The sequence below is a fragment of the Paenibacillus massiliensis subsp. panacisoli DSM 21345 genome (genome assembly GCF_000426545.1).
In the GTDB taxonomy this organism is placed as follows: Bacteria; Bacillota; Bacilli; order Paenibacillales; family Paenibacillaceae; genus Paenibacillus; species Paenibacillus panacisoli.
Genome location: NZ_KE384534.1, coordinates 423,115 through 480,785 on the forward strand (window position 1 = coordinate 423,115; position 57,671 = coordinate 480,785).

The window sequence follows — 57,671 nt, forward strand, 5'->3', positions numbered from 1 at the left end:
ACAGTGACAGAAGCACCTGTGGTAAACAACGTGACAGTCACTCCAGGCACAGCAAGCGTGGTGCAAGGATCGAGCGAGCAGCTGACCGCGACGGTGAACGTCAGTGGTGGCGCAGCGGATACGGTGACGTGGAGCAGCAGCGACCTGACGGGCAATGTGTTGGTGAGCAACACGGGCCTGGTAACCGTGTCTGCAACAGCGACACCGGGTCCGTACACGATCACGGCGACGTCCACGGAAGACAGCAGCAAGCAAGGCGCAGCAACGATCACAGTGACAGCCGCCCCAGCGGTGAACAGCGTAACGGTGAGCCCAAGCACAGCCAATGTGGTACAGGGAGCAACGGAACAGCTGAGCGCGACGGTGAACGTGAGCGGTGGCGCAGCAGATACGGTGACGTGGAGCAGCAGTGATCTAACGGGCAATGTGTCGGTGAGCAACACGGGCCTGGTCACCGTGTCTGCAACAGCAACACCGGGTCCGCACACGATCACGGCGACGTCTACAGAAGACAGCAGCAAGCAAGGCACAGCGACGATCACGGTGACAGCCGCCCCAGCGGTAAACAGTGTAACGGTGACTCCAGGCACAGCCAATGTGGTGCAGGGAGCAACGGAACAGCTGAGCGCGACAGTGAGCGTCAGTGGTGGCGCAGCGGATACGGTGACGTGGAGCAGCAGTGATCTGACGGGTAACGTGTTGGTGAGCAACACGGGCCTGGTAAGCGTGTCTGCAACAGCGACACCGGGTCCATACACGATCACGGCGACGTCTACGGAAGATAGCAGCAAGCAAGGCACAGCGACGATCACGGTGACAGCGGCCCCAGAGGTTCCAGCGGTGAACAGCGTAACGGTGACTCCAAGTACAGCAAATGTAGTGCAGGGAGCAACGGAACAGCTGAGTGCGACGGTGAACGTCAGTGGTGGCGCAGCTCAGACGGTGACGTGGAGCAGTAGCGATCTGACGGGTAACGTGTTGGTGAGCAACACGGGCCTGGTCACCGTGTCTGCGACAGCGACGCCAGGTCCGTACACGATCACGGCGACGTCCACGGAAGACAGCAGCAAGCAAGGCACAGCGACGATCACGGTGACAGCCGCACCTGAGGTTCCAGCGGTGAACAGCGTAACGGTGAGCCCAAGTACAGCCAATGTGGTGCAAGGATCAACGGAACAGCTGAGTGCGACGGTGAACGTCAGTGGTGGCGCAGCTCAGACAGTGACGTGGAGCAGTAGCGACCTGACGGGTAACGTGTTGGTGAGCAACACGGGACTGGTAAGCGTGTCCGCGACAGCGACACCGGGTCCGTATACGATCATGGCAACGTCTACGGAAGACAGCAGCAAGCAAGGCACAGCGACGATCACAGTGACAGCGGCCCCAGAGGTTCCAGTGGAGTACACGGTGCATGTTGCTAATCAGGCTGGAGGTACAATCACAGTTAATCCGACAACTGCTTCTGCAGGAGTCCCCATTACAGTGTCCGTTGTGCCTGAAGCTGGTAAGCGACTTCAACCAGGCTCCCTGAAGTACATTTTCGACTTGGAAGCTTTCACAATTAGCAATGGCTCATTCCTAATGCCAGCGGGAGACGTAACAGTAACTGCAGAGTTCGAGGATATTGGTGAACAGACTTCAGAGCTCGCTATTGCTGCACCTGTATTTGATCAAGTTCGGGCTGGATATACACGTCCTGCAGCAAGACCGCTGCTGATGACCAATGCCGGCAATACCATGGCGGTAATCGAGAGTGTATACTCCAGTGATTCTAATTCCTTTGCGCTTCATACGGGTGCTACCAATATAGGGTCAGGTGAGACGATTGACAGTTGGACAATTCAGCCGATAGCTGGGTTGACTGCAGGCACATATTCGACTGTAGTAAGTGCCGTCTATGGAGAAGGAGCTATTGCTACAGCTACCGTTACCTTTGTCGTCCTGCCAAGACGCTCTGGTGGGGGGAGCAGTGAAGATGGAGGTTCAACAACACCTGTACCGAATTCTCCAGGGACGAGTGATCCAACTCCAACAGAGCCATTACCAAATGGTGTTCCGGTGCTCGTGAATGGAAGAGCTGAGAATATCGGAATGTTGGACACAACAACTGTCAATAATCAGACGATCACTACGATTACACCTGATTCTGTTAAGCTACTTGAGTGGCTAGAGCGGGAAGGGAATAACGCAGTGGTAACGATTCCGGTACAGGTAGACTCGGATAGGACTACGGCTGTACTCAACGGAGGCATTGTGCAACAGCTGGCAGAGCGATCTGCTGTACTGGTATTCACAACTCCTAGTGCTTCCTATCAATTATCAGGCAGCCAATTACCATGGGGTGATATAGCAATTGACTTAGGTGCAGCTGCCAACCTTGCAGACGTAGACTTTAAGCTTACGATTGCCAAGGCCAGCCCAGCGGATAAGAATCTGCTGCAGGCTGCTTCTAACCAAGCAGGCACTACCTGGCTGGTGGAGCCGGTTCATTTTACGATGACAGCTACCTACAAGAATACTACTACGGATATCAATCGCTTTAGTAGCTATGTTAGACGAGACCTGCTTATTCCAGACACGGTTAATCCGAATCAGATTACGACTGGAGTAGTGGTAGGACCAGATGGCTCTATCCATCATGTACCTACTTATGTACGGCAGCAGGACAGTCAGTATTACGCGGTCATTAACAGCTTGACGAACAGTATGTATTCCTTGGTGTGGCATCCTGTTACCTTCCCGGACACAGTCAATCACTGGGCGGAGAATGCCATTTCTGATATGGGCTCCCGAATGATCGTTACAGGAGTCGCTCCAGACAGATTCGAGCCGAACCGGTATATTACCCGGGCAGAATTTGCAGCAATGGTGGTCAGAGCACTGGGATTGACTCCAGGCAAAGGGGATACATCCTTTACAGATGTGCAAGCATCCCAATGGTTCGCAGGATATGTACAGACCGCACGTGAGTACCAACTAATCGAAGGATATGAGGATGCTCGATTTGCTCCGCAGGACCATATTACTCGTGAGCAAGCGATGACGATCATGTCCAAAGCGATGGTTCTCACGGGTATTCAAACGACAGCATCTCAGGAGCAAATAGAAGCCGAACTGGCATCGTTCAAGGATCAGTCCTCCATAGCAGGCTATGCAAGGGCGCATATGGCTGCCAATCTGTCGCAGAATATTGCCAAGGGCCGGTCAGCTTCGACGCTTGCACCTAAGGGCCAAATTACTCGTGCAGAAGTAGCGCAGCTGCTTCAGAATTTGCTTCAGCAATCCGAACTTATTCAATAGAAGCTAACTATGAAAGATAAGTAATTATGGAAGCTAAGTGTTCAGGGCCAGACTGTATGTCTGGTCCTTTTCTATACCTTTCAATAAGATATAATGAAGAAGTACGAGAGGTCTTTCTTTACTTTCCAGCAGAGCCAGCATGTTACGTACCATTTATGATGTAAGGAGTCATCCTTATAGAAGGAGTATCTTTGCAGGATAGAAGAAGTATCATTTCAGGTGTGGAGCACGCTAAGGCACCTGAGACTAGGAGGGATTCGGATGGAATCATATTGGAATAAGCGCTTCACACAGTCAGGGATGATCTGGGGGACCGAGCCCAGCGCTACGGTATTTCACGCGATCGAGCTATTCAAGGCCAATGGCGTTCAGCGGGTTCTGGTTCCGGGGGCGGGCTATGGCAGGAACAGCAAAGCTTTATCCGCATATTTTCAGGTAACGGGCATCGAACTGTCAGCTGAGGCTATTCATCTGGCCCGTCAGTGGGACACAGCCAGTGATTACATTCAGGGCTCTGTACTTGAACCTGTAACGACTCCACAGCAGTTCGATGCCATCTATTGCTATGATGTACTACATTTATTTTTGGAGACCGAGCGGCAGGAGTTCGTTTCGCGCTGTGTTGATTATGCAAGAGATGGTGGCATGCTATATTTCACGTGCTTTTCCGATGAGGATAAGCATTATGGTGTTGGTAGGCAGTTGGAGAAGAATACATACGAATATACAGATGGGAAGTACGCTCATTTTTTTAGTGAAAAGGATTTGGAAGAGCACTTCGCCGGCCTGCACATCCTGGACACAGGAACTAGCCACGAGACGCTAACCTATCAGGGCAACCGTACTAAGGAATACACCCTCAGATACATTTTGGCTAAGAAGATCGACACATAAAATCGACATGTAATCTAGAAGATTATGCCTGAACACAAGTTCATACCTCTTTCTGATCTCTTTTCCATTGCTCATGCAAATACCAAACCCGTGTCCATAGCTCATCCCGCTCCATGGAGCTATAATGAATCAGCTTCTCATGAAACACATCGCCGAGCACCTCCAGCCATTTTGATTTAGTCACTATCTCTGTTTTCTCAATATGCGCACCCTCCCGTTTTTTCCAGATGCACCCTCTTAATTCATTGCTCCCTTGAGCGTGTCTGTTACGAACCAGAAATAAATTGATCCAGGGAGAATCCGGAGAGAGACTGTATATTTCATGCTTGGGCACAAACTCCTCAATACTTTGGAGTCCTTCACGCTCGTAATCCACACCAACAGATGAACCCAGAGGATCATGAACCATTCTCCATCCGCTCGGATCAATTGTGGAAGGGACAACCTGATATTGGAAGGGGCCTTGCGTATAACTACCGGAACGGACAGGAAGAGGCCTATACGGCATATCTCCAAGTCCAACGTCAGCAATCCATAGCTCCTCCTCCTGTTGTTCTGTCATGAGGGCTACGGTCAGACCGAGATGGAAGGAATTAATTCTTGGTTCCTGTCCAAAAGGCTGAACGCCTGCTCTATGCCATGAGACATTATAGCCGAGAGTGCGTAGAAGCTCGCCAAAAGCCCCGTTCAAATGAAAGCAGTATCCACTTCTTCCCCCGGTCATTAGGTGAACGGAAGACTGAAGATCAATTGGCATCGGCCTGCCAGTGATGATATCTAGCGTCTGCCAGGAAATGTTCTCTATATGTGCCTGATGCAATTTGCACAGGTAAGAAAACGAAGGCGGTTCTATATCTGTGATTCCTAGTCTTTTTAGATATGATTTTGTTTCTTCTTTTTTCAACATGCTATTCTCCTTTGTGCGGGCTCCGCTGGCGGAAGACGATTTACTGTACGTCATTATAATAAATGAATTTCTTTCTAGATAACTATTGCTTTTTGCACCATCTGTACTGGTACAGAAATGGTGAAGTCAAATTTGATCGTTTTCGTTTGATGTAGGATAATATTTCCTAATCTTCTTTGATACAATGGGAACTAAATGGGAGGGAATAGTGTGCTGAAACCTAAAAGAATTATGCCTGGTTCGAGAATTGCCATCATATCGCCGTCAAATGGTTTACCTCATCTATTTCCAGATATTTATGAGCTGGGACTCAAAAATCTCCAAGAACTTATGGGGCTTGAAATTGTTGAAATGCCGACGGCAAGAATGTCTCCTGATGATCTGTATCGACATCCACAGTTACGTGCGGAGGATATTAACCAATGTTTTCGCGATGAGACAATTGATGGTGTAATAACCTCTATTGGCGGATATGAGTCCATAAGGATTTTGCCTTATTTAGATAAGGAGGCCATCATGAATAACCCGAAGTTTATCATGGGTTTTTCAGATGCAACCACCTTTTTGGCGTATATCAATCAACTAGGAATGGTTACTTTTTATGGTCCATCCATTATGGCTGGAATCGCTCAGATCAGGAATCTTCCTTCTGAACATCTCGAGCATCTAAGGGCTATGCTCTTCTCGGATGATTTTCCGTATTACTACGCCCCGTATCCCCAATGGACAAATGGATATCAGGACTGGAGCAGACTTGAGACACTTGGGGAGTGCAAGGAGTTCCATGACAATGAGAAAGGTTGGTCTTTTTTACAGGGGGATTCCGCACAGAAAGGCACGCTATGGGGCGGTTGCATTGAAGTGCTCGAATTTATGAAAGCTACCGAATTCTGGCCTGAACGATCATTCTGGCAGGATAAAATACTAATCTTCGAAACTTCAGAGGACAAGCCTTCACCTGATCAAGTAGGCTATATGCTCCGCAACTACGGAATGCAGGGAATATTCACCCAAATCCAAGGTGTTATGTTTGGTAGAGCCAAGGATTATACGGACGAAGAGAAGCAGCGATTGAATGAAATCATTGTAAATGTGATCAAGGATGAATTCGGGGCTGATCATATAGCGATTGTAGTGGATCTTGATGCGGGGCATACGGACCCGAAGCTGATCTTGCCTCTGGGAGGTCGAATCGAGCTACGTCCTGGGACTCAAGAGATTATTCTTCTTGATTGTCCGTTCAGGGAGTCCTAATTAACTCTACATGGGGGACTAGAAATCAAAGGAGCGTTCCTTAGCGCCCTGCTAGTTCGTACTACTCTCGCACAGGAGGGGGCCATTAGAGGTGCACTGTTTATTAAAGGAGGAGCAGCTATGCTACAGCATATGAAGGTTATTGTCACGGGAAGTGGCTCAGGAATAGGAAAGGCTATCACCTTGCAATGCCTCCAAGAAGGTGCGGCAGTGATGGCATGTGATATCAATGAAGATGCGCTAACCAAGCTTCAGGCCGATGCAAATACGGAGCAGCTATCTACGTACAGGCTGGACATCAGCGCATACGAGGACGTGAGTTCATTCTTTGCTTACATATCTGAGAAGCACCCCGATGTGAACGGCTTAGTGAACAATGCAGGCATTTACTTAGGTAAGTCATTATTGAACTATACACCTAACGAAATGGCCAAGGTGATGAACGTAAATGTTATGGGGAGCGTGTATGTCTCACGTTGCTTTGGTGAAATGCTGTTACAGCAGCAGCGTCAAGGAACGATCGTTAATATGTCCTCTGTATCCGGGTTGGAAGGAAGCTCAGATGCCGTCTACGGGATGTCCAAAGCAGCCATTCTAGGGCTAACCAAGAGCTGTGCTATGAACTTTGCCCCATATATCCGAGTGAATGCGGTAGCCCCAACGATGGTAGATACTAGCATGATGGAGGAGATCCCTGTATGGAGAAAGGAAGAATATTTAAATCACCAACTGATTAAACAGCCGCTAAGCCCCGAGAGTGTTGCTGATACAGTGATTTTTTTATTATCAGACAAATCGAGGCACTATACCGGTGCTACCTTCGATATTAATAATGGCGGTTATCTTAGATAGATGACCGCTTCATAGCGGAAACAGAAATCCCTTGTCTCAAATGCTTGCAATTTCAAGAAAGCAATGATATATTGGTTCGTGTAAACGTTTTATTTTGCGAGAGTACCCGGGACATTGTATGACAATGATCTTTCGCGAGATAAGGATCATAGGCTATATATGGACGCATATGATCTAAGTAAGCTATAGCATGTTCATTCAGCTGGAATAAGTATAATCAATTAAGCATATATCATTAATGCACAGAGCTGTGCATTCCATACATCATATCCAATCTGGCGTGTTACTGTTCGGCAGGCAAGACCTGAATTGGGTAGTGAGCATTTTATGTTCCTACCCTCTTTAGGTCTTTTTTTATTCTCTATTTTCCGGAAAGTGAGTGTTGAAGCATGCATTATAAAGAGACAGCCCGCGCCATACTCGATAAGGTGGGCGGACAAGGCAATATCAGCAACGTCATCCATTGCTCTACTCGTCTACGCATGAATCTTCGCCAGCCGGAGCTGGCGAAGACAGAGGAGATCAAAGCACTGGACGGTATCATGGGTGCAGTCAATAGTGGTGGGCAATATCAAGTGATTGTAGGGAACGATGTTGGTTACGTCTATAATGAACTAATAAAGATGCTGGATGTGAATCCAGATGCAGCCTCGCAGGGGGCGACCCAGTCGGATCGTAGCCTCAAGGGATTATTCAACAGCTTTGCGAGCATGATTGCGGGGATATTCCAGCCGATTATTCCAGCGATTGCAGCCTCAGGGATGCTGAAAGCATTGCTATTGTTGTTGACGGTAACTGGCGTGATGTCCAAGGAAAGTCAGACATATCTTATTCTAAGTCTGATCGCTGACTCAGCCTTCTACTTCCTGCCGATACTACTAGCCTTTACCAGTGCGCAGAAGTTCAAGGCCAATCCTTTTGTGGCGGTAGCTCTTGGTGGTGTGCTGCTGCATCCGAATCTGATCAGTATGTTAGGAGGGGACGCACCTGTATCTTTCTTGGGATTACCGGTGCCGGCCGTCACGTATTCGACCTCGGTTATTCCGATCATATTGACCGTATGGTTCATGTCCTATGTTGAACGATTTGCGGACAAAATCTCGCCAGGGCCTGTGAAGATATTCCTGAAGCCGCTGATCACAATCGTCATTGTAGCGCCAATCGCTCTGATTGTGTTGGGGCCACTTGGCAACTATGCAGGTACTGGCTTATCCGCGGGCGTGGTATGGATTCAGGAACGAATCGGTTGGCTGACCGTAGTCATTTTGTCGGTATTGATGCCGATCATCGTAATGTTCGGTATGCACAAGGTACTGTACCCGATTATCTTTGCAGCTATCGCTTCGCCAGGTTATGAGACGCTAGTGCTCATTGCCATGCTGTGCTCGAATATGGCACTAGGAGCAGGCGCTATGGCTGTTACTGTCAAGACTAAGGACCCTAAGCTGAAGCAAATTGCTCTGCCAGCAGGAATCTCCGGCTTGTTCGGTATTACTGAGCCTGCATTGTATGGTGTGCATTTACGGCTCAAGAAGACTTTATTCGCCAGTATGATCGGCGCGGCTGCGGCAGGATTATACGCCGGATTGGTGAATTTGAAAGCCTTCGCGGCGGTTGGACCTGGACTGGCATCCTTGCCGATGTTTATCAGTGAAGATAGCTCGAATCTGGTGAACGCGCTAATTACGTCAGCAATATCCATTGTGGTAACATTTATCGCAGTATATGTGATTGGGTTCAAGGATGAGGCTTCAGCAACGACCGCTGAGCAGCCGTCTGGTAACGCCAGTGGATCTCCTGCCCATACCACAGGAGTCACAGCAGCAGCTGAGATGTCCCAAGTGCGGAGCAAGAACATTAAGTCTCGAAGTGTTGTGTTTGCACCAATCGAAGGGATAGCATTACCGCTGAGTGAGGTGAAGGATGAAGCCTTTGCCCAGCAAGCTATGGGACAGGGGATGGCGATCAGGCCCCATCAGGGTAGAGTGGTAGCTCCTTTTGACGGTACAGTAGAGACAGTCTTCAAGACCAAGCATTCCATCGGATTGAAGTCTGTAGACGGGGTAGAGCTGCTCATCCATGTAGGACTGGATACGGTCAAGCTGAAGGGAGAGCACTTCAACGTCCATGTCCAGGAAGGCGATACCGTTCGTCATGGTGATCTGCTGATAGAGTTCGACCTGAATGCCATTGAGGCCGCAGGCTATGATACGACAACGCCAGTCATTATAACGAATGCAGGCACTTACCTGGAGGTGCTCGGACACGGAGCCGGGGATGAGATCGGGCCGGACAAGCCCCTGATCACGGCATTCTGACACCAGGAGAAATCAGCCTAGAAAGTGAGAGGTCATAGGATATGAAAGTCATTAAGATTCTCAATTCGAGTGTTGTGCTTGCGAGGCGTGATGACTACAAGGAAGTCATCGTGATGGGGAAGGGCATCGGATTCAAAAGCAAACCGGAGGATGAAATACAGGAGCATGAAATCGAGAAAATATATGTCCTTGAGAATGAAAGTATTTCCTCCGATCTGACTGCATTAATGAAGGAGACGCCGAAGGAATACCTGATCGTGGCGGACGAAATCATATCCTATGCCAAGCAAGCCTTATCTAGGGAACTGAACGAGCATTTATACCTGTCCCTGACGGATCACCTGTATATGGCGGTCAAACGTTACAAGGAAGGTATGACCTTGCAGAACCGTATGCTGTGGGAGATCAAGAAATTTTATCCACAGGAATTCGGGATCGGGCTTCATGCCTTGGAGCTAATGGAGCAGCATCTTGGTGTTGCTCTTCCCGAGGAGGAGGGCGCCAATATTGCCTTCCATCTGGTGAATGCGTCACAGACCGAGGATAACATGAACCAGGTGCTGTTGATGACAAATACCGTTAAGGACATTCTGAATATCGTCAAGCTTCATTTCGGCATTGAGCTGGATACGACGAGCATTAACTACTCTCGATTTCTGACGCACTTGCAGTTCTTCGTCCAGCGTCTGTTGGAGCAGAAGATGCTAGAGTCCCAGGATCATGATCTACTTGGGCAAATTATGAGCAAGTACCCGGAGGAAGAGCTGTGTACAGAGTCCATTCGACGTTATATTGAAGCGAGATTCGGCTACCATATTTCCAGCGAAGAGACGATGTACCTGATCATCCATATTAACCGCGTCATTAGCAGGTAATGAGCTACTCGACTCTTAGAATGGTTCAGTTGACAACAATAGAAGCAGACATGTAGATATTTAAGGAGGAGACAGACATGGCAGAGATCACCAGAACATTTCCTAAGGATTTTTTGTGGGGAGGAGCCATTGCGGCTAACCAGGCAGAGGGAGCCTGGAATGTAGATGGAAAGGGGATATCCACAGCGGATATTGCGATCTTCAAGAAAAATGTCAGCAAGCAGGACTATAAGAAGCATCAAGCCATCACGGAGGAGCAGATTCAGCAGGCGCTAGAGGATGAATCCGACAGAGATTATCCAAAGCGTAGGGGGATCGACTTCTATCATCGCTACCCTGAGGATATGGCCTTGTTCGGAGAAATGGGGATCAAGACTCTTCGTATTTCCATAGCCTGGACGCGGATTTTCCCGAAAGGAGACGAGCTTGCGCCGAATGAAGCCGGGTTGCTGTACTATGATAACGTGATTGATGAAATGCACAAGCATGGAATTGAGCCGCTGGTGACCTTGTCTCATTATGAAATGCCCATGCATCTCGTTAATGAGTACGGTGGTTGGACAGATCGCCGCGTAGTGGATTTTTTCGTCCGCTTCTGTAAAGTCGTATTCCAACGTTATTCAGGCAAGGTCAAGTATTGGCTTACCTTCAACGAGATCGACAGTCTTGTACGGCATCCATTCACGAGTGGGGGGATTGTACCGGACCGTTTCGACAATGTCGAGCAGGCTGTATACCAGGCGTTGCATCATCAATTCATAGCAAGTAGTCTCGCTGTGAAATATGCCCATGAGCTGATTCCAGGCTCTCAGATCGGCTGCATGCTTACTCGGCTGCTGACATACCCGCATACCTGTGATCCGCAGGATGTGCTGGCTGCCTACCGCAACAATCAATTCAATTATTTCTTCACTGATGTACAGGTGCGCGGAGCTTATCCGCGGTACATGGACCGTTTCTTCCGCGAGCGTGGAATTGTCATCAACAAGCTGGAGGGGGACGATGAGATTCTGCGTACCCATCCGGTAGACTTTATCTCCTTTAGCTATTACATGTCCCTGGTAGCCAGTGCCAATAGCGAGGGATTGGAGAAGGTAAGTGGCAATACCACAGGTGGGGTCAAAAATCCGTACCTGCAGACGAATGATTGGGGCTGGCAGATTGATCCGGTTGGCCTGCGGTTATCGCTGTGCGACCTGTACAATCGTTATCAGGTGCCCTTGTTCATCGTGGAGAACGGGATCGGTGCCTATGACCAGATTGAAGAGGACGGCAGCATACAGGATGAATATCGGATTGCTTATTTCCGCTCGCACATCGAACAGATGCATGAAGCGATCTTGGACGGAGTAGAGCTTATGGGCTATACGAGTTGGGGAATCATTGATCTGATCAGCTATTCTTCCTCCGAGATGGAGAAGCGCTACGGCTTTATCTATGTAGACCAGGACAACGAGGGGAATGGAACCCTGGAGCGCAAGCGGAAGAAGAGCTTCTATTGGTATAAAGATGTCATTGCGAATAATGGATTGGTTCCACACATTACAGGGTAGAGATAACGAACTTTACTTGGATAAAAAAAGATGAGTATGATCGTCCTGAAGCAGAAGGTCGAGAGCGGAAAAATGTAGCACATCCGCTCTCGACCTTTGTTCCATACTAGAGAAATTTCTATAATTAGTAGTTTCGTCATGTGATTTAATAAGGTAACAGTTGATTTAATAAGGTAACAGTATGCACACAAGTAGCGGAGAGGACGAAGCAATTCCAAAGAAGCGGCAGCGTTCGCCTTTGTCCCCGAATTGTATCCGCTATAAAATTTATAATTGGAATTTCGGGGACAACAGTGATCGGAGGAATGGTTCGTTCTGTTCTCGGAGCGCCTTTGCTCCGCTGCCTTATCGCCTCGTTTTCTCACTATCTTATTGTCTCACCACTAAACTATGCGACTACTCACCACTACATCACTACGCGCCAACCGTATACTATTATTGATTTATCCCTTAACAGCCCCTGAGGTAAGACCTCCTACAATATATTTCTGTCCCAGGAGGAATACGAGCAGCACAGGCAGAGACGTAAGCACGATATCTGCACTGACCAGGTTCCACTGCGCACTGAATTGCCCAAAGAAATTGTACACGGCCAGCGTCATCGGCCACATATCGACCGTATTGAGCATATACAGCGGAGCGGTGAATTCATTCCACACACTCAGGAAGTTGAGGACAAAGACGGTCACCAGTACAGAGCCCAGCAGCGGCATAATAATTTTCCAGAATAGCTTAATGCCGTTGCAGCCGTCCATAATCGCAGCCTCATCCAGCTCCTTGGGGATGCCTGACACGAATGCATACGTAATAAATAGAGAGATCGGGATCCCCATAGCTGTGTAGAGCAGGATCATGCCCAGATGGGAATTGATCATGCCGAGCGTCTTCATGACCTCCATGAGCGGAATGTAGTTCAGCGGCAGGGTAATGCCGAGAATCAGGAAAAAGTACAGAAAGTTGCTGAGCCTGGAGTGATTACGCGAAAGTGTAAAGGCCGAGAACGCTACTACAAATACCAGCAGCAAGGAGGACGAGGTCGCATGCAGCAGGCTGTTCAAGAAGGATTTGCCCAGATGCCCTTGCTCATAGACAATCTGATAATTCTCGAATATAAATTTTTCAGGCAAGCTTAGCTTCAGCACCTTCGCCTCGGCGTCCGACTTGAATGAATTCAGCACAATGACCACGAAGGGAATGAGCACGATCAGGCTCAGAATCCAGGCGAGCGCATTCAGTCCGATGGAGGTAAGCCTTTTACGCCATTGCATCTACAATTCCACCTTTCTGCTCATCAAGCGGATAATGAACACGGAGATGATCGCCATAATGAGGAACAGTATAGTAGACAGCGCACTGCCCAGACCCCAGTATCCTTTGGCAAAGGAAGAGTAGACAGCGGTGTTGATGACATCCGTTGCGTTCCCTGGCCCTCCGTTGGTCAGCACATAGACGGCGTCAAATACTCGCAGTCCGTACGTAATGTTCAGCACGGTTGCAATCGTAATGGTAGGCATCAGCATAGGCAGCGTGATGCGGAACAGCCGTTGCCAGAAGCCTGCACCATCGATCGCAGCTGCTTCGTAATAATCCCTTGGAATGGCGAGGAGACCAGCGATGAACAGCACCATGATGTAGCCCATCCCCTTCCAGGTGTCCACAGCCATAATGGAGGGCATCGCCCAGGTGAGCGAGCCCAGCCAATTCTGCGCTAGCGCATCCAGACCGAGTGAGCGCAGGGTGACATTGACGAAGCCGTTATTGGGGTCCAGCAGGCTCTTGAAGACCAGACCAATAATCAGGAATGAGAGCACCTGCGGCGAGAAGATGATCATCCGATGCAGGCTGGCCGCCTTCACTCCGCTGACGAGCAGCAGAGCGAGGAGCAGACCCATGATTGTCTTTGCAATGGAGGTCACCAGCGTGAACAGCACCGTATTCTTAATGAATAGCAGGTAGGTCGGATCGCCTGCCAGAATGGTGCGGAAATGCTCAAGTCCGATAAAGTTCTTGTCCGGGCTATAGCTATTCCAGTCTGTGAAGGAATAATAGATTCCCAGCACAGCAGGAGCGACGATGAAAAGTGCATATAACACAATCGCCCCGGAAGAGAAGTACCATGGATAGATTTTGTTAAGGTTCATATCAGGTCACACTTTCCTTCCTGCCGTGAGCAGGCATGCTTGCGGAGGAACGCGCGTCTTATTGCCACGCCTCGTCCTTCAGCACCTTGGCTTGCTCTGCCCGGCGTTTATCAATATTCTGTAGAATCTGCTCCGGCGTCATCGCACCTGCAAACATTCCTGAGATGTCCTTGCCAATATCCATCCATTGCGGGTCAATGTATTTGACAGCAGCCTGCATTACCGTGCCTTTCTCATGTGCCTTCTCATACTCGATATAGTCAGGAGTCAGCTTAGGTTCGATTTCTGGCCAACAGATCGTCAGATTACCCTCGCCTCCGTCAAATACCTTTTGCAGATTGTCATGCTGTGTAATCCAGCGGAAGAACTTCAGCACCTCTTCAGGATGCTTGCTGTTTTTGTTGCCGAACATAGCCGCCGATCCCCCCGGGTTGACGCCTATCGTCTGATTGTCTCCCCAAGGCATAACGAAGAATCCCATATTGTCCTTCATAGCAGGATATGCATCAGATACTTCTTTTTCTGTACCCGGCACCCGTAGCAGCATGGCCGCTTTCTCCTGACCGAAGGCCTCGATGCCAGCTTCTACCGTGTTGGACAGGAAGTCCTTGCCAAAATACCCGAGCTCTGCGAACTCATTCAATTGCTCCAGCACCGTTCTGAGCTGCGTCAGTTCCTCGACCTTCATCTCGTTATTGTTCAGCTTGTCATAGGTCCCAGGTGCGAGCTTCTCATAATTGGGCCCCGTCTCGAACAATGGGAGCACCTGGTACCAGCCGCTAGCTGGAGCCTGATAGAATGGGGTAATGCTCTTATCCATGATCTTCTGACTGATCTCCTTGAATTCGGCATAGTTAGTTGGAGGTTCGATACCAAGCTCATTGAAGATGCGTTTGTTGTAGTAGACGTACCAGATTTTGGACGGGGCGAAGGAGACGCCATATACTTTATCCTTGTGGCTAACGGTAGGCAGAATCTCCTCAGACATGCGAGAAGTGAACTCCTCATTCGTCAGGTCAATGGCGTTCTCTTCAGGTCGCACATTGGCAGGCATGCTGAGCGGGTCTACGTCCACGTTGAAAATATCCGGAGCCTCTCCCGAGGCCAGCTTTACCTTGATGAGATCACGCCATTGGGCATCCGGGACGACCTGAAAGTCGATTCTAACGCCAGTCTCCTGCTCGTATTGCTTGGCCATTTCCTGCATAATACCTGTACGAGGGATACCGGTCTGGCTGGTCCCAAAGGTCAGGGTTACTTTGTCGGAGCCGCCCGAGCCTCCTGACGAGCTACATGCGCCCAGCAACAGGCCGGACAGCAGCAGCAAGCTTGCAAGTGGAGCGATAATTCTTTTTTTCATGAGTGATCCTCCCCTAAAATATGCTTGTGATCGCTTGCAGAATCGGAAATGTAAGCGTATTCTTATGTGCATAACTTTACTTTGAAAGTGGGTGTCACTCAATAGACAAAAGCGTTCTGTTGAGGTGGACATTTTCGTGCGGAAGCGGCAGCGCGGATTATTTGGTGAGGTGAAAGCATCGTGCGATATCGTTTTAGAACGCTGCAGCAAAGTCTGTTTACCTACTACTCGGTCGTATTCATTATCTTCTCGCTCCTGGTGGCAAGTCTGTTGTATGTATTTTTGGCAAATGACATCCGCAGTCGCAGCGCTGATCAGCAGAAGCAATTGGTCACGTCCATTGTGAGCAATCTGGATCAGGAAATTATCAAGATGAACAACCTTTCGATGAACATTGTGTATTCCAATCTGGTCAAGGAGCACTTTAGTCATTATTTGTCTCTGGCGGAGGATGAGCAGAAGCGTGCTGCTGTGGACCCGTTGTTCTATAAGGACAACACCACGCTGATCGACGTCATACTGGCAATTATCAGCAGCTCGAATACAGCACAGCAGGCCAATATCTATGATAGCAACGGTAAAATGCTGGGCGCCGGGGCATTCAATGGCCAGCGGGTTGTTGATCTGACACAGAGGCCCTGGTATGAGGAGACCTGGAGACGAAATGGCTGGCGTGTACTGCAAATGCTACAGGGCGGCTCCCTCCCAGTCCCCACGGCATCTGGTCCCTCCGAGCATCGGTACCTGTCGTTAACCCGTGTGTATAAGGACGGAAATTATGTTAGCCAGGGGGTAGTGGAGATTTTGCAGGACGCAGCGACGGTGTTCCGTTACCCCCATGAGCTGGTCGCGGATAACAAGGAGGTCTCCATCTATGTGCTGGATGAGCAAGATGCCGTATTATATCCCTTTACTTCCGAGTCTGGGGAATGGTCTGCTGTCGGTGACTATTATGAGGAATTAATCCACAGCAGGCATTACTCGCCTGAGACGATGCATGAGGTGGCTGAATTTGGCGGTACTGCCAAGCAGATGATGACGTATGCCGTATCACCAGAGACGGGATGGACAATCGTCGTGACACAATCACAGCGATCACTCTTCGCTGGACTGAATCGGGTCACGCTGCTGGTGGTTGGAGCGACCCTCGCTACACTCACATGTATATTGCTGATATCTTATCTCATATCCAAGCGCGTGACCCTTCCGCTGCACCGACTCCAGCAGTTGATACGCACTACAGATGCGCAAGCTCTGGCGACGGGACAGAAGCCCGGCCAATTGCTCAAGCTGGAGAACCCTGGAGCGATTCGCGAGCTGGATGAGCTGAACGATACGTTCTTCAAGCTTAATCAGCAGCTGGTACAGTCCTTTCAGGATTTGTTAGCACTCAAGACCGAAGAAGCTGAAGCTCGACTACTGGCCCTGCAATCCCAGATGAATCCTCATTTTCTGTATAACAATATCGCTAACATCAGCATTATGGCAGAGGAGGGGATGAACGACGAGATTGTAGCCTTTTGCGGGCATATTACAGCGATGCTTCGATACATTTCAGGGTCCAGCAAAAACGGAGTCCCGTTGTCAGAGGAGCTGGAGTATTGTGAGCGCTACCTGGAGTGCATGAAGATCCGCTTTGAGGACGATCTGCAATATGAATTTAGCATCCCGGAGGAAATGAAGAATAATCAGGTTCCGATGCTGCTGATCCAGCCGCTGCTGGAGAATACCATGAAATACGGTCTTCGTGATACACCTCCCTGGCGTGTACGAATTATGGGTGAGCAGGATAAGACGAACAATATATGGAAAATAACAGTTGAGGATAATGGCCCTGGCATGGAGCCGGAGGCCATGAAGGCTATGCAAGAGTATATGGAATCCTCACGGGATTGGCAGCGTATGCCCAATATGCGCATTAACGGAATGGGTATGAAAAATATATGGATTCGGCTGAAATTATGGTATGGCGATGCGGCAGATATGCATATCACGAATCTACCCACTGGTGGGGTGGAAATTGCAATCTCTGGTTCTATTCGAAAGGAGTCGGTTAACGATGGCGATGACCTATAGAACGATCATTGTAGAGGATGAGGCACTCATCCGTCGCAATGTGTCCCGTAAGTTCCGTGAACTGGATTTCCGCTTTGAGGTCATTGGCGAAGCCAGGAACGGGCAGGAGGCACTGAAGCTGATGGAGCAGGCTGTACCGGATCTGGTCGTCACGGATATCCAGATGCCGATTATGAATGGGCTGGAGCTGGCGAAGCATCTGTATTTTGCCTATCCTCATGTCAAAATTGTTATCCTGAGCGGTCATCATGAATTCGAATATGCACGACAGGCCATCACCTATAAGGTTGAAGATTATTTGCTCAAGCCGCTAACGGAGGAACAGCTACGTGCCTTGCTGCATTCACTTGAGATCAAGCTGGGCCATGTGAATGATTCGCTGGCCCAAGTAAGCGCGGTGACCGATGAACAGCTTCAGGCCGAAGATATAGCCGAGGCCGTCAAGCTGTACCTGAAGCAGAACTACATGCATGAAATTACGTTGCAGGATATGGCGGGGCAGCTGCATTTTTCGGTGGACTATCTTGGGAAATGCTTCAAGAAGGTGACGGGTGAGACGCCTCTCAAGTATTTGACAGGCCTGCGGCTGAATGAGGCCAAGCGGATGCTGGTGACCTGCGGGGATATGGATATCAAGCATGTAGGCAAGGCGGTCGGCTACAGTGACCCGCATTACTTTAGCCGAATCTTCAAGAACAAGACAGGGATGTACCCCAGTGAGTACAGACAGCAGTGGCAGGCGCCCGGAGATACGAATTGACTTAATAGATCTGTAGGTGGGGAACGTAACCTGCAGGTATCATTTGACAGGAGGGGAGGGTGGATATACCTTCAGATAGGGGACACATTCTTGTATGCCATTGGTAAATAGAGTGACGATGCTGAACTCCAATGCTACTAATGTCTATGCTAAGTGACTGGCTGATGAATGCATCAGCCAGTCAGACCGGAAGGATGGGATGAGTGCAATGCTGGAATGCATGTGGATAAACGCTGCAGATGCTGAGGCCGCTGAGGCCATAGTGGAATTTTCCGGTCAGCAAGCCGACCAGTCAGGGTGTTCAGGCGCAGTCTTGCTAGTGATTCAAGGACGATTGTGGAGGCTATTCAGGCTGACAGGAGATCGTGCTTCATGATGGAGCTTGACTACAGTGAGGATTTCAGGAGCATAGACTATATGCAGGAAGGTAATCCCAGACAGAGACGATGCTATGATATTCTGAAGCGATTGGGAATTATGGAGCGATTGGAAGGCTTCAGCCCTCTGCTCGTAGGGACTATACCGATTGATATCGATCTGCCGGATAGCGATCTGGATATTATATGTGAGGTTCATGATATGGAGGCTTGCTCGGCGATTATGGAGGTTTACAGGAAGCAGCCTGGGTTTCGTCAGACCATTCGCACAGTACACGGTGTTCAGCGAATCGTAATCTCCTTCCAGCAGGAAGGGCAGTGGGTTGAAGTATTCGGCCAGCCGATTCCGACGGTAGAGCAAAATGGCTATCGGCATATGCGGGTTGAGCATAAAATCCTGACACTGCTTGGGAGCCCATATCGAGAGAGGGCTCGGGAGTTGAAGAGACAGGGCTTGAAGACAGAGCCTGCCTTCGCTGAACTGCTTGGTCTGCAGGGTGATCCATATCTACGTCTGCTAGAGATGAGCTATTGGAGTGACGAGCAATTAAGGATATTTTTACAAGGGAAGGTGATGTAAGGTGAAGCAGCCCAGTGGATTGCTTCCGTCCCTGTCATTAGTACAGAAGATCGAACGTGCAGAGATGGATTATATGACAGATCGCATGCTTGCGATACAGCATAGAGAGGGCAACCCGGAGGGGGTTGAGCTACAAAGATTCGGACATGCAGTCTGTTACTATAGCAGAACTATGCCCTGGCCTTCTTTTAATACGGTAAAGGGGTTAACAAATGCAGATTTTGAGCATCTTGAGCCGATATTAGAATTCTATCGCCAGAGAGGGCGCAAGCCTCAGCTAGAGATTATTCCCGGACAGGTGGACGAGCGACTGATCAGCCACTTGTCGGAGCTAGGGCTGTACCCATCAGGCCACCACTGCTCCCTCATCGCGGAGCCTAGTCACATCCTGAATCCTTCAGAGCAAGTCCGTCTTGAGGAGGTGAAGGAGGGGCAAATGGAGCTGTATGCTACCATTCACTGCAGAGGCACAGGATTGTCCGATGATGGTATTCCTTATGTAACCCGCAACAATGAGGTGCTGCTCCATCGCCCAGGCTGGAAATTCTATATTGCCTACGTGGATGATCGACCCGCTGCAGTTGCAGTGATGTATATCAAGGATCGCAAGGCCTCTCTGACCTTCGCGGCAACCCTTCCGGAATTCAGGCAACGTGGACTCCATCGGTTGCTGCTGATCAGAAGGATAACGGAGGCCTATGCGACAGATTGCGGGCTCGTAGTCGGACAATGTGCGTATCTGTCCCAAAGCCATCGGAATATGGAGCATGTTGGCATGAAGCTGGGATATGTTCGTGCTTCATGGACAGTCCGTGATCCGATGATTTGATGACGTGGGTACTAGCGCACACTAGCCATTACTTCGAGATATCGATGAAGCCTTCACCAAAAACATCACGCACGTCATGGATGGTGACAAAGGCGTTCTTGTCCTCTGCCCGCACAATTCTCTTCAGCATGGACACTTCCTGCTTGCTGATGACGATGTACAGCACTTCCTTGTCCTGCCCCGTATAGTAGCCAGAGCCTCGCAGCACTGTTACACCCCGATCCATGAGCTTCGTTACCTGCGCTGCAATGCTGTCATGCTGTGCTGATATAATCGTCACTGCTTTTTTGGGATTCAAGCCTTCCACAATGAAATCCATGACTTTCGTTCCTACATAAAGAATGACGACCGTAATCATAGTCTTCTCAATCCCAATGACGAAGATCGAGAAGCCAGCAACGATCAGATCGAAGAATAACAGGGCGTAGCTAATATTCCAGTCCCAGTATTTGTTGGCTAGACGCGCCAGGATGGTCGTCCCTGCGGTTGTACCGCCCACCCGGATGATCAGCCCGATGCCGACTCCGGCCAACAGCCCTGCAAAAATAGCGTTAATAAAGGCCTCACTCGATGATATCTCCCAATGCTCGGTTAGATACAGGAACAGTGAGTTAAAGCCGACCGCTATGATCGTATATAGTGTCGTTTTTTTATCCAGCAGCCTATAGCCGACAATCAACAAGATCCCGTTCAGAACGATACTGACAATGGCCGGAGACCAGCCGAGGAGATAGTATAAAATGATGGTGATCCCCGTTACGCCGCCTTCACCATAATCGTTCGGTATGACGAATAAATTGACAGCGAGGGCAAACAGAAATGCACCGACCAGCAGCATGAGCAATTCGTACATTCTTTTCTTCACAGACAAAACCTCCATTTACGACTGAATTCACACAAAAAAAGCGATTAAAGGAAAAAAACATCCTTTAATCGCTTTATTCACACATGAAGTGCCAGCTCTTTTGATAGTCCTATTATAATTGGCAGATCACGGAATGTAAATGCTAGGTTGGCACCAAGAGGTGCTCTCATGAAGAATGTATTAGAAGATAGCATTTGCTACTCAGTAATAATATGATAGATGTCGTAAGGTGTGTTATTGGAGGGATATGCAGTGCCAAGACATGAGTTCATTGTAGGAGGAGAAACGCAGAGGAATATATTCTGGAGTGGCGACAAGCTATACGAGAATGGCTCGGAGCTCTCTTTATACGCTTCATTAGATGATGAACTGTTCGATTATGTGTCAGATACGCTAACATGGATACGAGCAACCCATCCGGACGGAAATATCCGTTCGGGTCTGAACTACTACGGTTATTCAATTATTACAGAACAGCAGGATCTTCTGCTGCTGAGAAACGTAATTCGATCATGGATGAATTTATTTGAGCAAGGGCCGGAGGAAATAGAGCTAACAGGCAGATTTTCCTGGAAAGATGACAAGGCGAGTAACGGTAACTATGAAAAAAATACTTTTCAAAGACATGATATCATTCATCAATTTAGCTTAATTATCCAAGTCGTAGACAGTGCACTTGAATCAGAACAATCTGTAATTCACTACGGGATCTAAGATAGAAGGAGGAACATATGCATACTGAAAAACCACATTTAGTATTGGATGTTGGAGGAGTGCTGCTAGCCAATATCACGCCTGTATTCTGGGAAGAGGCAGCTGAGCTACTCAAGGTACCATATACAACGCTACGAAGTCTCTATAAGGATCAAGTTCGCCAGCAACTGTGGGATGGAACGATCAGTGAAGAGCAGTTCTGGGCCTGGCTTCAGCAGCAGTCCTCCAACGAAAATGTAGTATTGAGCAATATCCATGTTACCAAGCATCTTCAACCTCTCCCTGCTTGGGATAAAGTGAAGGAATGGAGCGAATGCTTCCAGGTCCACTTGCTCAGTAATCATCGGGCTGAGTGGATTACTCCGGTATTGGAGCCGATTAGGAACTATATAACTTCCATGACGATTTCCAGTACCGTCGGCTGCTCGAAGCCTAATGCGAATATATTCCAGCTTGTCCAAGAGCAATTATCTGACTCGCAGCCGGTCGTATTCGTAGATGATGCTGAGCAGAATCTAGAGATGGCCAAGGCCATAGGCTGGACTACCATTCTGGCAGATGCTGATCACCAATGGATTGATGAGGTCAAGCTACATATACAAGAAATGAAATGAACGGGAAGAAGGCGACCGATCGAGCTCACCGATGCATGATTGACAGGGGAGGAAAATGGACTATTGCGGGGAAGCTTGTGAGGGAGGGAGAGTTTTTTGGACATTCGACAACTGCTCCATACGGTAATCTCGACTGATAAATTCATTTAATAGGAATACTTACTTGAGTAGGAGGTGTGCATAGAAATGAGCCATTCGTGTATACGTCACTTGGTAGATAAGGCGGGACGGCATATCATCATTCGTCCTGCAGCAGGCTTGGATGCCGAACAGGTCCTGGCATACAATCAGGCTATTATTCGCACCGAGCCGTATTTGCTAACAACACCTGAAGAATTCACAATTACTGCCGAGCAGGAACGGAAGTGGATTGAAGAGACCCAGCACAAGGAGCATCATCTCATCCTGTTGGCGGAGCATGAAGAGCAGCTTGTAGGATTTCTGTCCTTTCATGGTGGACATAAATCCAGAATTGCCCATACGGGGAGCTTTAGTGTTAGCACACATCAAGATTATCGTGGGAGTGGTATCGGGCGTGCGCTAATGGAGGTGCTGATCGGTTGGGCGAGGGCTCATGAGTACATTTCCAAGCTGAAGCTGGAGGTGTTCGAGCATAATCAGGCGGCGATCCGGTTGTACAGGTCACTTGGGTTCACGGAGGAGGGGGTCCTTCGTCATGAAATCAGGCTGGAGGATGGCAGCTATGCGGACATAATCGCGATGGCCCTATTCGTAAAAGATGCACCGCAATAGTCAGCTTTCCTTATGCTGATGTACCCGTTATAATTTTCAGGTATGGCAAGCGTCACCGTATATCATATCTTAACGATTTTACGAATGCTGAGCAAAAGCGAGGAGTAGTGAATAACATGGCGACTATTTATGATTTTAATGTAACGAAGACCAATGGTGAGCGCTTTCCACTGTATCAATATGAAGGAAGACCTGTACTTATTGTGAATACGGCTAGCAAATGCAAATACACACCGCAATTCGACGATATGCAGAAGCTGTTCGATGAATACCGGGAGCGTGGCTTACAGATCATTGGTTTTCCTTGTAATCAGTTTGCTGAGCAGGAGCCGGGCAGCAGCCAGGATGCAGAAGCATTTTGCCAGATTAACTATGGCGTGAAATTCCCGATGTTCTCCAAGATTGATGTGAATGGGGAGAACGCTCATCCATTGTACGATTACTTGCGCAAAGCCATTGCCTTTGAGGGCTTCGACGAGGATGATATCAATGCGAAGCTGCTGAAGCTGATGGTGGCCGACAAGGCCCCAGAATGGCTGCATGGTAATGCGATTAAATGGAATTTCACCAAATTCCTGATTGATGCTGAGGGGCGTGTCGTCAAGCGCTTTGAGCCTGTGTCCTCGATTGAGAGCATCCGTGCAGGTATTGAAGAGGTCCTGTAGTACTTGATAGGCTGGTAGAACTGGCCAACAAGTGAAGAGCAAGTCACCAGTAAGTCACGAGTAAGTCACTGTCATGAGCAATTCCGAAGCAAACCTGATTGGGGGACAATACAGATGAAGCCAATTCGTAATTCCTGCAAGGCTGTCATTGTGCAGGATGGCAAGCTCTTGCTTACGAAGAATCGCGATCAGTTCGGGGAGGCTTACCTGTTCCCCGGTGGTGGGCAGGAGCACAGCGAGCCGCTATCTGAGGCTGTATATCGCGAATGTCTGGAGGAGCTGGGAGCCGAGGTGATCGTCAAGGATATCATCCATATCCGTGAATATATCGGTCGGAATCATGAATTCGCAGAATGGGATTCGGATTATCATCAGGTGGAGTTTTATTTTGAATGTGAGCTGAAGAACCCGACCATGAAGCTTGAGGGTGGGGCCGTACCAGATCCTAACCAGATCGGGATTGAGTGGGTGGCTCTGGAGGAGCTGGAGGACATTCGACTGTATCCTGGCAAGCTTGGACGGATCATTCGTGACCGTATCCAAGCAAGTGTGTACATAGGCGATGTGAACTAAGCAGACATCACTAGGCAGACATCATAGCGAATGCTTTGCTTGTCCTGACCTCTTGGGTCCCTATTTCCCGCTATGATACGGGTTGGCGTACGGATTCTAAAAAGTTGCTTGACATTGTCAAAAATCTCCTTGTAATATAAAAAGCATATTCAAAGGCAATGATCAAAGACATGATTCCCATGTCGGGCTGCCAGAGATAGGGGTGATTGGTGCGAGCCTCTTCAGCTGTCGAATGTGGAGTTACCCCTTTGTAGCCGCAGCCTGGAACCCCGTCTTGTTCAGAGACGCTAGTATAGGCCGCCGACTCGTCCACGTTATCGGATGCCAATTAAGGACCTGAAGCTGCCCGCATTGATGTCTCGTCATTGCTGTGCGTCTGCTAATGGTCGAATTAGGGTGGAACCACGAGCACACACTCGTCCCTTGATACCGGGACGGGTGTTTTTTTGCATTCACATAACCAGCATACGTCCCGGACAAAAGAAAGCAAGAACGAGGAGGAAGCAGAAATGGCAGTAAGTATTCATTTGCCGGACGGCTCGGTCCGGGAGTATGCAGAGGACAGTCGTATTGAGGATGTGGCTGGATCGATCAGCAGTGGCCTGCGTAAGAACGCTGTGGCAGGCAAGCTGAATGGAAGGATCGTAGACTTGTCCACCAAGCTGATGGAAGGAGCACATATCGAGATTGTGACTCAGGACACAGCTGAAGGCCTTGAGGTCATACGGCACAGTACGGCGCATCTACTGGCACAAGCTGTTAGGCGTGTGTACGGCAGCAAGGAGGTGCAACTCGGTGTAGGTCCGGTTGTCGTAGATGGCTTTTATTATGATATGGATCTGAAGCATTCGCTCAATATCGAAGATCTGCACAGGATTGAGAAGGAAATGAAGCGGATAGCAGAGGAGAATCTTCCGATCGTGCGTAAAGAAGTCAGTCGTGAGGAAGCAATTAAGCTGTTTACAGAGCTGGGTGATCCTTATAAATTGGAGCTGATTCAGGATCTGCCTGAGGATAGCATCATCAGTCTGTATGAGCAAGGTGAGTTCGTGGACCTGTGCCGCGGACCGCATGTTCCTTCGACAGGCAGACTTAAAGTATTCAAGCTGATGAATGTAGCTGGCGCGTACTGGCGTGGAGATAGCAAGAACAAGATGCTGCAGCGAATATACGGAACAGCATTCGTGAAGAAAGTAGAGCTGGATGAACATCTGTACATTCTGGAGGAAGCGAAGAAGCGTGATCACCGCAAGCTTGGCAAGGAGCTGGGATTGTTCATGTTCTCGGAGGAGGCACCAGGGATGCCGTTCTATCTGCCGAACGGGATGATCGTGCGTACGGAGCTTGAGGATTTCGCTCGCCAGGTTCAGCGTAAGCTGGATTATGAGGAGGTGCGGACACCTCTGATGATGAATAACCGGATCTGGGAGCAGTCGGGCCACTGGGATCATTATAAGGATAATATGTACTTCACAAATGTGGACGACACAACATACGCGCTCAAGCCCATGAATTGTCCGGGCCACATGCTGATCTATAAGGACCGCCGTCATTCCTATCGTGAGCTGCCGATCCGGCTGTCGGAATTCGGTCAGGTACATCGTCATGAATTCTCTGGTGCACTTGGCGGAATGACACGGGTGCGCACCTTCTGTCAGGACGATGCCCATCTGTTCGTCCTGCCGGAGCAGATCGAAGAGGAGATTGGACGCGTCATTGATCTGATTGATTACATGTATGGCGTATTCGGCTTCTCCTATGAGATTGAATTGTCCACACGTCCAGAGGATTCCATGGGCTCGGAAGAGCTCTGGACGCAGGCCGAGCAGTCCCTACGGAGCGTGCTGGAGAAACGTGGCGTAGCTTACAAGCTCAATGAAGGTGACGGGGCCTTCTACGGACCCAAGATCGACTTCCATATCCAAGATGCGCTCAAGCGAAGCTGGCAATGTGGCACCATTCAGCTGGACTTCCAAATGCCGGAGAAGTTCGAGCTTAGCTACATTGGAGAGGATAATGGCAAGCATCGTCCTGTGGTGATCCACCGTGCGATCTACGGCTCTATAGACCGCTTCATCGGGATTCTGACGGAGCATTACGCAGGTGCTTTTCCGCTGTGGCTCGCGCCTGTCCAGGCAAGAATATTGCCGGTATCTGATCGGTACGTGGACTATGCATTGAGCGTCAAGCGCACACTCGCAGACGCGGGGCTCCGGGTCGAGCTCGACAGTCGGAATGAGAAGCTGGGCTACAAAATCCGGGAAGCCGGGCTGCACAAGGTCCCATATATGATCATCGTCGGAGAGAGTGAGATGAATGCGAGTCTGGTGTCTGTTCGGAAGAGAGGAACGGACGAGAACAGCGGTATGGATGCCAGTACGCTTATAGAGCAGCTGCAAGAGGAAGTGGCTACCAAGCGGTAGAGGGGGACATCCCTCTACTTTTTTTATTTCAATAAAGAATCAAAGTTATTTAGAAAAATAGCCCAAATTAGGGTTTGGTATTAATGATTTGGGATATTATTCCGATAACAATGAAATAACCTTGTCGGCCCTATACATCTCGAAGCTGTTAGGTAAGAACGGACATCATATGCGCAGCTTAGACAGCGATTACTATCCCGAATCATTCATCGGGACGGTTTCGCTGTCTTTTTTGTAACTGAATACCGCTTGGTAGGTATGGAGGAAGTGGCAAGGGTAGAAGAAGAGTATATATGGTGGAAGAGGTGTGTACATGCCCCCATTTATCGATGAGCAATTTCTTAGGATGATTCGGGAGGAAGAACAGCAGGAACAAAAACTGGCTCGAGAGAATCGACTTTCGATCCCGGAAGTAACGAGGGCAGTTCTTGCTGGTGAACTGGAGCTTGAGGAGGAAAGCATTGAGTTTACCATAGCAGAAGTGATTCCAGGGCACATAAGCTTGCGTTTACCAAAGTCTTTTACCGAAATGCCAGAAGCTTATGTCAAAATCAAATACCCGTCAGAACGGCGCCCCAAGCTGATTTACACCAATGGTACCTTAACGGTTAATGTTACGGTCAATCCTACGGACAATCGACTGTATGATGACGAAATGCAGGTCTATCAAACGGAATTGCTTAAGATGCTGAAACGCATGCAACCGAATGCCTCTTGGTTATCCGACGGAGTATCTGAACTTCGCGAAGTTGAAACGAAAGCGCATCTCTCTCAGGAGCAGTCTGAGATGACGGAACAGAAGAGAAAGAAAAGTATGGGCTATTATGAATTTGTCTCCCCAGCAATGGACGGCAATATGTATAACTTAACTTTCTTTATGTCTTGGGAAGAAAAAGGGCTTTTTTTAGGGGTGAATTGCATGGAGAAAGAAATGCAGTTATGGCGTCCGATCGCTCACGGCATCATGTCATCCTTGCAGGTGATAGGCCCAGAACATATAGAGGAGGGATAAAGTATGGAACAGGCGTTGAATTCGTACATTGTGATCGAGCCGTTTGAACTGGAGCGGTTGCAGGAGTTGAAGATCGACAAGAGAATGAACGAGCATGTAAAGCTGACATTTAAAGGGATCGTTCCTGAGAGCCGCAAAGACAGTTATGTGCAAATGGCCGATGCGCAGACAGAGATTGTGGCCAAAGAAGTCGATGAGCAAGGCAAGAAGGTGACGCTGTTCCACGGCATGATTCTGGATGTAGAAATACAAATGGTGCAAGGGGTCTATTTCATATCTGTGGAAGCTGTGTCAAACACCTACAAATTGGACTTACAGCCAGTGGATCGCTCTTTTCAGCAAATTGGTCTGGCCTATCGGTCATTGATGAATCAAGTCATCAGTACGTACCCCCATGCGGACTTGATTGATTACGCTTCCAATGAATCTTCGCTGGAAAGTATGATTCTACAATATCAGGAAACGGATTGGCAGCTACTCAAACGGTTGGCTTCGCATTTTCATACAGGAATTGTTCCCACTGCCATGGATGAGCGGATTTTGTGTTATGCAGGTCTACCGCAGCTTGGAAGCAAGGGCAGATTGACCGTGCACAATTACCGCGTTCAAAAAAGAATGGACCTATATCAGCAGGCATTGCGCGCCCGTATTCCGAATGTGCTGGAGCATGATTTTGTGTTCTATGAGGTGGAGTCACGGCAGGTACTGGATATCGGACATGAGGTGGAATTTAATGGGAAAAATTTGCTTGTGAGCCAGAGTGTATTGCTTCTGGAGCAAGGGGTCATTAAACGGAGATATACGTTGGCCAGAGCAGGTGGCTTAGTGATTCCGAAGCAGTATAACATAACGATCGTTGGCGCTTCGGTGCAGGGGACAGTTCTAGCTGTAAGCAAGGATACTGTTAAGGTACATCTTAATATGGACACCAATCAGGAGGAAGGAACGGCTTGCTGGTTGCCATACTCTACGATTTACGCGACTGCAGATAATGCAGGATGGTATTTCATGCCAGAGCAGGGGGACAATGTGCGGATTTATTTTCCGACGCATGAGGAGAAGGACGCCTTTGCCACCAGTTCAGTGGCGAAATCGGGAGGAGCAAGCGCAGGAGGAGCTTCGGGGAGCGGCACGGCATCGGGTTCTGGTGCAGGCGCGGGGGCTGGAGGGGCCAGCAGTGCAGCTGGTGCGAACGGAGGTGATCCGATGCAGGACCCAGAAGTCAAAACACTCAAGACGAAGAATGGAAAAATGATTGTGCTGGCGCCGGATTACGTTCTGATCTCTGGGGAAGGCGTCTCGATTCTGCTGGAGGATGAGAATGGAATCACGCTGACAAGCAGCAAGGATATTAAAGTAACCGCGACGGAAAATGTGATTCTGCAGTCGAAGAACATTACGCTTACAGCAAGTGAGAAGGTGGAGATGAGCTGTAAGGACAGCTCGCTTGTAATTGAAAGCGATGTCGTACTAAAAGGTAGTCAGGTGCGAAACAACTAAGATAGAGGTGACGAGCTTGACGGAATCGGTAGAATGGGAGATTTCTCAACTGCAGGAAACGCTGCTGCTCAAAATCGATGAGTATTGGCGTAACGGAATGATGGAGTCGCATTCCGCTGAACTGATTGAAGCATTTCGTCGGCTTTGTCTGCGGATTAGTGAGCAGCAGGCAAGCGGGAAGAAAGCAGCGATTGCTTATATTCATTTTTCTTATCTAAGGTCCTGGATAATGCAAGAGAAATTAATATACAGCCTGGAAGCTTATGATGACCGCTGGTACATTGATCGGAACGAATGTATGGAGCTGGTTGAACTGCCGCAGTTGAATACTTTTTTGCGGGGCTTCCAACAAGAGCTTCGTAAGAAACTGTTCAGAGTAGTGTCAGAGCTGGAGCAAGATGCAATCTTGCTTCGGGAGATCACTGTTCTTCATCAATATGTGAAGGAGTGGATTCGGCGGATTGTGCCGCAGTTGATAGCTCTACCGGAGTTTCGATTGCTAGAACGAACAGACGTGCTCAGATTGCTAACTGGGGAGTATAAGGACTTTAGCGAACAGATTTGGGTGGAAGACGGAGTGGAGAAGGATTCAGAATCCCTGAAGCGATGGCTGGAACAAAAATTACCTAATGTCTACATGAATAGTGATTTTCGTGGGCTAAATTTGAGCGGAGGGCATTACGAGGAAATCGATTTGCGCTACAGCCATTGCACTGGGAGCAATTTCCGAGATTCAAGTTTGCAAGGGAGCGTCTGTATCGGAACTGATTTTAGCTGCAGTATCTTGAGTGGGGCCGATCTAAGTCAAAGTTTGCTGTATGATGCTGATTTTAGCGGGAGCGATCTGCGTGGTGCCCGATTGACGGAAGCCGTTGGTAGCGAGCGGTTTATCCACGAGAGAATGGTGCTGGGTTTTGGTGGCGTCCGCTTTAATAACGCTAATCTGGAAGGAGCCAATCTATTATATGCCGATTTAGCTGGGGCTGATTTCCGTGGAGCAAATCTATCCAAAGCTATGATCATGCAAAAGGATGCCTTAAATTGGCGACTTAGTGAGGAGCAGAAGAGTAGCGCCGTCTGGATGGTAGAAGACGACAATGGTGCTCTCGTACCAGCTAAAGATTAAGAAGGGAAGCAGTTGCTATGCATTATTTTGTACTGGAGCAGGATGAACGGAGCAAGCCGTCGTTAGTCATTAACGCCAGCGCTAACGATGTGCTGGAAGGAAGCAGCTTGTACGTCCGAGAGGAATTGGAGGTTGTATTTATCGATTTTGTCGAGGAACCGCAGCCAATAGTATCCAATCGGATGAAGCAACTATTGGAATTGTATGAATCCAGATTGGCTTGGACGCCCGTTGTTTTGACAGCTAAAGAGGCCAAACGGCAGGAATTGTACTGGTATTTACAGCCGAGTGAACGGGAGGTGTTATCGGATAAAAGCAAGTGTGATCGACTCGGTAATGTGACCACGGTTGTGCTAGACGGTAATAGGCTTCAGCAGGAACGGCTATTTTGCGCGGGAGGACGTATCATCATCCAATTGGACGTAGCTGAAAGCCTGCTGCGCAGGGCTTACACGGGAATGCGGTTGATACCGGTCGAAGTGGACCATCGATCTAGCAATTAAGGAGCTGAAGGAGGCTAAATGATGGTATCTGCAAAAAGAGCAAACACTGTCGTTCAGGAAGGGGCTAGCGAGGAGTTCAGTTATGTGGTACGGGGAGCGATGCTACGCTGCGGGTGTGGTAGCTTCCCAAATATGCTGAATTTACCAACATGTCACGGTATGTATATAAAAGGCCAGCCGTTGATGAATGTGGCAGACAGTAAGGCTGGCGATAATATATCAACCTTCGGAGTATGCGTGGCACGAGACAAGCCGTGTGAGCCAGAGGTGAATATGGAGTGGGTGAACGGCAAGCCGGACCTCCTGGTCGAAGGTAAGCCCGCGCTCCTGAGCTGCTCTTACGTCAATTGTATTCATCATGAGAATGGGATTATTTATGTGGAAGACGACGGTCAGAAATAATGGGAAGGAGGAGCGAAATGCTGGATCAAAAAGAGCGAAAGCATGAGAGTCTGACGCTTCAGGATATTTACCTAAAATGGCCTTACGGCCAGATTCGACTTGAACGAATCAAGATCATTCGCCATCCGGGTAATCACGCGCAGTTACTACTGCGGGGGCTCCTTCCGAAACATAATGGCGAGCAGATCGTCGAGCAGGCGAGCGGCGGTGATCAGGTCGGATTATGGGCATATGGTCTGGGCGAAGATCAGGACTATCCGCTGTTCCTCGGGCAGCTTCATCAGTTGGACCTCCATGAAGTACAAAATAATCAATATGTTGAACTGGTCGTGATCTCGTATACATATCAAATGGATATTGAGCGCAAGAGCCGGTCATTTCAGCAGCTGAATATGCGTTATTCTGAAATCATCGATGAAGTGTTATCGCCTTATCGGCACCATCTTCAGGAAAATGCATTTGATACATCTAGGCAAATTGGTAAGCTGCTGCTGCAGTACGAAGAGACGGATTGGGAGTTTCTTCAGCGGATCGCTTCCCACGCAGGGGCCGTGTTAACTCCGGACGTCGCCGGTCATGAAGCGCGGATCTGGATCGGAGCACCGGTCGGATCAAGACGCTGGAAGCTGCCGGAAGGGACAGCCTACCGGCTCGGGCGGAAAGTGGATTCTTTCTTGACCGCGATCGCGGGGCCTTATGAAAATCTGCAGGAGAGTTCTTTTACCCGTTGTGTGATTGGGCTGGAGCAGTTAATGCAGTTGGGCGATCAGGTGGAACTCGGCGGGGTTTGGTATACGGTAATGGGAATAGAAGCGGAACTTCAAAAGGGAATCATGGAGTTTGAATATTTGTGTGCCCTTCCGGAAGGGGTTAGGCAGAACCAAAAATACAATTCGAACCTGGTAGGGCTCGCAGTAGAAGGTAAGGTCATCGGGGTTAAGCCGAATATGGCTAAGGTACATTTAGATATCGATCAGGAGCAGGATGAAGCGGGAGCTGTCTGGTTTCCTTATTCATCGCCATTCAGTCATTTGCTTCACACGATGCCCCAGGTCGGATCCAGGATAAAATTGTATTTTCCGGGACAAGACGAAGACGAAGCAATGCTGATCAATTCCGTACGCACGCCTCTGTCTGCCGGGGAAGAAGCGGCTGACAAAGCCAATCAGAAAATGGCTGATTCCACGGTAAAGTCGTTCACGACTAGCTATGGCAAAGATTTTGTATTGGGACAGCAGGACATTTCCTTTACGGCCAAGGAGGGCTCCTTGTTCCTGTCGATTCATGAAGACAAGGGGATTGAACTGCATAGTGAGCAGGATATCATCTGGATGGCACCAGAAGAGATTGATTTTAGCGGATTCAAACAGTTTCAGGCGATAGCTGACGAGGAGATCATCGTCGTCGGCAAGGGCGGCAGCATAATCATTAACGACAATGTGGAGACGTCTGGTGAGGTCATTGTTGCTGAAGGTCGGGATCGGCAGTCGTATGCGAAGCTGACCAATCCAGAAGCTGAGCAGGCGAAGATTGATAAAGAAAAGGAGGGGTTCTGGGATAAGATCCAGACAGGGCTTGACGTGCTTGGTATGCTTCCTGGGGTGGGTGCCGTATTTGACGTAATCAATGCGGGGATCAGCTTAGGACGAGGTGATTTTCTCGGAGCGGGACTATCGCTTGTATGCATGATACCTGGGGTCGGGGATGCCTTCGGAGCTGCCCGTCTGGCTGGTAAAGCTGCCAAAAAGGTCGGCAAAGCTGTTATGAAGTACGGTGGGGAGAAAGTGCTGAAGCTAGGCAAAAGCCAATTGGACAAGGTGCTCACGGCTGCAAAGAAGGTCATGGGGCAGACCGACCTCATTCGGAAGCAACTTGCAGAGAAGCTGGCGAAAACGCAGGCCGAGCTGGCGGAGAGAACGGGCAAGCTATTGCAAGCGGCGGCGAAGAAAACGGGCGCGGATAAATTGATGTCAGCTTTCAATCGCAAGGTACTGGATAAATTTAATTGTACAAAAAAGCTTAAGGATAAATTCTGTAAATGGGGCTTTGAACCGGTTGAGCTCATTACTGGGTTGATGATGAGTCAAGCAACAGATTTTGAATTCCCGGGTCCGCTACCGTTGGTCTGGGAGCGTCGATGGATCAGTGACAGTCGTTTCAGGGGATGGCTTGGCCATGGTGTGCATCATTCGCTGGATATGCGCTTAACGGTCATGAATGAAGGGATTGGGGTACTGCTTGATGATGGCCGGGCTGCGGCGTTTGAATTATTGCATCGTGGCCGCATGGAGACCTTTAACCGCTCCGAGCGGTTGACGCTGCGTCGAATGGGACTCAACTATGCGTTGTTCGAGCATGAGCGACGACTGACGTATTATTTTGCACCTGTGATCGGGAGCGAGGATCGGGGGGAACTTGATTCGTTAACTGAGGCCTCCATGCCGTACCAGTTGGTGAGCGTGGAAAATGAGCTCGGCCAGCGTATTGAACTGCATTATGACGAGCAGGGCTATTTGCAGCAGGTCATCGACAGCGTGGGACGGATACTTGAGATTAGTACGGATGCTACGGGACGAATTGCGAAAGTAACCCACGTGTATCGCACAAATCCAGATAGCCCGCTTAGCGAGCAACGTGAAGTACTGGTGCAGTACCAATATAACGAATCTGGTGACTTGATTGCCGTTACGGATGCACTGGGACAGACTACTTCTATAGCCTATGAGCAGCATCTGATGATTGAGAAGAAAGATCGCCATGGGTATAGCTTCTACTGGCGTTATGACGGTCCGACCACAGGAGCGCGCTGTGTACATACATGGGGCGAGGATGGACTGCTGGAAGGACACATTGCTTATTTCGACGGATACAACGAGGTGACGAACAGTCAGGGGCATACGACGACTTATGAATATACTCCTGAATTCTACTGCACGGCGATCACGAACCCGTTAGGCGATCGATACGAATATACCTATAGTGATACGGCTGATTTACTGTGCGCAAAGGACGCTGAGGGGCGTACTACGCAGTACATGTATGACGAGTTAGGCGAACTCGTGCAGATCATTCAGCCAGATGGTAGCAGTTGGAACTACGCCTACAGCGAGCAGGGGCAATTAATGAAAGTGACCGATCCGGAAGGTGGGAGCGAGTCTTGGGAGTATGACAAGCGAGGGAGATTAAGCAAGACGATCCGTTCTGATGGAGCCACAGCGACGTTCATATATGATGAACACCAGCGGCTGTGTGAACTGATAAATCCGTTGGGTGCGGTGACGACACTGACTTATGACGATCATCACAATTTGACCCGGATGATGATGCCGGATGGATCGAGTGCAGAGTGGGCCTATAATCACCGGGGAGAATGCCTCGAAACAACGAGTCCGCTGGGTGCGAAGCAGTATTTTACCTATGATGCGCTGGGTCGAGTGGTCCGTGCTGAACTGCCAGATGGCAATGTCGTGAAGCTGAAGTATAATGCATACGAAGAAGTCATCGCCGCGGAGGATTCACAGCAGCGCGTTACATTCGGGTATAGCCCGCTTGGTCAAATGACTTGGCGTGAAGCTAAGGGCAGAAGAGTTGAGTTGGTATATAACAACGAGGAAGAGCTAACGACAGTCGTGAACGAGCATGGAGAACGGTATGTCCTGGAGCGCGATGAGAACGGCCAAATCGTTCGGGAAACGGGGTTTGACGGCATTGTCAGACAATATGTGCGTAGCCCTGGAGGGTTACTGGAAAGGATGGAGCGTCCCGGTGGCCGCTGGACGTCGTTCAGCTACGATGAAATGGGCCGGGTGACACAAACAGCTTATAGTGATGGTCTGGCCGAAACGTTCAAGTACAACCGGATCGGGGAATTGCTGGAGACCACCAATCCCTTTGCGACGGTCAAGCTGGAGTATGATGGGGCGGGGCGTCTAATCAAGGAATGGCGGGACAAATATTTCGTCGCGAGTGGTTATGATGAACTCGGTAATCGGCTGGAAGTAAGTAGTAGCTTGGGCGCACAGATTAAGATGGACCGGGATGTGCTGGGCCAGATTAGTCAGTTACAGGCCGAGCAAGTGTGGCAGGGGCAGGGTAAGGGCAGTAATGAAACATCTTCCACGGCATCTAACAAGCCATGGACTGCGCAAATGACCTACAACAAGCTGGGACAAGAGATTGAGAGACTACTTCCGGGTGGTGCAGTAAGTCAGTGGCAATATGATATCGTCGGAAGACCGGAACAGCACAGGGTGAACACTGGCGGTCGAGAAAGTCGGAAAAGAAGGTACAGCTGGGGTATGAATTACCGTCTGAAATCACTGACGAACGAATTGACAGACAAGACGATTCGCTTTAACTATGATGACTTCGGCACTTTGGTCGGGGCAAGTAACGATTTCGGGAAGATCTTCCGTATGGCGGACGAAGTCGGGAACCTGTACAGCAGCGGCCAGCGTACGGACCGGAAATATGGTGAAGGCGGGCGCTTGCTCGAATTCGAGGAAGCGACGTACAGCTATGATGAGGAAGGCCAACTGATCGAAAAGCTGGAGAAGGACGGCAGTTGCTGGAGCTATGAGTACTACGGCAATGGCATGATGAGCAAGGTTGTACGTCCAGATGGTCAGGAAGTGCTATTCACCTATGACAGTCTAGGACGTCGAATTGAGAAGCACTTCAACGGCGTAGTATACTGTTATATATGGGATGGGAACCAGATTTTGCATGAGTGGACAGCAGACAGCAAGCAAGACGAGCAAGATGGAATGCCTGAAGCTGGCTTAGCTGCACCTCAAGGAGCAGCAGAAAAATTCAGATCACTGCTGTCTCAACCTGCTGCAGGAGAACCAGACCCTGTAAAACTGACGACTTGGGTATTTGAAGACGGGACATTCCGTCCAGCCGCCAAAATTACGACCGATGGTACGTATAGCATCATCACTGATCACCTGGGCACACCGGTAGAAATGTACAACGAACAAGGGGAACGCGTATGGGCTTGTGAGCTGGACATTTACGGTAACGTCCAATCTATTCATCTCCAGGGTAAACGATCTGATTGTCCGTTCCGTTACCCAGGGCAGTATGAGGATGAGGAGACAGGTCTGTATTACAACCGTTTCCGCTACTACTCACCGCATGAGGGGATGTATACGCAGCAGGACCCAATAGGGCTTAATGGCGGTTTAGTGCTATACGGGTATGTAAGTGATCCGAATGCTTGGGCGGATCCGTTTGGTTGGATTAAAGCCCCTGCTTTACTGCCCAATAAACCGGGAGTATACATTTTATCCAGTGAATCAGCCAAGCTTGCTTATGTAGGGAGTGGAGTTGATATGAACACTCGGGTATCACAATTAAAACATACGAAAGCACAAAAGTTATTAGGTATGGCTGACGTTATAGTTGAATATGTAGAGGTTAACTTAGGTGATGCAAAAAAATGGCCTAACCAGAATCATATTCTTAGACATTTTGAGCAGATTGAGTATGATAATTTAAGATTCAATGAGAATTATGACTATACAATGATGAACGATAACAGGCCAGAGGCGATAAAGAAAAAAGCAAAAAACATGGCTGAAGTTAAAAAGTTCGGAGCATCATCAAATCCAAAAGTGAGGTGTAAAGGGTGAGTGTTGATTACATGGATATAAGAAAACGTTACTTGCGTCCAGAAGGAATAACAGTAGTAGTAGGGGAAGAGAAGAAGCAAGAAGATAAAATTATCTATATAACGAAGGATGAGTTATATAGACTAGTAGATGAACTAACTCCTTCTAAAATTGTAATAGATAAGGGAATAGGCCTAGAAAGTAAGGAATTGCTCAATATTATTTCAACTAAAAAATCACTAAAATTTATTCGCATGCCTAATGACTACTTACCTTTGACAAATTTACCTTCTGATGATGTAAATGCACTGTGGATCAATCCATTTTGTGACAAAGAACTATTTAACGGATACCAAGAATATAGTTGGGATTTAGAACACGTAATGCCGAATGTAGAGTTCTTTAGTTTTATGGATGGTGACGGAAGGTACGATTTAGCTGGAGTTACATCGAAAGCATTTCCGAATCTGAAGTGGATCGAATGTATGCTGGATAAAAAGGGAAGGACGTTGGAAACGCTCCAAAATTTTTCTAACCTATCTTCTGTCTACCTGCATGAGGTTTGGAATCATCGGATATTTTCAGCCCTAAAAGAACATCAGATAAAGAGATTTAGGTTAGAGGGGTTTACACGTGGATTTTCATTCGAAGATATTACGAATTTCACAGAGGTAGAGGTGTTAAAGGTCAACGGATATCGTGAGCATTTTGATATGCAATTGTTAGCTAAGCTTCCGATTAAAGAGATTAGCTTTATTAGTTGTATTCGAATGGAGCACGTTGATGTCCTATTGCAGATTCCTACTTTAGAAAGATTAACCATAATAGATTGTAAAAAGCCACTAACCCAAGAAATGAAAGAGGTTCTTAAAGAAAAATTATTAGTGGCTGATGTGGACTTCCAGTAATTTGCATGTAACATGCTCAGCTACCTTTGCTTTGGCTAATGAGTGTGAACTTGTTTTCAATCATATTGGAGGCTGGGATATTGGAGAAATTGCTATGGGAAATAATTGAGGACTCAAAACAAAATAAAGCATTTTTGAAAAGTGAGGTTCAGTTCGAGACTCTTAAGAGGAGGTTATCCCAGTATGGGGAGCAGACAAATAAAGAGTTGATGGATGAGTTTCATAAATTGTGGGAAAAACTGAGGTTATCGGATGAGTTTGAAAGGCTTCATGAAGAAGAGGGCGGCATAATCAGTGACGATTGGAGCTATGAGCAGTTCTATATGGATTTTGGAAGCTGGATTGTTGCGCAAGGGAAAGATCTGTATTATATGTTTTTTAGAGAAGGTCACGAAGCGGTTCTTTCCTACATTGAAGAGCGTGGTGTTACGGAAGAAGACTATATGTTTGAAAGTATGATGTACGCTTTTAAAGGTGATTAAATTGTTCTATATACCTTGATTGGCTACGGTCTAATCAAGGTTCTTTTTGTATAAGCTTCCCCTAACTTGGCTGAGGAGGAGGCCTTCTGAGCTTTATTTTAAAGGCAAAAATATGAGCATGCTTGAAGCATTGGAGGATTGGAACTCAAAAGGTAATACTCATGTATTAAGCCAAGAACTAAAAGCTGCCTCAATGTGTCCAAGCTAGGAGGATGTATGGAAATAAATGATATTTTAAAAGTGAAAAGATATGAAGAGCTACATATCTTCTTATCTAATTTTTTATTTCTTACCGAGACTAAGGTTCAGGAATTCTTGAAAAAAAATGATTTATTGCGAGCATTGGTAAAAAAGGAACTGCAAGTTGGGCACATTTCAAAAGCAAAGCTTGTACGAGGTGATAAGAAAATAAGCCTTGTATCATACTCTTTGAGCTACACTTTTTTTAACGATATAGAAGATGAGGTTGGTCAGCGTCCAAATGACGTTGAATTGGGTATTTTAATTCACTTTAATGATTTGAATGATATTACTTTTACTAGAGATATTGTTTCGGAGTTTGGGGATGTGGATTATGCAGATTTTAAGTTTGAGGAATTAACAAGTGTGATAGAAAAAGAAATACTTGATATGGATCAAGTGTATCTTCAAGTAATGCAGAATTTTTTCGAAAAAAGATTAAACATTGATCTAACATAAAACAGATTTACGCTACAACATTGGTTTCTATATCATACAGCAAACAAATGGGCAAAAGGAGCAAGTGAGGTTTTAGTGGTACTTATTATCACAAAGCCTTTGTGTTCTATTGTATAGAGATTATGAGATTAATAATCGAAACAATTTCGCGTGTGGAATTCTGCAACTCATGGCCGGAGGTTTATACACAGGAAAGTTATAGGTATTTTATAGTAGAAAGAATTGAGAAACTAAAATTACTCAAGAAGGATTTTATAATGTCATTGTAAGCGAATATTTACATTTTTAGGAGATGATTTCATAGATTTAACTTAATCAAAAGAGTAGCGTAAATCCTCGGAAAATGGATTGTACAGCTACTCTTTTCTTTATAAGACGAAGTCGGGAACCTGTACAGTAGTGGTCAGCGTACGGACCGGAAATATGGCGAAGGCGGGCGATTGCTCGAATTCGAGGAAGCAACGTACAGCTATGATGAGCAAGGTTGTACGTCCAGACGGTCAGGAAGTGCTATTCACCTATGACAGTCTAGGACGCGACCGGGCAGCAGCAGACAGCAAGCAAGACGAGCAAGATGGAATGCCTGAAGCTGGCTTAGCTGCACCTCAAGGAGCAGCGGAAAAATTCAGATCACTGCTGTCTCAAGCTGCTGCAGGAGAACCTGACTCTGCGAATCTGACGACTTGGGTATTTGAAGATAGGACATTCCGTCCAGCCGCCAAAATTACGACCGATGGTACGTATAGCATCATCACTGATCACCTGGGCACACCGGTAGAAATGTACAACGAACAAGGGGAACGCGTATGGGCTTGTGAGCTGGACATTTACGGTAACGTCCAATCTATTCATCTCCAGGGTAAACGATCTGATTGTCCGTTCCGTTACCCGGGGCAGTATGAGGATGAGGAGACAGGTCTGTATTACAACCGTTTCCGCTACTACTCACCGCATGAGGGGATGTATACGCAGCAAGACCCGATAGGGATGGCGGGGAATAACCCTACGTTGTATGGGTATGTGAGTGATCCGAATCGAAATGTTGATGTATTCGGCCTATACTCTGATTTATTAGATACTGGAATGGGGCATCATCTAATGCCAAGATCTATAGCGAAGGCACTAGGTATTTCTGAATTGAGTCAAATTAATTCAATTGCATGGTACCCGAACAAGGGAATTGGAACAGCAGATCTCCATAAACAATTGCATAGAAATCTTATTGATGCAGGTGTTCCATACCATGGTTCCAAATTTACGGGAACTGCTGATGAATTTTTTAACAAAGCAATGAAGGCATATGCAGATATTGATGTTAAAGGATATATGAAAATTCCATTTACACATGAACATTTGTTTAAGAATTTAACTCCTTCAGAAGCATTGGACAAGCTAAGAGAACTGAACACGCAAGGAACAATCCCTTGCAGTAAATAATAAGGAGCTGGGGTAATGGATAAAGTTTTAACAGCCACAAGCTATGGAGTTAGTGTATTTTCTCTTGATGTTTTTCAAGAGTTTTTAAAATATGAAAAAGTGAGAACAAAAAAGGTGTTGAAAAACTTTCAAGATAATCATGATCGTTATTTACAGTCTCTTAGAGAGGGGGTTTGGATTCCTTTTGTGCCTATAGATGCAATAGATTATTTGATAAAGTTGGAGAACAATGGAGAGTTTTTTAATGATGAGTGGAAAAAAGTATTTGAGCATGTAGATTTCAATATACAAATCAAAGATTACCTGTGGATAGCGGGTTTAGGAGTATTTCTGGATTTTAATAAGGAAAGATTTAACGAGGATGTAATCAAATCTAAAACCTTTGATGGAGAGCCTATATATTATGGATTTAGATACAACTTTAAAAGCGGAAAATATTTACTTAAGATTTCGGGATACACTCGTAAAGAGAAATTAGAATACCCTAATGCAAACTATGGATTTTCATTCTCGCTTGTTGAAACTAATGAATTTGTTGGCTCAAATGATCCACGAGAAGATGAGATATATAATTTTAATGTAGCTGATATGTAAATAGTAAGATGGGTTGTTGCAGTGTCATCTGAATCGTTTCCATGCTAGAGAGAACTATAAAGGAACAACGAAGATTTACCATTGAGGAAGTTGTTGAGCGGTTAAGGAATGAACTGGGAGAAGAAGTTGAACTCTTTTACTAATCGGTAAATTTGACATGTGGAAGGGCCTATTCAGCATAGGATAGGCCTGTTTTCTTTTTATATGTCGATAGAAGATACATAATTTCTTCGATTACGTAAATTCAAAAGTTACCTCAAGCCTAAGGCATATGCATCTGTTCCATAACTTGGTATAATGTGATCTGTTAAAATGAATATATTATTGGCTGTTTTCTAACTCATAACTTTCCTTATGTTGATATAAGTTAACATCAGAAGGGTGGTTTACCTATGCAAATCACACCTACGATTCGGACAGAAATACAAGATTATTTGGAACAGCACAAAATGAACATGAGTCAGTTTGCTGCCAAATCCGGACTCAACGCGGGTACAGTAAGTGGTATTGTAATGAGCAACCGTGCCATTTCTGTACATCAACTGGATTGTGTTACACAGGCCATGGAGAAGCCAGAAGATTACTACTATACCCGATATGTTCAGGAATATATGCTGGAGGCATCTCTGGATTGGCGTAGAGTGAAGGCTTTTTTGCAACGCTGCACAGAATTGAACAGGCTCGATTGCATAGCTCAAGTTGTATCTGTTCTTATGGACAATGTGGCATATTATGTGCCACTGGTCTTTGAGCTGGCTGAGGAGTTTTTTGATCAGAAGCTTTATAGGGCTGCAGAAATACTTTACGAGAACGTTGCCAGTGGCGAAAGAAATCAGCATTCAGAACGTCTGGCCTTAAGCCAGTATAGATTGTTTACGATTCGTATTGGTGATGATCAATCTCTCAATCTCAGAGTTGCAACACTATTTGAGCCTTACGTGGAGCGTCTGGATGAAATTGATCAGTTGGATGCACTTAAGGATTTAGCCAACGTGTACAGATCGTTACATGAATGGGACAAAGTAAATGCTACGGCCATCAAGCTGAATCGTTTGGCAGAAATTCAATATGCTTTGGAATCTGTCACCAAAGAGCCACTTCGACCCTTATTTTTTTATGTTGCGTATAGCAATTTGTTAATGGGTGGCTTTTACCATGATCAAGGTAACTATGAATTGGCTCTAGAAAAAGCTAACCAGTATGCGAATCTGTCATGGGTACGAGAGACGGATGCTGATACTCTGCACTGGAAGGCTCTGTTCGTAGAATGGGCAAGAGCGAATATTCTGCTAGCCAGGCTAATGTCAGGTGAGACGCAGCTATTATCAGATTATGTTGAGTTTATCGAGACCAAGGAAATTGAAGTTACTCGTGGCCTATGGAATATAATGATCGTGGCAAACCGTTTTAAAGTGGATGTAGATCAGATTATAACCAAATACGAACAAGAGATCTCCAGTCTTTTGAAGCAGGATAAAAATGAAATATATAATCAGCAAAATACCGATGATCAACATATTGGCTTATTGTATGAACTGGCACACTACAGCTTAGTGCAAGAAAAATATGAAAAAGGCTATCTCCATTTGTTAAAAGGTTTGGAAAAGTCCACTATAATTAATAATGATAACTCTACTCTTCGATTTATGAGATTATTTGAACATTTCCGTGAATTTGCATCGGACGAAGCTAAGGTAGAGTATCACAATCTAGTCAGAATGGAGGCGACAGTATGAAGAAAATGCTCTCATTGATGTTCGTAAGTGGTCTGGTTGTCATGATGGTGACGAATTCCATTATTACGTTGACCAGCATTCATGGTGGTGGCTGACATTCATTTTTGATTGCTGAGAATATTCAATTTTCCAAGCATTTGTCTCAATTTAGTGCTATCATAAAATCTATAAAGGACTCTTGGCCAACTATGTTGGTGGGGTCCTTTTATGCTGTATATTTCAATTCGTTCTTATTAATCAAGTATAGAATTGAATTCCTCAGACCACAGACCTTGCTGCTTGACTTTTGGATAAGCCATCGGTTGTGCAATACAGAGGGATCATGTACTGTCTAAGCTAGGGGGAGGTGTATCATGAGTGAGCTTGAACGAGCAATTAAGCTTCGGGAAACGGGACAGCTGGAGCAGGCACAAGAGCTGCTGCTGCGGCTAACTACGGAATTCTCCACTGATCCTGCTGTATGGTATCAGTGCGCCTGGGTGCATGATGTGATGGAGCTGGAGCGGGAGGCTGTCCCGTATTACGAGCAGGCGTTGGCACTTGGATTGGATGGGGAGGATCGTAAGGGAGCATACCTTGGCTTGGGTAGCACCTACCGCACACTTGGCAGGTATAAGAAAGCCGCTGCTACGCTAAAACAGGCCATGTTCGAATACCCGGGGAATCGGGAATTTGAGGTGTTTTACGCCATGGTGCTGTATAATCTTGAGGATTATAAAGGAGCCATGGAACGTCTGCTGCGCCAGCTTGCAGAGACAAGCGAGGATGCAGGCATTCGAGCATACCGGAAGGCGATTCTGTATTACTCAGATAAGCTGGATGACAGATGGGATTAGGCGGGGTGTAGCCACTTCGAACGGGACTTTGACCTTACTGACGAGTACGTTGATCTCGATCATGCCGTCATTCTATGGTATGGGGCACAGCATGGAGAGCTAGGCAAGGTGAAGCGAAGCGCGAATGCTGCACTGGAGGAAGGCTTTGCCTTTATCATTGATCCGGTTGCTGAGCTGCTCGTAGAGAAAGGGATAACAGAGATCAGTTATATGATAGCCATCCCCGAGATCGACTATGAAGGTCAGGTCCAATTCAACAATACAATGGTTTTTCTGGGACAGGTGGAATGTGAGGAGGAGAACAGCAGCTGGCTCGATGAAATTCTGAATGATATGTGAGTGATACATCATGACGGGCGATCAGCACGATAGCGGAACGGAACAAGGAAAGAAGAAGGAAGAAAGAAGTAAAGAAGAGAGACAGAACGAAAAAGAACAGATGGATTGAGGTAGAGGCCATGAACCATGAATTTACAACAGTAACAGACACGTCCACCGTAGCGATCTTCGATCTGGCAGCGATTCGCCATCGTTTCGATGATACGTCAGATTGGTGGAGCATTCCCGAGGATGAGCTGGATGAGATGAACCAAGGCCATATTTTGTTCTTGGGCGTTGGCCATGATGGCCAATATCATATTTCGATTGTAGATCAATTGGATGATGCCGATGGATTGTTACATTTGCAGGCACCTTCGGGCCAGATCTTCGTTGGAGCAGGAGAGGACACGACCGGAGGAGAATTGGAGCCAGATGACTCTACAGCTGTATCCGGGGCTATGCTGACCATGAACCCTGGCAATTATGCTGTTACATACCGTATGGAGCACAACACAATACATCTTTCCTTTATCCCGTCCGAGCAAGGAACCAATACACTTGTCACTCCGATTCGCTTGAAGTAGGGAGGAGCAGGCATGACGGAGAATACTGGACATATGGCCTATGATTTCGAAGGTCTGGAGCGACAGGTGACATGGAGTCACGCTGAGGCTCGTGAGCTGTTCCTTCATTACTTTGTATTGAAGAATAGCTATTGTTTCTCGGGTGCGGTCGACTATGAGGAGCTGGACACGGTGCTGCAAGACGAGTGCTATCTTGTCTTCAACCATGAGCCCCGTTATAAGGGAAGACAACTATTTTTCACTGGACATGGGGTTCAGACGACGAAGGAGGCACTCCTGCATTTCATGAAAGGCCCGATTGAGCAGCACGACCTGATCGTCCCCTTGCTCATCATACCTGTGGTGGCGCAGACAGCAGCTCATCTAGATGTACAAAAAGAGACTCCTGCCTACATCATTGCTACCCAGGAGGACCCGGTGTTCGAAATCTGGCGTCGGACAGTCTAACTAGTATCTTGAGTGAATATGACTATGAACTTGAATGACCTCTAGAAAGTATGGTTAGCGGAAAGCGGGGAAGCCCTAGAGAAACGGAGTGCCCATCTTTAAGCTTGCTGATCATCAGATTTTCAATTTCGTTCGAAAGAACAGCAAGCTTAACAATGGTCGACAGGGCTCCCCGCTTGCAGCGGCTCTACACTCATCTTTACTTCGATCAAGGTATTAGCACCTGATCATGAGGATTACTGATGCAGCTTGCGATATTGTGAGGGAGTCAGTCCGTTGTTGCGCTTGAAGGTGGCAATGAAGTAGCTGAGATTGTCGAAGCCGACTTCCATGGCGATGTCCACGACCTTGCGGTTACTGTGCTCCAGCAATCGGCAGGCACGCTGAATGCGATAGCCATTCGTGTATTCCACGGGGCTCTTCTGCACCATCTGCTTGAAGAAGCGGCAAAAATGACCCTCGCTCATGTGCAGGGTATCTGCAATCTGCTTCAGACGCAGTGGCTCCTGATAGTGAGCATGAATGTAGTCCAGAGCTTGCTTGATGCGCTCGATCTTCTCGTGATGACCAGGTACACTTGCGGTGGCCTCAATGGGCTGCATGAACGGCTCCAGCAAGGCGAGCAGGGTGTACAGTCTGCCCTTGGTCATCAGCTCAAGTCCTGGAGCCGGCTGGCGATGGTCAGCAATGATGCTGCCAATGATGTCAATAATCTCACGTCCACCGGGATCACCTGGGTGGATATGCGCTCTAGGGCGCTTTTTTTTATGCAAAAAAGGCTCAATATACTCAAGCTGTACAATATCGCTAATGTGACAATTGAGCCAATCCGGATGGAATACGACAGCAGAAAAGATGCAGTGCGAATCATCCTGCAGATATCCTGCGTGTAGCTCCCCACGGTTCACGAACAGTACCTCCCCCGCACGTACCTGTGTATAGTCCATATCCGTCTGAAACAGGGCACTTCCTTCTTCCACAAGGATAAACTCCAGCTCCTCATGCCAATGGGGCTCAAGTATGCAGTTTCCATTCAGCTGCTCCACGTCCGGGTATACCCGCACTGGGTACATGGCATCCCCGTGCACACGGTCTTCCCGCAGATTCTCTCTCAAACGCAACCGATCCTGGTCCATCTTTATTTACCTCCCTGACATCTGATGCACATATATAGAATTATAGTATCAAGATAGTGATACTATAGGTCAAAATATAACAAGAAAACCCTTTCTTTAATCAATATCATTATAGTATAGAACAGAGTAGGGCTCCAAGCCCCCAAGGAGGAAGCGGTAATGAAGTTTACGGATGGATATTGGCAAATTCGAAAAGGGTACGAGGTGCAGAATCCGGCAGACATTAGGGATCTGGTGACGGAGGACTCTTCCTTGACCTTGTATGCAGCGAGCAAAAAAGTCCAGCACAAAGGGGATACACTGAACGGAGCACTGCTGAAGACGACCTTTAGCTCCCCCATGCCCGATGTCATTCGTGTACGGATGAATCATCATAAAGGAAAAGTCATGAAAGGACCTGTCTTCGACATTCATACCGAGCCTGTGGATGTGAAGATTACGACTGACGAGCAGACAGCTGTCCTGCAGAGCGGCAAGCTTGATGTCACGGTGAAGCTTACGGAGGGCTGGAGCATTGCCTTCAATTATGATGGCAGGAAAGTCACTGGCAGCGGCCACCGTGGGCCTGCTTATATTAAAGGTCCGAATGAACAGGCCTATTTTCGGGAGCAATTGGAGCTTGGCGTTGGAGAATACGTATATGGATTGGGCGAACGCTTCACTCCTTTCGTGAAGAATGGTCAGGTTGTTGACATCTGGAATGAAGACGGAGGAACGAGCAGTGAGCAGGCTTACAAAAATGTCCCGTTCTATCTATCTAGTAAAGGCTACGGCGTATTCGTGAACCATCCAGAGCGCGTGTCCTATGAGGTCGCTTCAGAGAACGTATCGAGAGTGCAGTTCAGTGTGAAGGGAGAGACGCTCGACTATTTCATTATTGGCGGAGCCAATCCCAAAGAAGTGCTGGATAATTATACGAAGCTCACGGGCAAGCCAGCGCTACCACCGGCATGGACCTTCGGACTCTGGCTCACCACCTCCTTCACAACTGATTATGATGAGGCTACGGTGAATCATTTTGTAGATGGTATGGCTGAGCGTGATCTGCCCTTATCGGTCTTTCATTTTGACTGCTTCTGGATGAAGGAGTATCAGTGGTGTGACTTCCAGTGGGATAAGGATATGTTCCCGGACCCTGAGGGCATGCTGCGGAGGCTGAAGGAGAAGGGGCTCAAAATCTGTGCCTGGATCAATCCATACATTGCCGAGAAGTCAATCCTGTTCGATGAAGGTATGGAGCATGGCTATCTAGTGAAGACGGCCGACGGAAGTGTGTGGCAGTGGGATATGTGGCAGGCCGGAATGGGACTGGTTGATTTCACGAACCCGGATGCTGTGCGCTGGTATCAGAGCAAGCTGAAGGTGCTGATTGATCAGGGGGTGGATTGCTTCAAGACAGACTTTGGCGAGCGGATTCCAACTGATGTCGTCTATTATGACGGCTCTGACCCGCAGAAAATGCACAATTACTACACTCACCTATACAACAAGGCGGTATTCGAGCTGCTGGAGGAAGAGTTGGGCAAAAATGAGGCGGCCTTATTCGCTCGCTCCGCTACGGCTGGCGGTCAGCAGTTCCCTGTTCACTGGGGAGGAGATTGCTCGTCTAATTACGAATCCATGGCAGAGTCACTGCGTGGTGGTCTATCGCTAGGTCTCAGTGGCTTCGGCTTCTGGAGTCACGATATTAGCGGCTTTGAAGCAACGGCTCCGCCAGATGTCTACAAGCGCTGGGTACAGTTCGGATTGCTGTCTTCTCATAGTCGACTGCATGGTAACCATTCTTATCGGGTGCCATGGCTATTCGATGAAGAGGCCGTAGATGTTCTGCGCAGCTTCACCAAGCTCAAGTGCACGCTCATGCCTTATATCTACAGCTCAGCCGTGGAATCCTCCGTACGGGGCTTACCGATGATGAGAGCTATGGTGCTGGAGTTCCCGGAAGATCCGACGACTCATACATTGGACCGCCAATACATGTTCGGGGATTCCTTGTTAGTTGCACCTATCTTCAATCGTGAAGGGGATGTGCAATATTATCTGCCCGCTGGACGCTGGACGAACCTGCTGACTGGCGAAGTTAAGACAGGAGGAGCCTGGCAGACAGAGCAGCATGATTTCACGACATTGCCGGTTCTTGTCAGACCCAACACACTACTGGCGATCGGGCAGGAGGATAGCCGTCCTGATTACGATTATGCAACAGGGGTCGAGCTCCATCTATTCGAGCTGGAGGCAGATGCCAAGGCTGAAGCCGTCGTTGTGAATGGTCAAGGGGAACGGGAGCTGGCTGCTAAGGCCGAACGTACTGGTGATACGATTCAGGTGAGCGCAGAAGGTGCTGGCAAGCCATGGAAGCTCGTACTGCGTGGCATTAAGCAGCTTGCAGGAGTACAAGGCGGGTCGGCTCAGGTCAGCGCTCAAGGCGTCATCATCACGCCAGAAGCAGGCCATGAAGTGATCATTTCTCTCTAAGTGCGCTTAGGTGAGGAGCTAGCGTACATCTGATTGTCTAACTATTATAACTACAGATCCAAGAGGCGCGAGTGACGGGATTATCCCGGTGCACGCGCTTTTTTCATGGTAGCTGGCATCGGTAGAAACTTGACAGTGTCTGGAGTTAGCTCACAGACTCTAATGCATAAAATCCTTCCGGAACAACCACAATACAACTATCTGCCTGTGTACTGAATCCTGGGGGGAATGGTATATGAAATCAGGTCCTTGGACATGAAGGATACGAGTATGAAGTACGGTAATTCAAGTAAAAATTCGGATAAGAAGACGAAGCATACACTCTTACTGGCGCTGGGTTCTATTCCTTTGATGATGACGCTTGGCAACTCCATGCTCATTCCTGTTCTACCCGAAATGGCCAAGAAGCTGAACGTTACCTCCCTGCGGGTAAGCATGTTGATCACAGTGTACGCTGTAGCGGCCATTATCCTCATACCTATTGCAGGCTACCTGTCTGATCGGTTTGGACGCAAGGCAGTCATTGTACCTAGTCTCATTACAGCGGTTATTGGGGCAGGCATATCCGCTGCTGGTGCGTGGCTGCTTGCAGACCAAGCTGCCTATTGGACGATTATCGGCGGCAGGCTATTGCAGGGAGTAGGCGCGGCAGGGGCATTTCCAATCGTCATTCCGCTCGTAGGGGATCTATATACACAGGAGGAGGAAGTTAGTCGCAATTTGGGAATTGTCGAGACCTATAATACATTTGGAAAAGTATTGAGTCCTATTCTGGGTGCGGCTTTGGGAATGGTGCTGTGGTACTTGCCATTGCTGTCCATTCCGGTGTTTTTTCTCATCTCCTTGCTGCTTGTTATATTCTTCGTGTCCGTTCCGCGCCGTAAGCAAAAGGCAGAGGTGTCATTCAAGGAATTTCTGTCAGAGCTCAAGGCTGTGCTGGGCAAAAATGGTCGGTGGCTGTATGCTATATTTGCCATGGGCGGCATTTGCATGTTTGCTATTTTTGGTACCTTGTTCTATTTATCTGAGACGTTGGAGTCCAAGCATCATCTGCATGGCGTTATGAAAGGCGGAGTTCTGGCTATTCCACTGGCTTTTCTATGCGTTAGCTCCTATATTGGCGGGAAGGTCATTGGTAAGAATAAAGCTCGTATGAAATGGCTCGGCTTTAGCGGTCTTGCTCTTCTTACGATCTGCTTTACCCTCATCTCCTTTTTCAAAAATATCTATATAGAAATCGGACTATTCGCTTTGGGAAGCGCTGGGATTGGTCTGACCTTACCGTGCCTGGATTCGTTAATAACACGTGGTATAGAGAAGAAGGAGCGTGGGACCATCACCTCGCTGTACAGTAGTATGCGGTTCGTCGGGGTATCGCTGGGTCCTCCGATCGTATCGCTGTTGTTACATCGGGGGCACAGTCTTCTGTTCATTGTAATGAGCGTGCTCAGCGCTGTAGGAGGGCTGCTAATGCTATTCGCGGTGAAGCCTCGTGAAGACGAAGCAGATGAAGGACGGGTGAATGATCCCCATGGAAAGCAGCGGGGGAAGGACATTGCACGGCGAATACCAGGCATACGTAAAAAAGCAGGCTACCGTTAGGCAGAAACTTTCTCGTATGATACCCACTGAAAATTACACCAATACAACATCAGGCTGTGGTGGAACTCTGGCTGAATGAAGTTGTGCTACAACTATACTGCGTATAACACAAAAAAGCCGCCTGTTTGCTTCAGCCTTCCTGAGAAGGGCTGGAACAGACAAGCGGCTTTATCTTTTTAAGAAATACGGTATCGCTTAAAATCCTCTATCATGTAAGTCCCCGTATCATTTAGGTCAAAATATCATGTAAGTCAGAATATCATGTAAGCTCAATCGCAGCTTGAGAGCGTCTCGTACTCCACTGCAGCCAGACATACATTAGCACCAGCGCTACGATAGCTGTGGCTGAAATTCTATACATCATCGCATAGCTCGACCATTTCGCGATGGAGCCGAGAAGGAGAGCACCTGTAGCTACCCCGAAGTCCGTAGAATTCAGGAAAGAGCTGCTTGCTGTTCCGCGCTTGCGTGGAGGCACACATTGAATCATCCAGGTCTGGAAAGCTGGCTGCATGCTGCCGAAGCCTGCTCCGTAGCACATGGCAGCAAGGTACAGCATCCCATCCGTACGTGCAAAGGATAACAGGAGAAGCCCCGTCAGCAAGAGTAGAGAGCCTGGCCCAATAATAGCCTTATGGCCGAACCGATCATAGAGTCTCCCAGCAAAGGGCCTAACCAGCAGCACTGCTCCTGCAAGGAATAGGAAAAAGAAGGCTGCATGTGTCAAGCCCGCTTCCTGGCCGAATAAGACCATGAAGCTAAGCAAGCCGCCATAAGTGATGGCCATGAGATAATTCAGAAAGGAAGGCAGCCAGAGCTTGCGCCATAGTGGTACTCCGTCACTCTCCTCGCTAGACACGGTTGCTTGCATTGCGTTCATTCCAGCACCCTGTCCAGACTTCGAAGGGTCTGGGAGTTGTCTCAGTAGCCATATGGTCATAGGTACGACTAGAATAATAACAGCGCAGGTAGTATAGACTAGCGCATTGAACCCTCCGTATTGCAGGAGACTAATGCCAATCGTGGGTCCGATGGACATGGCTAGTGTTGAGGATAGGCCAAAGTAGCCCATGCCTTCACCCATTCGCTTGGCAGGAACAATATCTGAAGCCATAGTGGGAAATGTAGTGCTGCTAAGCCCAAAGCCAAGCCCGAAGATCACCCGCATCAAGAGCAGAATACCTACCGTAGGAGCCAGCACATAACCGAGAGTCCCGGCAAGAGCAAGCGCGAGCCCGATCAGGACGATATACGCTCGAAAGCCCTTTTCCAGATAACGGGTCGAGAGAACACGAGCAACGATCGCACTGAGGGCGAATAAGCTCGTGACCAATCCTACCTGAATCGCACTGGCAGAGAAGGCGTCTTTTACGTAAGACGGCAGTGAGGGGACGATCATTTGTAGCTCTAAGAATAATAACAGGTTAACGAAGGTCAAAATAACAAAATGCTTGGTCCATAGACGTTCTGTGATGTGTTGTTGCATGTAGCTTCTCTCCCTATCTAGTGGCAGCTTGAGGCTGCTTCTCTCTAAATCTATGAGGCACTATACGATGGTAATGGTTCATGCACGAACCTGTCGACATGAAAGAAAACTGAAAGGAAAACTGAAAGAAAACCAAACGATGAAACAAAGCCTGCATGAAGCTCAAAAAAAGGATTCCAGGCCTTATGGCCTCGAATCCCGCTGCACTCCTTATTAGTGGCACGAAGTAATAATCCGCTTCTCACTTTCGGATACCTATTAATATTTTGACATAATTTCGACACAATGACAAGCTATAACCCTATAGCTATAGTATAATTAATAAAATATCTTGCATGCCTGCGGACTTCACCCGGGATCAGGATAGACATTCAGGGAGGAGATAACTGCTGTGCACTGGCTTGCTATGATTACCATGCTGATTGACCATATTGGAGCTGTTTTTTTTCCAGGATCAGCACCTTGGCGAATGATTGGGAGAATTGCTTTCCCTATCTATGCCTTTGCTCTATATATGGGCTATGTACATACGAGGAATCTGACCAAATATATGTTGCGTCTTGGTGCACTAGCGCTGATCTCGCAGCTGCCCTTTATGCTGGCCTTCGACACGAACGGTCTTAATGTAGTCTGGACTCTGTTAGCATCACTAGGAGCTATCGCCATTGCTGATCGAATGAAGCGTCTATGGCTAGTCGTTCCAATGTATATCTTGGTTGGACTATTCATGGAAGCAAGCGACATGGATTACGCTGCATATGGCCTGTTACTTGTGCTGATCTATCGGTATTGCAGAGGCTTCTGGATGATTCCGGCCCATCTCGTGCTGAACCTGCTGTATGAGCTTAGATATTCCTTACCTTACGGAGAGATAACGTTATTCCAGATGACACAGCATTTAAGTCTTGTATCTACAATACTTATCGTGAGCCTCCGCTCCGTGCCGTCATTCATTCGCCCACATGTGCCACGCTGGCTCTGGGTCAGCTTTTACCCGCTGCACCTGTCGATCATTGTTGCCATAAGGTATTACCACGATTACACCATACTTGAGCAATAATCGTGCCATCGTTTTAGCTGAATACCGAGACGTAACAGAAAAGCCGATTCACAATGTGGATCGGCTTTTCTGCGTTGTTGCTATAGATACCGCTAAGATCGGACAAGAATCTGATGTCTATGCTGCTCTCCCCATTCCTTCATTTTCATAATAATAGGAATCAAGGTTTGGCCAAAGGAGGTCAGTGAATACTCCACCTTGGGAGGAACCTGATGATACACCTCACGGTGAACGATACCGTCCTGCTCTAGCTCACGCAGCTGCAGGGTCAGCATACGCTGGGTAATCGTCGGACAGATCCGGCGGAATTCATTGAAGCGAACAGGCTGCTTTATCATATGATAGAGTAGTATGCCCTTCCACTTGCCGCCTATGATATCCAATGTGTAGGCAACGGGACAACCCTCTTCATTTGGACATTCCCCATACTTGCTGCTGTAGTCCTCCAATAGACTCACTCCTTACAGTATAAAAAAAGATACTACATAACATTAATGTGCCTACTTATGATTTTAGAACAATTGCGTTATATTTACAATCATAGAGCGACCCAATAAGATCCAAGGAGGAATAGATGATGAATGAAGCACCCAAAGCAACCATGAAAGCAGTTGGTCTATACCGTTATCTGCCCATTGCTGATCCAGATAGTCTAGTGGATGTAGAGTTGAAGACTCCAACAGCAACTGGCAGAGATCTTCTGGTTCATGTGAGGGCAGTCAGTGTAAATCCGGTCGATGTCAAGCAGCGCGCCCCCAAGGATAAAGTAGAGCAGGAAGCGCGGATACTGGGCTGGGATGTAGCAGGGATTGTAGTAGAGACTGGCCCGGAATGTACATTGTTCAGACCAGGCGACGAGGTCTATTATGCAGGCAGCCTCATCCGTCCCGGAGGCAACAGTGAATATCATCTTGTGGATGAGCGGATTGCAGGTATGAAGCCTGCTTCGCTGGATTATGCAGAGGCGGCTGCTCTGCCCCTCACTGCAATTACGGCCTGGGAGGGGCTGTTCCATCGTCTTGGTGCAGGGCTCGCCCCAGCTGAGAATGAGGGTAAGACATTACTAGTCATTGGAGCGGCAGGTGGAGTGGGGTCCATCGCCATTCAGCTGGCCAAGTACGCGGGATTGCGTGTCATCGGCACGGCTTCACGGGAAGAGTCCATTGCATGGGCCAGGTCTATGGGAGCCGATGAAGTGATTAATCATCATGAACCCTTCCTGCCACAGCTTCAGGCGATGGGTCTGGATGGGGTGGATTACATCTTCTGCTTGAACAGTACCGAGCTGCATTGGCCTAATATGGCTGAATCCATCAGCCCGCAAGGGAAAATCTGTTCTATTGTGGAGACGAAGCAAGCGCTTGACCTCAATCTCCTAATGGGCAAAAGTGCAACCTTCGTCTGGGAGCTGATGTTCACCCGTTCTATGTTCCAGACAAGTGATATGATCAGGCAGCATGAATTGTTGAATGAGATATCGGGTCTAATAGATCAAGGCCTGATCCGTTCCACGCTGACTACACGACTGCGACCCATTCACGCAGCCAATCTGCGAGAGGCTCACGCATTACTGGAGACAGGCAGCACAATTGGAAAGATCGTAATAGAAGAGTTCGAGGGGAATATCTGACTTCTACGCAGTGTACCGGATGTGTAGCAACAAATACGTTTTCGGAAAACGCATCAAAAAACGCGAGCATTCAAGACAAGACGTCTCTGAATGCTCGCGTTCTGTTGTACTGACATTTGAATTAGTCATTCTATATTACGGAGCTACAGCATGCTACCAGCTTTAACGGACTCAAGCGAATGTTCAAGCTGTGAAGTGTAAGTGATGCTGAAGCATCTGTGCCCAGAATCAGCGAGCAGCGGATGGCTGCTGAAGCACGGCGGGCTGCGGAAAATACCCTACGTCTATGGCATGCTTCACCATTTGCTGAATGAAGGCCTGATCGGTCACGGGGCAGCGAACACCAAGCTGCTCCAGCCGTGCGGCTGTCACTGCGCAGCCATAACGATAAGCGGAGGATTTCGCTCCGTCTCCCTCGAGCTGTCCCATAGCCAATTGCAACGCATCATCCTGCACTTGACTGCTAGGATTCAGCAGCCAGGAGGTGTATTCTGCGAATGGCAGGGTGTCAATGGTGTAGCCTAGCTCACGCATCATGTCAATTAGTTCTGCATAAGGCAATGGCTGCGGATTGCAGATATGATAGATGCGGTTCGCGCTCTCCGCGTTGAATGCCAATTCGACCACTGCCCGGCTCGCATAGTCAATAGGTGTAAAGTCCGTATCCCAATCCGCCTCGGGAGCTTTGTTCAGCAACAGCATGGCTTTGAGCATCCGGTAATAGGCATTGCTCTCGATGTTGGTCTGGAACCGCCCGCTGGCTGAATGACAGGACAGGTTGCCCGCCCGATAGGCCGTGACAGGTATTCCTGAGGCTGCAGCCTCGAATAACAGACGTTCAGCGTCAAGCTTACTGTTGGAATACAGATTCTCCAGCTGCATATCCGCCGGGAAGGAGGAGTGCTGCAGCGCGCGTTCCCATTGCCCACTCATGGCCAGATCCTCCGGGATCCCCATCGTCGATATATGGTGGAAGGACATTCCTGGTCTAGAGGCGACAAGATCAAGCAAGGCCCGTGTACCATTAACATTCGTGCGTTCGAATGCCGCTGAATCTCCAAAGTGGCGCACGTCAGCAGCGCTGTGGATAATAGCATCCAACTGCTCACTCAGCAACTTGTGAACCTCTGGAAGCATTCCCAGATTAGGCTCCTCCAAATTGCCGTATACGATGGTTACCCGGTCACGCAACACATTGGCAGCGGATGCGCCGAAGTATTCCGTTAGAATCCCAGCAAGTCGCTGATAGGCTGCCTCTGTCTCCGTATGACGCATCATGACGAAGACCTCTGCCTCAGTAAAGCGCAGTACATCATGTAAGATATGTGAGCCGAGATAGCCAGAAGCGCCTGTAATCAGCAGCTTGTGAATCGGCCTTGGAGCAAAGGACTTATCCGGTACAAATTCCAGCGGATGCTCGTTCAGCTCAATCTTGGGACCTTGCTGTGTAAGATTTACTTGCTGCTCGGCACCATCTGCTGATAATGGCTGCTCGGATTGCTGAGCCAGCTGTTGAACATAATCAGCCAACTGATGCGCCGTCGTATGACGGAAGAAATCACCAATCCGGAGTCCCGGATAATGAGGCTTGAGCTTGGCCAGCACATGGATGATGTGTAACGAGTTCCCGCCAATACGGAAGAAATCATCGTCACGCATAATGCCACCATGCCCAAGTACCTCTTGCCAGGCATCAGCGATCCGCTGCTCTGTTTCCGTCTGAGGAGGCTCCCCTGGCAATGCATTGCTCTGTACGTATTGCTCATGTGGCATCGAGGCCAGCTTCTTCCGATCCAGCTTGCCAGTTGGCGATAGGGGCATGCGCTCCAGCCCAATGATGAAGTCGGGAATGAAGTAGGATGGGAGCTTCGCTGCCAGGTGTGCCTTAATGTCCGCAGTCTCAAGCTCTGTACCATGCGTGGTGGTATAGTATCCAACCAGCATATTCTGTCCCTGTGCATCCTTCTTGGCAATAACAGCTACGTCCTGGATATCGGCGTGACGAGCCAGCTGCTCTTCAATCTCACCAATTTCAATACGGTTGCCCCGGATTTTGAGCTGGGAATCCTTGCGTCCGGCATACTCCAGAGTACCATTTGGCAGCAAGCGAACAATATCGCCTGAGCGGTACATACGACCTCCAGGAATGAATGGATTGTCTACGAACGACTGTGCTGTTCGTTCTGGCTGGTTCAGGTAGCCTTTGGCAAGTGCAGGTGTAGCAATGCATAGCTCTCCCGGCACATTGACAGGGCAGAGGCGGTTTTCCTCATTAAGAACATAGACTTGATAATTGTGGATCGGTCGCCCGATCGGAATGTGAACCTGCTCCTCGTCCACGGCACCACGAACCCGATGTGTGGTTGTAGCTACGGTGCATTCAGTAGGTCCATAGACGTTAACAATGTCCGTTCGTGTACCAAATTTCTTCTGGAATGCCCGGACTTGGTTCCCGTAGAGAGCCTCTCCTGCAACCGTAATAATCTTCACCCGGGACAGCTTGCGATAGCCCTCATCCGATAGATAGGTGGATAGCTGATTGAAGAATACGGTAGGCAGAATCGTAATAATGGTAGTGCCAGTCCGCTCGACAGCCTCTGCAAATTCTTCGACGGATACCCTCTCCTCGGAAGAGAGTAAGTATAGCTTAGCCCCGTAAAATAACGCGCCGATGGTATCCCAGATCGAGGCATCGAAGCTGTAGGTTGCGAACTGGGTCAGCACATCGTGTGGTTCAATGTCGCAATCCCGCTGCACGACGGCTCCAAGGTTCACGACACCGCGGTGAGCGATCAATGCACCCTTAGGTCTACCCGTTGAGCCAGAGGTGTAGATAATATAAGCTAGGTCGTCTGGGCTCACATCCAGCTGCGGATTGGCAGTCTCGCGTCCGACTAGTAACTCCTCTATGATCAGAATCTCCCGAACGGTCGAGATGGTTGAGCATAGCTCAGCAGCTTGCTCTTGATAGGACTGCTTCGTCAGGACGTAAGCCGAGTGAGTGTCTTCGACGATGAAGCCGTTACGCTCCGCAGGGTGGTCTGGGTCTACTGGTACATATACGCCGCCTGCCTTCATGATGCCAAGCAGTGAGATGACAGTCTCGATGCTGCGATCCATGTAAATCGTGACGAAATCACCCTTCGAAAGTCCTCTGGACAACAGCTCCGCGGCAATTTCGTTCGCGCGGCTGTTCAATTCCCGATAAGTAAGCTCTACTGTACCTGAGGCGATGGCTCCATGCTCAGGATACTGAGCGACTGCGCTTTCGAACATGCCGTGAATGGTCTGCTGCTCCGGGTAAGGTACCTCTGTTGCATTAAGCTGTTCATGAGCAGCGCGATCATAATCGCTCAGAATATCATACGAGCTGATGGACTTCTCGGGCCGGGCTACT

General features: G+C 48.2%; 47 protein-coding genes (1 of these 47 running past the window's edge). 38 read left to right on the top strand and 9 right to left on the bottom strand.

Features of this window, described 5'->3' with window-relative positions; genetic code table 11:
• The coding region (locus tag K331_RS31200) for an Ig-like domain-containing protein (protein WP_169718385.1) at window positions 1-3,300 on the top strand (3,300 nt) is incomplete at its 5' end.
• 261 nt (window positions 3,301-3,561) lie between these two features.
• Window positions 3,562-4,194, top strand: a complete 633-nt coding sequence (locus K331_RS0124405; protein ID WP_028592299.1) for a class I SAM-dependent methyltransferase — start codon at window positions 3,562-3,564, stop codon at window positions 4,192-4,194.
• Between the two features lie 40 nt (window positions 4,195-4,234).
• On the opposite strand, the gene K331_RS0124410 is transcribed toward K331_RS0124405, so the two are convergent.
• Complete coding sequence (locus K331_RS0124410; RefSeq protein ID WP_028592300.1) at window positions 4,235-5,101, bottom strand: arylamine N-acetyltransferase family protein; 867 nt, start codon at window positions 5,099-5,101, stop codon at window positions 4,235-4,237.
• A gap of 210 nt (window positions 5,102-5,311) precedes the next feature.
• On the opposite strand from K331_RS0124410, the gene K331_RS0124415 reads away from it, so the two are divergent.
• From K331_RS0124415 to K331_RS0124435, 5 genes are all read left to right on the top strand, one after another.
• On the top strand, window positions 5,312-6,355 hold the full coding sequence (locus K331_RS0124415; RefSeq protein ID WP_028592301.1) for a S66 family peptidase: 1,044 nt from the start codon (window positions 5,312-5,314) through the stop codon (window positions 6,353-6,355).
• 120 nt (window positions 6,356-6,475) lie between these two features.
• Complete coding sequence (locus K331_RS0124420; protein ID WP_028592302.1) at window positions 6,476-7,207, top strand: SDR family NAD(P)-dependent oxidoreductase; 732 nt, start codon at window positions 6,476-6,478, stop codon at window positions 7,205-7,207.
• 389 nt (window positions 7,208-7,596) lie between these two features.
• Window positions 7,597-9,525 carry a beta-glucoside-specific PTS transporter subunit IIABC gene (locus K331_RS0124425; RefSeq protein ID WP_028592303.1) on the top strand — a complete coding sequence of 643 codons (1,929 nt, stop codon included), beginning with the start codon at window positions 7,597-7,599 and terminating at the stop codon, window positions 9,523-9,525.
• A 41-nt stretch (window positions 9,526-9,566) separates the two neighbouring features.
• Window positions 9,567-10,400 carry a BglG family transcription antiterminator LicT gene (licT, locus tag K331_RS0124430; RefSeq protein ID WP_028592304.1) on the top strand — a complete coding sequence of 278 codons (834 nt, stop codon included), beginning with the start codon at window positions 9,567-9,569 and terminating at the stop codon, window positions 10,398-10,400.
• Window positions 10,401-10,477: 77 nt separating this feature from the next.
• A complete protein-coding gene (locus K331_RS0124435; protein WP_028592305.1) occupies window positions 10,478-11,953 on the top strand; it encodes a glycoside hydrolase family 1 protein in 1,476 nt (491 codons plus the stop codon).
• A 443-nt stretch (window positions 11,954-12,396) separates the two neighbouring features.
• Here K331_RS0124435 and K331_RS0124440 read toward each other — a convergent pair whose 3' ends face one another.
• From K331_RS0124440 to K331_RS0124450, 3 genes are read right to left on the bottom strand one after another with little or no spacing between them, the layout of a single operon-like run.
• Complete coding sequence (locus K331_RS0124440; protein WP_028592306.1) at window positions 12,397-13,221, bottom strand: carbohydrate ABC transporter permease; 825 nt, start codon at window positions 13,219-13,221, stop codon at window positions 12,397-12,399.
• Window positions 13,222-14,094 carry a carbohydrate ABC transporter permease gene (locus K331_RS0124445; RefSeq protein WP_028592307.1) on the bottom strand — a complete coding sequence of 291 codons (873 nt, stop codon included), beginning with the start codon at window positions 14,092-14,094 and terminating at the stop codon, window positions 13,222-13,224.
• A 58-nt stretch (window positions 14,095-14,152) separates the two neighbouring features.
• Window positions 14,153-15,454, bottom strand: coding sequence for an ABC transporter substrate-binding protein (locus K331_RS0124450; RefSeq protein WP_028592308.1), 1,302 nt, complete (start codon window positions 15,452-15,454; stop codon window positions 14,153-14,155).
• Window positions 15,455-15,634: 180 nt separating this feature from the next.
• Here K331_RS0124450 and K331_RS0124455 point away from each other — a divergent pair, with 180 nt between their 5' ends.
• The 5 genes from K331_RS0124455 to K331_RS0124475 all read left to right on the top strand — a co-directional run bounded on the left by K331_RS0124455 (window position 15,635) and on the right by K331_RS0124475 (window position 20,076).
• Window positions 15,635-17,530 carry a cache domain-containing sensor histidine kinase gene (locus tag K331_RS0124455; RefSeq protein ID WP_028592309.1) on the top strand — a complete coding sequence of 632 codons (1,896 nt, stop codon included), beginning with the start codon at window positions 15,635-15,637 and terminating at the stop codon, window positions 17,528-17,530.
• Window positions 17,514-18,290 (top strand): response regulator transcription factor, encoded by a 777-nt coding sequence (locus K331_RS0124460; RefSeq protein ID WP_028592310.1) that lies wholly within the window; start codon window positions 17,514-17,516, stop codon window positions 18,288-18,290. Before K331_RS0124455 ends, K331_RS0124460 begins: the two co-directional genes overlap by 17 nt.
• A 199-nt stretch (window positions 18,291-18,489) precedes the next feature.
• A complete protein-coding gene (locus K331_RS32035; RefSeq protein WP_156897707.1) occupies window positions 18,490-18,666 on the top strand; it encodes a hypothetical protein in 177 nt (58 codons plus the stop codon).
• Window positions 18,663-19,247 (top strand): DUF4269 domain-containing protein, encoded by a 585-nt coding sequence (locus tag K331_RS0124470; protein ID WP_028592311.1) that lies wholly within the window; start codon window positions 18,663-18,665, stop codon window positions 19,245-19,247. The genes K331_RS32035 and K331_RS0124470 overlap by 4 nt, the downstream gene beginning before the upstream one ends.
• A gap of 1 nt (window position 19,248) precedes the next feature.
• Window positions 19,249-20,076, top strand: a complete 828-nt coding sequence (locus tag K331_RS0124475) for a GNAT family N-acetyltransferase (protein ID WP_028592312.1) — start codon at window positions 19,249-19,251, stop codon at window positions 20,074-20,076.
• 28 nt (window positions 20,077-20,104) lie between these two features.
• Here K331_RS0124475 and K331_RS0124480 read toward each other — a convergent pair whose 3' ends face one another.
• Window positions 20,105-20,929: a YitT family protein gene (locus tag K331_RS0124480; RefSeq protein WP_404821527.1), complete on the bottom strand. Its 825-nt coding sequence runs from the start codon at window positions 20,927-20,929 to the stop codon at window positions 20,105-20,107.
• Between the two features lie 264 nt (window positions 20,930-21,193).
• Here K331_RS0124480 and K331_RS31205 point away from each other — a divergent pair, with 264 nt between their 5' ends.
• The 22 genes from K331_RS31205 to K331_RS0124600 all read left to right on the top strand — a co-directional run bounded on the left by K331_RS31205 (window position 21,194) and on the right by K331_RS0124600 (window position 44,885).
• On the top strand, window positions 21,194-21,655 hold the full coding sequence (locus K331_RS31205) for a hypothetical protein (RefSeq protein WP_051290007.1): 462 nt from the start codon (window positions 21,194-21,196) through the stop codon (window positions 21,653-21,655).
• Window positions 21,656-21,672: 17 nt separating this feature from the next.
• On the top strand, window positions 21,673-22,269 hold the full coding sequence (locus K331_RS0124490; protein ID WP_028592314.1) for an HAD-IA family hydrolase: 597 nt from the start codon (window positions 21,673-21,675) through the stop codon (window positions 22,267-22,269).
• A 186-nt stretch (window positions 22,270-22,455) separates the two neighbouring features.
• On the top strand, window positions 22,456-23,022 hold the full coding sequence (locus tag K331_RS0124495; RefSeq protein ID WP_028592315.1) for a GNAT family N-acetyltransferase: 567 nt from the start codon (window positions 22,456-22,458) through the stop codon (window positions 23,020-23,022).
• Between the two features lie 116 nt (window positions 23,023-23,138).
• A complete protein-coding gene (locus K331_RS0124500; RefSeq protein WP_028592316.1) occupies window positions 23,139-23,687 on the top strand; it encodes a glutathione peroxidase in 549 nt (182 codons plus the stop codon).
• A gap of 114 nt (window positions 23,688-23,801) precedes the next feature.
• Window positions 23,802-24,260, top strand: coding sequence for an NUDIX domain-containing protein (locus K331_RS0124505; RefSeq protein ID WP_028592317.1), 459 nt, complete (start codon window positions 23,802-23,804; stop codon window positions 24,258-24,260).
• Between the two features lie 509 nt (window positions 24,261-24,769).
• Window positions 24,770-26,683, top strand: a complete 1,914-nt coding sequence (thrS, locus tag K331_RS0124510) for a threonine--tRNA ligase (RefSeq protein ID WP_028592318.1) — start codon at window positions 24,770-24,772, stop codon at window positions 26,681-26,683.
• 313 nt (window positions 26,684-26,996) lie between these two features.
• Complete coding sequence (locus K331_RS0124515; RefSeq protein ID WP_036635722.1) at window positions 26,997-27,695, top strand: hypothetical protein; 699 nt, start codon at window positions 26,997-26,999, stop codon at window positions 27,693-27,695.
• Window positions 27,696-27,698: 3 nt separating this feature from the next.
• Window positions 27,699-29,195, top strand: a complete 1,497-nt coding sequence (locus K331_RS0124520) for a phage baseplate assembly protein V (RefSeq protein WP_028592320.1) — start codon at window positions 27,699-27,701, stop codon at window positions 29,193-29,195.
• Window positions 29,196-29,211: 16 nt separating this feature from the next.
• The gene (locus K331_RS0124525) at window positions 29,212-30,321 is read left to right on the top strand and encodes a pentapeptide repeat-containing protein (RefSeq protein ID WP_051290008.1); all 1,110 of its coding nucleotides are present in this window, start codon (window positions 29,212-29,214) and stop codon (window positions 30,319-30,321) included.
• A gap of 17 nt (window positions 30,322-30,338) precedes the next feature.
• On the top strand, window positions 30,339-30,824 hold the full coding sequence (locus K331_RS0124530) for a hypothetical protein (protein ID WP_028592322.1): 486 nt from the start codon (window positions 30,339-30,341) through the stop codon (window positions 30,822-30,824).
• Window positions 30,825-30,842: 18 nt separating this feature from the next.
• Window positions 30,843-31,226, top strand: coding sequence for a DUF4280 domain-containing protein (locus K331_RS0124535; RefSeq protein ID WP_036635724.1), 384 nt, complete (start codon window positions 30,843-30,845; stop codon window positions 31,224-31,226).
• Window positions 31,227-31,243: 17 nt separating this feature from the next.
• The gene (locus K331_RS30455; protein ID WP_051290009.1) at window positions 31,244-36,862 is read left to right on the top strand and encodes a DUF6531 domain-containing protein; all 5,619 of its coding nucleotides are present in this window, start codon (window positions 31,244-31,246) and stop codon (window positions 36,860-36,862) included.
• Window positions 36,859-37,749 carry a hypothetical protein gene (locus K331_RS0124545; RefSeq protein ID WP_028592324.1) on the top strand — a complete coding sequence of 297 codons (891 nt, stop codon included), beginning with the start codon at window positions 36,859-36,861 and terminating at the stop codon, window positions 37,747-37,749. The genes K331_RS30455 and K331_RS0124545 overlap by 4 nt, the downstream gene beginning before the upstream one ends.
• Window positions 37,750-37,829: 80 nt before the next feature.
• Complete coding sequence (locus tag K331_RS0124550) at window positions 37,830-38,231, top strand: DUF4240 domain-containing protein (protein WP_028592325.1); 402 nt, start codon at window positions 37,830-37,832, stop codon at window positions 38,229-38,231.
• Window positions 38,232-38,447: 216 nt separating this feature from the next.
• Window positions 38,448-38,930, top strand: coding sequence for a hypothetical protein (locus K331_RS0124555; RefSeq protein ID WP_028592326.1), 483 nt, complete (start codon window positions 38,448-38,450; stop codon window positions 38,928-38,930).
• Between the two features lie 471 nt (window positions 38,931-39,401).
• Complete coding sequence (locus tag K331_RS0124560) at window positions 39,402-40,367, top strand: RHS repeat domain-containing protein (RefSeq protein ID WP_028592327.1); 966 nt, start codon at window positions 39,402-39,404, stop codon at window positions 40,365-40,367.
• Window positions 40,368-40,382: 15 nt separating this feature from the next.
• On the top strand, window positions 40,383-40,961 hold the full coding sequence (locus K331_RS0124565; RefSeq protein WP_028592328.1) for a hypothetical protein: 579 nt from the start codon (window positions 40,383-40,385) through the stop codon (window positions 40,959-40,961).
• A gap of 392 nt (window positions 40,962-41,353) precedes the next feature.
• Entirely contained in the window at window positions 41,354-42,697 is a 1,344-nt protein-coding gene (locus K331_RS0124570; RefSeq protein WP_028592329.1) for a hypothetical protein, read from the top strand.
• 353 nt (window positions 42,698-43,050) lie between these two features.
• Window positions 43,051-43,533, top strand: coding sequence for a tetratricopeptide repeat protein (locus K331_RS0124580; RefSeq protein ID WP_028592330.1), 483 nt, complete (start codon window positions 43,051-43,053; stop codon window positions 43,531-43,533).
• 108 nt (window positions 43,534-43,641) lie between these two features.
• On the top strand, window positions 43,642-43,872 hold the full coding sequence (locus K331_RS30460) for a hypothetical protein (protein WP_051290010.1): 231 nt from the start codon (window positions 43,642-43,644) through the stop codon (window positions 43,870-43,872).
• 119 nt (window positions 43,873-43,991) lie between these two features.
• A complete protein-coding gene (locus K331_RS0124595) occupies window positions 43,992-44,438 on the top strand; it encodes a DUF6386 family protein (RefSeq protein WP_028592331.1) in 447 nt (148 codons plus the stop codon).
• A gap of 12 nt (window positions 44,439-44,450) precedes the next feature.
• Window positions 44,451-44,885: a hypothetical protein gene (locus K331_RS0124600; RefSeq protein ID WP_028592332.1), complete on the top strand. Its 435-nt coding sequence runs from the start codon at window positions 44,451-44,453 to the stop codon at window positions 44,883-44,885.
• A 236-nt stretch (window positions 44,886-45,121) separates the two neighbouring features.
• On the opposite strand, the gene K331_RS0124605 is transcribed toward K331_RS0124600, so the two are convergent.
• A complete protein-coding gene (locus K331_RS0124605) occupies window positions 45,122-46,021 on the bottom strand; it encodes a helix-turn-helix transcriptional regulator (protein WP_028592333.1) in 900 nt (299 codons plus the stop codon).
• A gap of 159 nt (window positions 46,022-46,180) precedes the next feature.
• On the opposite strand from K331_RS0124605, the gene yicI reads away from it, so the two are divergent.
• Both yicI and K331_RS0124615 read left to right on the top strand, forming a co-directional pair.
• The gene (yicI, locus tag K331_RS0124610) at window positions 46,181-48,496 is read left to right on the top strand and encodes an alpha-xylosidase (protein ID WP_028592334.1); all 2,316 of its coding nucleotides are present in this window, start codon (window positions 46,181-46,183) and stop codon (window positions 48,494-48,496) included.
• Between the two features lie 270 nt (window positions 48,497-48,766).
• Window positions 48,767-50,098 carry an MFS transporter gene (locus tag K331_RS0124615; protein WP_051290043.1) on the top strand — a complete coding sequence of 444 codons (1,332 nt, stop codon included), beginning with the start codon at window positions 48,767-48,769 and terminating at the stop codon, window positions 50,096-50,098.
• Between the two features lie 259 nt (window positions 50,099-50,357).
• Here the strand turns inward: K331_RS0124615 and K331_RS0124620 are convergent, their stop codons facing one another.
• Window positions 50,358-51,584, bottom strand: coding sequence for an MFS transporter (locus K331_RS0124620; RefSeq protein ID WP_028592336.1), 1,227 nt, complete (start codon window positions 51,582-51,584; stop codon window positions 50,358-50,360).
• A gap of 391 nt (window positions 51,585-51,975) precedes the next feature.
• Between K331_RS0124620 and K331_RS0124625 the strand changes: the two genes are divergently transcribed.
• Window positions 51,976-52,644, top strand: a complete 669-nt coding sequence (locus tag K331_RS0124625; RefSeq protein ID WP_028592337.1) for a TraX family protein — start codon at window positions 51,976-51,978, stop codon at window positions 52,642-52,644.
• A gap of 92 nt (window positions 52,645-52,736) precedes the next feature.
• On the opposite strand, the gene K331_RS0124630 is transcribed toward K331_RS0124625, so the two are convergent.
• The gene (locus K331_RS0124630; RefSeq protein WP_028592338.1) at window positions 52,737-53,093 is read right to left on the bottom strand and encodes a winged helix-turn-helix transcriptional regulator; all 357 of its coding nucleotides are present in this window, start codon (window positions 53,091-53,093) and stop codon (window positions 52,737-52,739) included.
• Window positions 53,094-53,221: 128 nt separating this feature from the next.
• Here K331_RS0124630 and K331_RS0124635 point away from each other — a divergent pair, with 128 nt between their 5' ends.
• The gene (locus K331_RS0124635; RefSeq protein ID WP_028592339.1) at window positions 53,222-54,274 is read left to right on the top strand and encodes a zinc-binding alcohol dehydrogenase family protein; all 1,053 of its coding nucleotides are present in this window, start codon (window positions 53,222-53,224) and stop codon (window positions 54,272-54,274) included.
• Between the two features lie 228 nt (window positions 54,275-54,502).
• On the opposite strand, the gene K331_RS0124640 is transcribed toward K331_RS0124635, so the two are convergent.
• Window positions 54,503-57,671 carry the 3' portion of a non-ribosomal peptide synthetase gene (locus tag K331_RS0124640; protein WP_028592340.1) on the bottom strand. Its footprint extends 596 nt past the window's final position, so 3,169 of the gene's 3,765 nt are visible here — the last part of the coding sequence; its start codon lies beyond the right edge, outside the window; its stop codon occupies window positions 54,503-54,505.

What these genes read in the sequence shown, in the direction of transcription:
- K331_RS0124480 (WP_404821527.1), bottom strand. Translation starts at nt 20,929, where the DNA reads ATGTACGAATTGCTCATGCTGCTGGTCGGTGCATTTCTGTTTGCCCTC.
- K331_RS0124620 (WP_028592336.1), bottom strand. Translation starts at nt 51,584, where the DNA reads ATGCAACAACACATCACAGAACGTCTATGGACCAAGCATTTTGTTATT.
- K331_RS0124450 (WP_028592308.1), bottom strand. Translation starts at nt 15,454, where the DNA reads ATGAAAAAAAGAATTATCGCTCCACTTGCAAGCTTGCTGCTGCTGTCC.
- K331_RS30455 (WP_051290009.1), top strand. Translation starts at nt 31,244, where the DNA reads ATGCTGGATCAAAAAGAGCGAAAGCATGAGAGTCTGACGCTTCAGGAT.
- K331_RS0124615 (WP_051290043.1), top strand. Translation starts at nt 48,767, where the DNA reads ATGAAGTACGGTAATTCAAGTAAAAATTCGGATAAGAAGACGAAGCAT.
- K331_RS0124605 (WP_028592333.1), bottom strand. Translation starts at nt 46,021, where the DNA reads ATGGACCAGGATCGGTTGCGTTTGAGAGAGAATCTGCGGGAAGACCGT.
- K331_RS0124600 (WP_028592332.1), top strand. Translation starts at nt 44,451, where the DNA reads ATGACGGAGAATACTGGACATATGGCCTATGATTTCGAAGGTCTGGAG.
- K331_RS0124405 (WP_028592299.1), top strand. Translation starts at nt 3,562, where the DNA reads ATGGAATCATATTGGAATAAGCGCTTCACACAGTCAGGGATGATCTGG.
- K331_RS0124565 (WP_028592328.1), top strand. Translation starts at nt 40,383, where the DNA reads ATGGATAAAGTTTTAACAGCCACAAGCTATGGAGTTAGTGTATTTTCT.
- K331_RS0124500 (WP_028592316.1), top strand. Translation starts at nt 23,139, where the DNA reads ATGGCGACTATTTATGATTTTAATGTAACGAAGACCAATGGTGAGCGC.
- K331_RS0124495 (WP_028592315.1), top strand. Translation starts at nt 22,456, where the DNA reads ATGAGCCATTCGTGTATACGTCACTTGGTAGATAAGGCGGGACGGCAT.
- licT (WP_028592304.1), top strand. Translation starts at nt 9,567, where the DNA reads ATGAAAGTCATTAAGATTCTCAATTCGAGTGTTGTGCTTGCGAGGCGT.
- K331_RS0124635 (WP_028592339.1), top strand. Translation starts at nt 53,222, where the DNA reads ATGAATGAAGCACCCAAAGCAACCATGAAAGCAGTTGGTCTATACCGT.
- K331_RS0124505 (WP_028592317.1), top strand. Translation starts at nt 23,802, where the DNA reads ATGAAGCCAATTCGTAATTCCTGCAAGGCTGTCATTGTGCAGGATGGC.
- K331_RS0124440 (WP_028592306.1), bottom strand. Translation starts at nt 13,221, where the DNA reads ATGCAATGGCGTAAAAGGCTTACCTCCATCGGACTGAATGCGCTCGCC.
- K331_RS0124425 (WP_028592303.1), top strand. Translation starts at nt 7,597, where the DNA reads ATGCATTATAAAGAGACAGCCCGCGCCATACTCGATAAGGTGGGCGGA.
- K331_RS0124445 (WP_028592307.1), bottom strand. Translation starts at nt 14,094, where the DNA reads ATGAACCTTAACAAAATCTATCCATGGTACTTCTCTTCCGGGGCGATT.
- thrS (WP_028592318.1), top strand. Translation starts at nt 24,770, where the DNA reads ATGGCAGTAAGTATTCATTTGCCGGACGGCTCGGTCCGGGAGTATGCA.
- K331_RS0124520 (WP_028592320.1), top strand. Translation starts at nt 27,699, where the DNA reads ATGGAACAGGCGTTGAATTCGTACATTGTGATCGAGCCGTTTGAACTG.
- K331_RS0124470 (WP_028592311.1), top strand. Translation starts at nt 18,663, where the DNA reads ATGATGGAGCTTGACTACAGTGAGGATTTCAGGAGCATAGACTATATG.
- K331_RS0124595 (WP_028592331.1), top strand. Translation starts at nt 43,992, where the DNA reads ATGAACCATGAATTTACAACAGTAACAGACACGTCCACCGTAGCGATC.
- K331_RS0124420 (WP_028592302.1), top strand. Translation starts at nt 6,476, where the DNA reads ATGCTACAGCATATGAAGGTTATTGTCACGGGAAGTGGCTCAGGAATA.
- K331_RS0124490 (WP_028592314.1), top strand. Translation starts at nt 21,673, where the DNA reads ATGCATACTGAAAAACCACATTTAGTATTGGATGTTGGAGGAGTGCTG.
- K331_RS0124515 (WP_036635722.1), top strand. Translation starts at nt 26,997, where the DNA reads ATGCCCCCATTTATCGATGAGCAATTTCTTAGGATGATTCGGGAGGAA.
- K331_RS0124535 (WP_036635724.1), top strand. Translation starts at nt 30,843, where the DNA reads ATGATGGTATCTGCAAAAAGAGCAAACACTGTCGTTCAGGAAGGGGCT.
- K331_RS0124560 (WP_028592327.1), top strand. Translation starts at nt 39,402, where the DNA reads ATGATGAGCAAGGTTGTACGTCCAGACGGTCAGGAAGTGCTATTCACC.
- K331_RS0124530 (WP_028592322.1), top strand. Translation starts at nt 30,339, where the DNA reads ATGCATTATTTTGTACTGGAGCAGGATGAACGGAGCAAGCCGTCGTTA.
- K331_RS0124555 (WP_028592326.1), top strand. Translation starts at nt 38,448, where the DNA reads ATGGAAATAAATGATATTTTAAAAGTGAAAAGATATGAAGAGCTACAT.
- K331_RS32035 (WP_156897707.1), top strand. Translation starts at nt 18,490, where the DNA reads ATGAGTGCAATGCTGGAATGCATGTGGATAAACGCTGCAGATGCTGAG.
- K331_RS0124580 (WP_028592330.1), top strand. Translation starts at nt 43,051, where the DNA reads ATGAGTGAGCTTGAACGAGCAATTAAGCTTCGGGAAACGGGACAGCTG.
- K331_RS0124435 (WP_028592305.1), top strand. Translation starts at nt 10,478, where the DNA reads ATGGCAGAGATCACCAGAACATTTCCTAAGGATTTTTTGTGGGGAGGA.
- K331_RS0124410 (WP_028592300.1), bottom strand. Translation starts at nt 5,101, where the DNA reads ATGTTGAAAAAAGAAGAAACAAAATCATATCTAAAAAGACTAGGAATC.
- yicI (WP_028592334.1), top strand. Translation starts at nt 46,181, where the DNA reads ATGAAGTTTACGGATGGATATTGGCAAATTCGAAAAGGGTACGAGGTG.
- K331_RS0124570 (WP_028592329.1), top strand. Translation starts at nt 41,354, where the DNA reads ATGCAAATCACACCTACGATTCGGACAGAAATACAAGATTATTTGGAA.
- K331_RS0124460 (WP_028592310.1), top strand. Translation starts at nt 17,514, where the DNA reads ATGGCGATGACCTATAGAACGATCATTGTAGAGGATGAGGCACTCATC.